Consider the following 57671-nt stretch of genomic DNA (forward strand, 5'->3'; position numbering starts at 1 on the left):
AATGGTCTAATCCCATTTAATTACATCTGTGCTTGCCTTGATGAACTGTGCCAGCCTGAGCCCGATATCGACAGCTTGTTACCCTGGAATTTTAAAACATAGGTGTAGTTCGCTAGACGCTCACGCATTTGCTATGTGACTCTCCACTGCTGTGGGCACCACGACATTGCCAGGCTCCAAATTGTAGAAAGCCCGAATTTAACGATTCGGGCTTTTTTACGTCTGCAGAAAAGTGAAATGGCTTTATGAAGAAAGTTGCTTTGCGAGTATGTTTGTTGTGTTTCTAAACAGTTGTTCTAATTGCTTTTTGCCGCTGAGATTTAAATTTTTAATAAGTTGCTCATCGGTATGGTGTTGTAAAACTGTTTGAATTAAAAGTTGCTGCTGATTGGCTGCTATCCTAGTAATTATAACAGGATTTTGGCTAATTAAACGCCAGAGAGTGGGTGAAATAGTAAAGCGGTTACTGCTGAGTTGCTGTGTAAATAACCTTAACGTATCAGAAGCTATTACCTCATCATTAAATGAGCGCAGTAATGTGCTAACCAGTTGCCATTCTAATGACTTAAAGTGGCTTAATAGGCCATAAAAAAGCTCGTATTGAAACTGTTTAATCAGTGACTGTAAACTTTGTTGTGGTGCATTAAGAGATTTAACAACTAAAGTTGCGTGCTCAGCAGTGCTTTTGTCGCGTTGGTAACCTAATTTAACAGCATTAAAGCCTAGGCTTTGCCAAAATTTTAGCAATTGTGCAGTGGCACCAAAACTAGCACCAAACCAAGTACATTGTTCTTTTACTTGTGACTCGCTATAGCTCAGTAATGCTTTTCCTAGGCCACAATTATGTGAGCTTGGATCAATTGCAATACGGACAACTCGCGCACTTAAATGAGTTAAAAAATCACTGTTAAAGCTCAGTTGTGCAAGTGTTTGCGCCATTAAATGCCCTTGTGGGCGGCGCTCACCATTTATAACTTGCTCAGTAAGTTCTTCACTTAAACCGCCTTCTATCGCGATTAAGCATACACCCACTAATTGCTTGTCTATTTTGCTGATAAATATGCGTTGCGATGGCGCATCTAACAACTGGCGTAAATCATTCACACTACTTTGATAATGAGCAAGTGCAAGCAAAGCAACGACTTGGCACAATAGTGCTTCATCAGTTACGAGTTGTTGCTGAGTTACTTCACTATGCTTAGGAATCTGCGATTTATTGCTATTAGTCTCTTGATACTGTGCATCAAGTGCTAATAAACTGCGAATATGCTGCTCAAGTGGATCGTGCTTAGCAAAGCGCAATGGCTCATCAAGAGTAATTACTTTAGAAGCTTTGTAGTGGTTTTTAATATATTGACTAAAGCGAATTGTATAGCCTCTACCATTGCCTTCATAACCTACTAAGGTGCTTGCAAATACAATACGAGGATAATGCGCTAACATGCTTAATAACATAGGCACTGGGATAGCAGCAGCTTCATCTACTAAGAGTACGTCACACTCGGGAAGCTCATTTAACAGAGCGTCTGGCGCAATATATTGCATGTTAGCAAGCTGTTTTTGTAATGGATCGTAATTAACATTTAGCTGTGCAGCTAAGTGTTTAAAGCTGCTGTGTGTTGCTCTAAATTGAGTGGCGCAAATAATTACATTTTTATCAGCTAATTTTGCGGCTGCTAGGCCTAATGCGGCTGACTTTCCTCGGCCTCTATCTGCATTGATCAGTAGCGGTCTATTGGCGCGTCCATGAGCTAATTTTACTATTTGTGCTACGCAGTTTTTCTGCGGTTCAAAATCAATATTACTGTGCAGGACATAGTTATAATTATTATTGATGCAGCCAAATTCTTCACTGTAATGCAAGGCCGGTAAGCTTTTAATAATAGAGCTGAAACGCTGATTGAATAAACTATATTGATTGCTGTGGCCATGAGACTGGACACTTTTTAATGCGGGATCTTGCCAGTTATTTAGGTTACCCAGCTCAGGAAGTAATACAAACAATACTCCGCCAGCTCTAACTGTACCAGTAATTGCGGCCAACTTATCGGGGTATAAGCCACTAAAGCCATCGTAAATGGCGTGGGTAAATTCTTGTCCTAATATTTGGTGAATGTGTGCAGGCCATTGAGCATTTTTAAGTGCACAATGTTTAGATAGAGTAAGTGTATTAGTATTTTGTACTAGTGAGTTTGTCAGCTCATAGCACCAATTATCATTGCCAGTAACAAGCACTAGCTGGCGGTGATGCGCGCCAGCTAATTGTTGCTCTAGTTGTATGAGCTGCTTTTTATATAGCTTGTAGTCTTGCATATGCCGTTACTAACCACTTACTACCTAAATCATCAAAGTTGACTTGTACGCGAGATTGCGCACCCGCACCTTCGTAATTAAGTACTGTACCAATACCAAATTTAGCATGCAGTACACGTTGCCCCAAGTTAAAGCCGCTATCTTCAAATGCAGCGTGACTAACTGATGCGCTAAAACGCCCTGCAGCGGGTGGTCGAGATACTTGGGTTTTAATACGAATTTCTTCAACACAGTCCTCGGGAATTTCCCGTAAAAAGCGCGATGGTGTATGGTATTTTTCTTGTCCGTATAAACGACGGCTTTCGGCATGGCTAATATATAGTTTATCCATAGCGCGGGTCATACCTACATAACAAAGGCGGCGTTCTTCTTCTAAACGGCCAGACTCTTCATTACTTTGTTGAGAAGGGAACATACCTTCCTCTACGCCAACCATAAACACTAACGGAAATTCTAAACCTTTAGCTGAGTGCAATGTCATCATTTGTACGGCGTCTTCGTGCTCTTCTGCTTGTCCTTCACCAGATTCAAGCGAGGTATGCGCTAAAAAGCCTTGTAGAGGAGAGCTATATTCTTCTTCCTCAGGCAATTCGTACTGATCGCAAGCGCTAATAAGTTCTTCTAAGTTTTCTACTCGGGCACGGCCTTTTTCACCTTTTTCGGCTTGGTACATTGCCATTAACCCAGAAGTTTGAATAACGTACTTAGCTTGCTCATGTAGCGTTAGATCGCTAATTTTATCTTCAATATGCTCTACTAGTTCGACAAACTTACTCACTGCACCAGAAGCGCGGCCAGATAAATGTTGTTGCTCTACAATTGCTTTTGCTGCATACCAAAGTGGTAACGATTCGGCGCGTGCACAGTCGCGTATATGGCTTAGCGTTTTATCGCCAATACCACGAGCTGGAGTATTAATTACTCGTTCAAATGCAGCATCGTCTTGACGGTTACCTATTATGCGTAAGTACGACAGGGCGTCTTTAATTTCTTGGCGTTCGAAGAATCGCATGCCGCCATAAATACGATACTTTAGGCCTTCTTGTAGCATGGCTTCTTCGAGTACACGTGATTGCGCATTACTTCTATATAAAATAGCCGCATCTTGCAGCGCATTGCCGGCATTTAACCAACTACGCAGTTTACTACTTACAAAACGCGCTTCGTCTAGCTCGTTAAATGCGGCGTAAATAGAAATAGGTTCGCCCTCGTTACCGTCGGTCCATAAGCTTTTACCCATACGCTCTGAGTTATTTTGGATCAGGGCATTTGAGGCTTTTAATATAGTGGCGGTAGAGCGATAGTTTTGCTCAAGACGAATGGTCTCTGCGCTAAAGTCAGTTAAAAAACGTTTAATGTTTTCTATTTTTGCACCGCGCCAACCATAGATACTCTGATCGTCATCGCCAACAATCATAATACTATTGGAGTCGCCAGCAAGTAGTTTTAACCATGCGTATTGTATGGTGTTGGTGTCTTGAAACTCGTCTACTAACATGTGTGCAAAGCGCTGTTGATAATGGCGCAGTAGTGTAGGGTTATTTTTGAGTACTTCGTAGCTGCGCAGTAGTATTTCGGCAAAATCGACTAAGCCTGCTCTGTCGCATGCTTCTTGATACGCCGCGTACACGCGCAGCATCATTTGCTCGTTAATATCGTAGGCTTGAATATCTTTAGGGCGAAGTGCTTCATCTTTTTTAGCGCTTATGTACCAACCAAACTGTTTAGCGGGCCATTTTTTATCATCAATATTCATCGATTTTAATAAACGTTTGATCATACGTAGCTGATCGTCTGAGTCTAAAATTTGAAATGCTTCGGGTAATTTTGCTTCACGGTGGTGCGCGCGTAAAATACGGTGCGACAAACCATGGAAAGTACCAATCCACATACCACCAACCGGCGCTTTTAGCGTCTCTTCAACGCGAGTACGCATCTCTTTAGCTGCTTTATTAGTAAAGGTAACCGCAAAAATACTATACGCTGAGGCTTGCTCAACTTGCATTAGCCAAGCAATACGATGAACCAACACTCGTGTTTTACCAGACCCAGCACCTGCTAATACCAGCATGTTTTGTAGTGGGGCTGCAACGGCATCGCGTTGTTTGTCGTTTAAGCCATCGAGTAATTGTGAAACGTCCATCGTTACGCCTTTTTAATCAATAATGCGGGCAGTATAGCAGGTGTTTTTGTTAGGCTAAATAAAATACTGTTTTTATACACAGCTATTCATAAAATTATGTTCTAAACTAGTAGCTTGATAGCAAATCAAAAACGGAAAAGGTTAAAAAGATATAATGAAAATTACTAATTTGACCTCAATTTAGTAAAAATCACCACAGCGTTAAACTGATAAAAATACAACTATATGATTTGTAACATTTATTAAATTGGCATAGAGTGTGTAAGTAATTCTATAGCTAAAATATAAAATTAAATAAACTACAGAGGTTAGTATGGCAGGACAAGGTTCAGGCGGTAACGTAATCGCAGCATTATGTAATATATTTTTCCCGGGTTTAGGGCAGTTAGTGCAAGGGCGTATTCTTGCCGCGCTTATATTCGCTATATTATTTTTTGGTGGTGCGGCATTATGGTTTTTAATTGTGCCAGGAATAATTGCCGCTATTGTATATGTTTGGGCAATTATTGATGCAGCACGTTATAGATCGTGACGTAATTAATATTAAAGCTTTATAAAATAGCGCCTTTTGGCGCTATTTTGCTTTTTAGCGTCTGCTGCTATTTACGTATATAATTGCGCAACTAACGATTTAAAAGCGATACGTATGGAATATCAATTTATTCGCGATCCAATTAGCGGATTACGCATTAAAATAAGTAGCGAGCATGCCATAATTGGCCGCTGGTTAAACGAAGAAATAGGCAAAGATAAAATAGCTATGGTGCAAGCGCTTATTGCATCGGTGAGTTCAAGCTTTGAGCCTTTAACGCTAAAGGGCCAAGAAATAGATTTAATTTTAACGAAAGACGAAGCTCTATTTGAAGCCCATGCTCTGCACCAAGACAGTGAAGATCTTATGGCTTATCAAGACGACGATTTAATGCTTGAAGAAAATGGCCTAAGCAGTGGTTGTGGTTTTGAAGATTTTATTGACCTAATTGATTCATGGCATGAGTTTACGACGTCACGATAAACATAGTTAGCACACTAATGAAAATATACAGCAATGCACAACAAGCATTTTATCTGTATTATTACACCAATGAAAATTTAGCTAATCAAAAATGACAGGAATTGATATGTCTGCCAATTTAAACAAACTAGTAGTGATGCTAGAAATGCAAAATGCCATGAATACCAAAGTACATGACCAATGGTTTAGCCAAGGGTTTGATTGGTACAGAGCCATTTGGGTTGAGTGTGCAGAAATGCTCGATCATTACGGTTGGAAATGGTGGAAAAAACAAACGCCTGATACCGAACAAGTTATTTTAGAGTTAGTGGATATTTTTCATTTTGGCTTATCACTCAGAATTGACGGTATTACCAGCTACGAAAAAATAGCTAAACAGCTTGAGCAAGAATTAAGCACTGCCTATCAAGCCGATGACTTTAAGCAAACACTGGAAGTGTTGGCGGCATCTGCTGTTGCAGATAAAACCTTTAATGCGGCTGCTTTTGCAGGTTGTATGGCGCAAATAGGTATGAATATTGACGATTTATACCGAGGTTATGTGGGTAAAAACACCTTAAACTTCTTCCGTCAAGATCATGGCTATAAAGATGGCAGTTACATAAAAGTGTGGGGCGGCCAAGAAGATAACGAGCATTTAGTAGACGTTGTTAAAAGCCTTGATACCGAACATGCAGATTTTGCAAAATTAGTGTACGAAGGCTTAGAAGCACGATACCCAACAAAATAGTTTGCGCTAAATTAATTAAATTAGCTTGCGATAGTCGGTAACATTTAAGTAATCGGCTATATCGTTATGTGGTTGCTGGCTGTCTGGGTTTGCAACCGCAAGCAAGTGTTCAATACCGTATTGGCGTGCAGCGTTGAGTACAGGAACACTATCATCAACAAAAAGCGTACGGCTTTTGTTAAATCCTAAGTCACTTTGCACCTGTTGCCATAAGCTTTGTTGCTCTTTACTTACCCCATATTCATGAGTCGATACGACTCCATCTAAGTAGTTATCAATTGCAGTTTGCTCAAATTTAAGCATTACACACTCAGGGTGGGCGTTAGTAAGTAAAATTAACTCTTTACCTGCTTTTTTAAGTTCAGTTAAAAAGTACGGCACATCGTCGCGCACTTTTATTAAGTGCTTAGACTGTCGCTTTAGTTCCATAATAGGCAGGTTTAACTGTTGCTCCCAATAATCTGAGCAGTACCATTGTATTTTTCCGCTAACGGCTTGGTAGCGTTTTGAAATATCCGCTTGCGCTGCTTCAAAGCTAATATTTTTTGCTAATGCGTGCTGTTGTGGAATAACGTTAAGCCAAAAATGGCTATCGTAATGTAAATCGAGTAATGTTCCATCCATATCGAGTAAAACTGTATCGATTTTTGACCAATTTAGCATGGGCTTTTCCCTGTGAAAAGTTTATGATTAAGCACAACTGCCATGATAGCAAATTAACGCCAATGACACAGAAAAAGCACCCTATACCACCGCAAATCCTCAGTAATAAAGTTGTAGCTAAAAGTCGCTTATTTACCGTGGAATCTTTAGAACTTAAATTCTCTAATAACGAAGAACGTCAATATGAGCGAATTCGTGGCGGCGGGCGAGGTGCAGTAATGATTGTGCCGTTAACTAAAGATAACGAATTACTACTAGTGCGAGAATATTGCGCTGGTACTAACGACTATCAACTGGGTTTTCCTAAAGGGTTAATTGACCCAGGTGAAACACCAGAGCAAGCCGCTAACCGTGAACTTAAAGAAGAAGTTGGTTTTGGTGCAGATTACCTAAAACGATTAAAAGCGGTATCTATAGCGCCAAGTCATTTTAATACCACCATGCACATTATGGTCGCTAAACAATTGTATTCACAAACATTGCCCGGTGATGAGCCAGAGCCACTGGTCGTTGTTAAGTGGCCATTAACCGATTGGCGGTCATTATTAACACAAGACGATTTTACCGAAGCACGCAGTGTAGCTGCTTTATTATTATTAGATCAGTATTTAGCATCAGGAGTCATTGATGAATAAATTACTAGAGCCTTGTATATTATTGGCTGAGCGTGCTGGTGATGCCATTATGGCTATTTATAAAAATGGCGATATTGGTAAAGAGCAAAAGCTAGACAACACACCTGTTACTAAAGCTGATCTTGCTGCTAACGACGTGCTTGTGGCTGGTTTAGAGGCGTTAGCACCCAATATTCCTATTATGTCAGAAGAAACACCGATCCCAGCATTAGCCGACAGGCAGCATTGGCAACGTTATTGGTTGCTTGATCCTATGGATGGTACCGGAGAATTTATTTTAGAAAGTGGCGACTTTGCGGTAAATATAGCACTCATTGAAAATAACCAACCTGTACTGGGAGTTATTCATTGGCCAACAAAAGGGGTAACCTATTTTGCGAGCGCCGATAATGGGGCGTTTAAGCGTAAAAATGGTAGCGACAAGCAAATATTTGTAGCCTCACCCGATAACTTAACGGTTGCAGTAAGCCGCCGCCAAAAAATTGAAGCAGTGAGCCAGTACCTTAACGCCCAATTTACTACTGTTGCTTTAGGGTCATGCTCTTTAAAGGCATGTATTGTTGCAGAGGGAAAGGCCGACTGTTTTTTAAGAATCGGCCCTACTGGTGAGTGGGATACGGGCGCATCACAAATTATAGTTGAGCAAGCTGGCGGCAGTATTACCGATGCAGAGTTTAACCCACTAACTTATAATCAGCGTGAAAGTACTGAAAACCCAGACTTCATTGTAATGGGACACCCTGATTGGGAGTGGCAAAAAATGATTAATCCACACTAAAGGGAATACTTACAACATCAACTGCCTGCTTTTTGTTCACTTGAACAATAATAATAACTAAAGCCTTGCATTATATGTTTATTCCTATATAGTAGCGCTCTCTTCAAGGCATGCTCGTAAATATTACGGATTTGTTTTAAAGAAATTACAGGCGCGGGATGGAGCAGTCTGGTAGCTCGTCGGGCTCATAACCCGAAGGTCGTCGGTTCAAATCCGGCTCCCGCAACCAATTTCCTTTAGGGGATTGAGGTTTCTGTAAACTCTAGCTTAAGAGTTAAAATAAAGTAGTCGATAGACTTAAAATATACAGGCGCGGGATGGAGCAGTCTGGTAGCTCGTCGGGCTCATAACCCGAAGGTCGTCGGTTCAAATCCGGCTCCCGCAACCAATTTCCTTTAGGGGATTGAGGTTACTGTAAGTGTTAGTTAAGGAAAAGCTTGTCGGTCTCAGCTCTTCATTAGCCAGCAAAGGTAGTCGTTATAAATTCGGCTCCCGCAACCAATTTTTAATTGGAAGCCAAGTTGTAATGTAAGCAACTTTAAATAAGTATGCAATTTCAGGCGCGGGATGGAGCAGTCTGGTAGCTCGTCGGGCTCATAACCCGAAGGTCGTCGGTTCAAATCCGGCTCCCGCAACCACTGAAATAAATAAGAATAAACAGACACTCTTTAAGAGTGTTTTTTTATGTCTAAAATTTAGTAAGTGACTCATAACCCGAAGGTCGTCGTCACTGCGTGATGCGTTCGCTCTTCATAAACTCTGGCTCCCGCAACCACTGAAATAAATAAGAATGAACAGACACTCTTAAAGAGTGTTTTTTTATGTCTAAAATTTAGTGAGTGACTCATAACCCGAAGGTCGTCGTCACTGCGTGATGCGTTCACTCTTCATAAACTCTGACTCCCGCAACCACTGAAATAAATAAGAATAAACAGACACTCTTAAAGAGTGTTTTTTTATGTCTAAAGTTTGGTGAATGACTTACAACCCAAAAGCCGTCGCTTTACTGTTTACCACGTTCAATTGGCTAATCAGGAAGGAGCAATAAACGGCTATAAAGGTTAATTTAACTCATAGGGTTTATAGGTTAGTTTTGAATATAAAAGGAACTTAGCAGCTTAATTAGTGCTAAAAGTAGTTATTTTTTTAAACTTAGCGTAGCTTATGTAGCAGTAACGTAAATATTTTAGCAAGAGTAGGCATGACAGAACTTTACCACTGGTTTGATTTAATAGGTGTTGCAGTATTTGCCATATCGGGCACCTTGGTAGCGTATGAAAAGAAGATGGATGGCTTTGGTGTTGTTGTACTTGCTACCGTAACCGCTATTGGCGGAGGAACTGTTCGCGATGTGATATTAAATGTTCCGGTATTTTGGCTGCACGACCAAAGTTATTTTGCTGCAATTTTAGCTGCAATACTACTAACAACGCGGCTAATAAATAAGCAAAGAACCATACCCTACTATAATTTACAAATTGCCGATGCGTTTGGTTTAGCTTTTTTTGCTGTAATGGGCACGCAAAAAGCATTGCTCGCCGGTATGCCAGATATGACAGCAGTGATTATGGGGGTTATTACCGGATGTTTTGGTGGCCTAATTCGTGATGTACTTGCCCGGGAGATCCCCATGTTGTTAAAGGGCGAGCTTTATGCAACCACCTGTATAGCGGGGGGAATAGTGTACACCTTGTGTATTAACTTTTCGCTTATCGTTGAAGTTGCGATGATTTTGAGTATGTTGATGACTCTGTTACTGCGTTTTGCTGCCATAAAATGGGGTATTGTATTACACGTTTTTAAATATCCCGACTAAACTAAAGCTAAAGGGTATTTATTAGGATAGGGAATGTCGTTAGCTCGCATATATTCTCGTGCTCAGGTGGGCATAAATGCCCCCGAAGTGATTGTTGAGGTGCATTTAGGTAATGGTTTGCCTGCTTTTCATATTGTAGGTTTGCCCGAGGCCTCGGTAAAAGAATCTAAAGACAGAGTGCGTAGCGCACTTGAAAATTCTAAGTTTGGTTTTCCCGATCAACGTATTACTGTTAATTTAGCCCCTGCCGATTTACCAAAAGACGGTGGCCGATTCGATCTTGCTATTGCCGTAGGTATTTTAGTCGCCTCAGGGCAAATAGTGTGCTCAGACATTCATAAATATGAGTTTTACGGGGAGCTGGCACTTAACGGTGAAATACGTGGCGTAAATGCTATTTTGCCCTCGGTGCTTTCTGCTAAAGAGCAGGACCGCTGCTGTTTTTTACCACTGGCAAATGATAGCTTAGCTAGTTTAGTTAACGGGGTTAAACGCAAAGCCGTAAGCTCTATTGCAGAAGTGTGGGGCGATTTACTTAATCAGCAACCACTACCGTTAAATATACAATACCCAGATTGCACGCAAGCTCCTGATTTTTTGCTCGATTTAAGTGATGTGAAAGGCCAGCCTGGGGCAAAACGAGTACTCGAAATTGCCGCTGCAGGAGGCCATAACTTACTATTTTTGGGCCCCCCTGGTACGGGTAAGTCAATGCTGGCTCAACGTATGGCAACCATTATGCCGACCATGTCAGATGATGAAGCAATTGCTACTGCAGCGCTTTATTCTATTATTGGCCAGTCGATTGATTTAACTAATTGGCGACAACGGCCATTTCGTAACCCTCACCATACCTGCTCTGCCGTTGCATTAGTCGGTGGCTCGTCAAACCCTAAACCAGGGGAAATTTCATTGGCGCATAATGGCGTGCTTTTTTTAGATGAGTTGCCAGAGTTCGAACGTAAAGTGCTCGATTCGCTGCGTGAACCTATGGAAACTGGTACTGTCACTATTTCGCGTGCGGCAAGGCAAATGGAGTTTCCGGCGCAGTTTCAGCTTATTACGGCGCTAAACCCCAGCCCTACAGGTTGCCATAATGATAAGCGGGCAACGCCTGATCAAGTAATGCGTTATTTGTCGCGTGTTTCGGGGCCGTTTATTGACCGTATTGACTTACAAATTGAATTACCAAGGCTAACGAGTGTTGAGTTACAAAGTAGCAAACCCGAAGAAACCAGTGCAGTAGTAAGAGCGCGAGTAGAGGCTGCTTATTATTTGCAGCTAAAACGCCAAGGTAAAGTGAATGCGCGGTTAAACAATAAAGAAATGAGTATACATTGTGATCTCGCTTCCACTGAGTTGCAGTTTTTAGCCAGAGCGAGTGAAAAACTGGCATTATCGCCACGCTCATACCATAGAATAATTAAAGTAGCGCGTACTATTAGTGATTTAAAAGGGGCGGAGCGTATTAGCTTAAATGAGCTAAAAGAAGCACTTAACTACCGCGCCTTTGAGCGCTTACTAGCGCAATTAACTAAGTACTAAATAGAGAGCATATAACCTTTGCCGCGTACGGTAACAATGCGCTTTTGATCTTTTTCATCATTTAATTTTTTACGCAAACGGCCAATTAACACATCAACAGTACGATCGTTTGGGCTCCAATCAGGCTGGCCTATTTCTTCAGATATTTTTTCGCGAGAAGTTGCTTTACCTGCGTTACCAATTAAACAAATAAGTACTTTATGTTCCGCTTCGGTTAAGCGCGATTCAGCACCTGTAGCTGTAATTAGTGTGCGGTTGTCGGGGTGTAATTTAAAGTCGGCATATTCTATAAACTCTTCGCCGTTATCATCGTTTTTATCATTGTCTGAATTTAAGTGTGCAATGCGTTTATATAAAGCACGCATGCGCAGCTCTAGTTCAAGTAAGTCTACGGGTTTGCATATGTAGTCGTCTGCGCCTTGGGCAAGGCCAGCAATGCGATCGGCCTGTGAATCACGGCTCGATAATAAAATTACGCCAATATCGGTAAGAGTATTTAGCTCTTTTGCAAGTTGTAAGCCGTCGCGCTTTGGTAAAACAATATCAATAATGGCTAATGAAAAAGCACCGCGCAAATTAACTCGCGACCTTATAGTGCTCAGTGCATCGGCGCCAGTAGGGTCAACTTCTATTGTAAACTCGGTATTTGTAAAATGATTTTGGATGCGTTTAACGAGTAATTCGTCGTCCTCAACCAATAAAACATGAATAGTCATAATACTTTATTGTTAATGCTTATAGTTTTCTATGGTAGCACCATTAAGTAAAGGCTGAGAAGGGCGTTTATTGTTTTTAAGTAAGCTAATGTTTCAAAAGTAGTTAATAAGTTTACAGTTTAGAAAATTTAGCACCTTTAGGGTTTTATTAAAGGTGCTATTTAGCCTGCTGTACTCAGAATAAATATCTTAATCTAAGTTCACTTAATTATTAAAAACAATTTAGCACTAGTCGTTAGGGTAAAGATAATCCCACCATTGTGGCTCATTTTTAAGTTTTTTATCAAAATAAGCTAGCATGGTATTCCACCAATCAAAACGTTTGTCGCGGGCAATAATTTGATGGTTCGCACCTTTGTATTCTATTAACTCTACATCTTTATTAAGTAATTTAAGTGCAGTGTACATAGTTAAGCTTTCGCCAACGGGTACGTTAGTATCACTGTCACCATGAATGAGTAGCATAGGCGTGGTTACTTTATCGGCATTAAATACCGGGCTATGTTTACTATAAAGCTCGGGGTTATTCCACGGAAAGCTGTTTTTAGACGCTTCGCCAGAATATAAGTAGCCCCACCATCCTTCACCCCAGTAAGATGTGAGGTTAGAAATACCAGCATGAGAAATCGATGCGCTAAATAAGTCGGTTTTAGTTGCTAAATGCATAGTCATAAAACCACCGTAAGAGGCACCTAGGTTGCCTACCTTTTCGCTATCTACATAGTTGTATTTATTTAAAAATGCCTGCGTGCCTGCAATTATATCGTCGCTGGTGTAGTTGCCCCACGCATTAACGTGCTGCGCCGAAAACTTTTGCCCAAAGCCGGTAGCGCCTGTTGGCTGTATTACATAAACCACATACCCGTTTGCCGCCCATAAATTAAACGGATAACGTCCAGTAAAGCCTCGTGTCACTGGCGATGTGCCGCCATAGTAATAAACCAGCGCTGGGTGTTTTTTAGTTTTATCAAGGTGATTTGGGATATAAACACGCCCTGAAATTTCAACGCCATTTTTATTAGTGAAATTAAATTCTTCGAGAGTTGGAATTTGTGTATTTGCATAGCTAAGTGGCTTTGAATCCCAGACTATTTTAGCGGTGTTTTTACTTATATTAAATCGCTTTAATTGTTGTGGACTAGAAGCCGTGGTGCCACTGAGTAATATTTCAATGTTGCGCTCGTTTGAGTAGCTAAACTGCTCAACAATATCTAAACCGATATTTAATTTTTTAAAGCGCTGCTTACTTAAATCAAATAGGTAGAGCGGTTGGGTGTCGTGCTCAGTAACCTTTAGTAATGCGTCGCCATTGTTTAATACATTCAGGCTTCCAATTGCCGGATCAAACTGTTTACTGAGTGCTTTAACGTTTTTTCCGCCGTCTGTAAGCAGGTAAAGTTGACCGTCGTAGTTATTCGCTAGCATTTCTTTTGGCAATGCTCTACCTGCCCCATTTTTAAAGTCGGGACCTGCAACAACATACACATCTTTATTGGCGTATTTGGCCTGATTAAAAGTTTTAAATTTACCCAAAGAAGTAAGCTTATTTGATTTTAAATCAAGCTCTACTAGTTCTGTTTCTGGATGAGTTGACGCTTGCATAGCGACTACAGGGCGGCTCATTAATAGTTTACCGCGCTTATTGTTAAAGTCTTCAAAGCTATGCGAAAGCGGCCCTTGGCTGAGTGTTTTTATTAAACCACTTTGTGTATCAAGCATATAAACTTGGCTTACTGAGCGTGCGTATGACCAGCGATCTTGTAACCCTTTATAATGCTTTGTAAGCTTGTCATTACCCTTGTCTGATGCAGGGTTAGACCAACTAAATATTACACTGTGCTCGTTATAAAAGGTAAAACCGCTAGCGCCTTCTAAGCGAGTAGAGAGGGTTTTTATTGATAAGTTTTTACGGTTGAGTTGTTTTAATTCACCGTTTAGTAAATACACTAAAAAGCGATTGTCTGGGCTCCAAATAAGGTTGCTTGGTTGTTCTGCCTCAAAGCGATACAGCGTTTGATTGTCGGTGTTTTTAAGTTCAGTTACATTGTTTGCTTGATTTAGAGTTTTATCATTAAAGCGGCGCGTTGTCGTAATATAGTGCTCTGAGTTTGGTGCTAATGATAAGCCGCTAATAGTGGGGGCATCAAATAACTGCTTTGCCGATAAACGCTTAGTTTGTGAAGTGCTAAGGGTAATGTTATCGCTCGGTGTTTTTGGTGCAAAGTCGAGTGTTACATCGTGCCAATTTGCAACTTGTTGCGCAACAACAATAGCAGTATGACTACCATTATTTAAGGCGAGTTTGTAGCTGCTGTTGTCTGCCTTTTGCAATTCGCCATTTATAAACAATTGTCCTTGTTCAATGCCTTTTAAGGTTAACGTACCTTGGCTAAAACGCGTGGTTTCTATATTAAACTTAAGTGCCTGTAAGCCGCCTAAAGTGAGTGCATTTATTTTATTAAATGGCTGCCAGCTGTGTTTTTTGTCAAACACCGAAAAGTTAGCTATGGGGAGTTGTAGCTGGGGTAATAAGTTACTAATTATGGTATCGCTTTGGGCCGTTTGAAAAGGCTTTAATTGCATGTTTTCAGCCAGTGGCCCAATAAATTGAATTTTAGATTTATCAAGCGGCGCTGCAAGCGTAGCAAAACTTAAGCTGCTAAGAGTAAAAAGGGCAAAGGAGTGTTTAAATAGTTTATTGCTATGACGCCAAAGTGCGTTAAGTTTCATTATTATACCTATTATTATTGAGTCTTTGGCCAAATATAGCATGTATTGTTATCATGCCCATATATTCAACTAAGCGGAGATCAAATGACATTACTGATAGTTTATATGGTCGTTGCCATTGTTATTTCATTTTTATGCTCAGTAATGGAAGCCGTGCTGTTAAGCATTTCACCTAGTTATGTTGCATTACTGCGTAAAAAGCAGCCTGTATTAGCTAAGCAGCTCGAAAAACTAAAAAATAATATTGATCAGCCATTAGCGGCTATTTTAACGCTTAATACGGTGGCGCATACCGCCGGAGCCGCTGGAGTTGGCGCGCAAGCAGCTATTGTATTTTCGGATGCAGCAGTAGGGGTTGCCTCTGCAGTGATGACTTTATTTGTGCTGGTGTTTTCTGAAATCATACCTAAAACGTTAGGGGCAAACTATTGGCGAGTACTTACCCCAAGTGTGACTTACGGTTTACGTTTTTTAGTTATATTGCTTAAACCTTTTGTATGGCTTGCACAAAAGCTGACAAATTTAATGGGACCAAAGCATGACCAAGCCTATTATATTCGCCAAGAAATAGAAGCCATGGCCGATATAGGCACTGAGTCGGGGGCGCTGCACCAAGATGAGTCTGAAATAATTCGTAACTTATTACATTTTAGACATGCCAAATTATGCGATTTGATGACCCCACGTACAGTTATTTTTAAAGTTCATAAAGACTTAACCGTAAACGAATACTTGAACCTGCATGGTTCGTCGTCGTTTTCTCGCATATTGGTGTTTGATAAAGACACTGACGATATTATCGGCTTTGTGCATAAAAACGATATTATGTTGGCATGTCATCGCTTAGGTAGCGATTACAAAATTAGTAAACTAGTAAAGCCAATCTATACGGTTCCTAGTTCGCAAAATGCGTCGTCGTTGTTACAAACCTTATTAACAGACCGCACGCATATTTGTTTAGTGGTTGATGAGTATGGCGACGTACAGGGTATTGTTACGCTTGAGGACATGATTGAAGCACTAATGGGTTTAGAAATTGTAGATGAGCGCGATCAGTCCACTAATATGCGTGCGGTTGCGAAGCAGCGTTGGCATAAACGTTTGGCAAATAGTAAAAACTTAGTCACTGAAGAGGATAAACACCCTAGAGGAGACAACTAAAGAGGTCTCCTTATTAGCTTGGGGGTTTATAGTTAATGGTATTTCCTGTCACTTTAATCCAATATTGTGCCCAGTCTATAAATTCACTCTTAGATTTAGGACGACTAAATAAAAATCCCTGTATTGCTAAGCGAGTTTTGTAATGCCTTAAATAGGCAAGCTCTTCGGGGCGCTCAACCCCTTCTGCTACTAGTTCTAAATGCTCTTGATTGGTAATGTCGATGAGGGAGCTTACAACAACTTGAGAAAACTGATCTGTTTCTATATTACTAATAAGTGTGCGGTCTATTTTTATTTCGGTAAAGGGCAAGTTTTTAAGCTGGGTCATGTTAGTAAAGCCAACGCCAAAATCGTCAAGCGATAAACCAAAACCATGCATTCTTAAGCGGTTTAATGTTTCTAATTGGCTTAGGCTTGAAAGTGCATGTTGTTCGGTTATCTCAATAATAATATCACTAGATTTAAGCTGGTTAAGTTTTAATATAAGCAATAGCTTATTTGGGCAGCTAAGATCGTTTAACTGCATGGGGGATAAGTTAAATGCCAGTTTTAAATTTTGTCCTAGCTGCTCTTTTATATTTTCGAAATCACTGGTGGCTTTTTCAAAGAGCGCAAATGTAATTTCATTAATTAGATCATGTTGCTCAGCAAGGCTAATAAAACGAGCTGGTAAAATTATACTACCGTCGGTATTTGACACAATACGCGCTAATACTTCAGCACTTTTTATTTTACTGGTATTAATACATATTTTAGGTTGATAAAACGGCGTTATTTCGTCATTTTTTAATGCGTTAATAAGCTCTGTTTTTGAAATAGCAGGTTCTTTTATTAAAGTGTGGCTATTTAAATAGGCAACTTTATTTAACAAGGAGCCTACTTGAGTTAATTGTACGGGCTTAGAAATATTACCGATAAGGTGAGCATTATGCTGCTTGGCTAAGTTGGCAGCTAAACTAATTACCTTATGCTCCATTTCAGAAATAATAATAATGGCGCCTTGGTAATTTAGCTCTCCTAAATGGCGTATTAGCTCCATGCCATCCATTTCAGGCATGTTTAAATCGGTAAAAATGGCATCAAAATAGTTTATGTCACGTTTAACTTTTTCTAGCGCTTTTGTAGCACTTAGGCAAGTGGTTATGGTATCCGACATATCTAACTCAGTGAGGATTGCTTCCATTACAATTAAAATAGCTTTTGAGTCATCAACGACCAGAATATTAGGCACTACTTTTTTCACTGTTATCCCTTTCAATGCATAGTATGTACTACTGTAAAAGTAGTAGATTCTCATGTGTTTGCCATTCTTTTAATGTGTTTATTAGCCGGCTAATAAAAAGTTGTTATTAATCATGCTCGCTCGTGTTTTTTAGCTGAGTCGGTATACTAGCGCTATTGTTTTAAACGGTTTTAATTATGATAAGAATAGAACTTAAGTTAGCCGAACAGCCTTTTACACTAATGGTTTCTGGGCAAAAAGTTGTGCAGATATTTCATAGTCAACAAGCGATTACTTTTGATAACCCCCGCGACAACTATTATCAATTTACTTTTGATAACAAACTAATAGGTATTGATAGCTCATTGGTAAATGAGCAGAGTATTTCGTTGTTTGTAAACGATGAGTTTGCTACGCAACTTGCTTTACCTGCAGCTACTGGCGATGAAACTAAAAAAGGCTGGCTAGGATTGGCCGCACTTGGTTTTAAGTTATTTAAAAGTGCCAAAGTAATTAAGGTGGTGTTAGCGGGAGCGTCAGTTGCCGGCTATGCCTGGTTATTCAGTATTGAGTTTGCACTTATGCTTATTGCTTGCTTAGTGGTGCATGAATACGGCCATGTGCGTGCCATGCAATATTTTGGCATTAAAACCAAAGGCATTTATTTAATTCCGTTTGTAGGCGGGCTTGCAGTAAGTGATGATAAAATTACCACTCGCTGGCAAGATGTAGTGATTTCTTTAATGGGCCCCGCGTTTGGGCTTATAACGTCAGTATTAAGTTTAGTGTTGTACTACGCTACCGAAATGGAAATATTTGCCGGTGTTGCTGTGCTTAGCGCTTTGCTTAACTTATTTAATTTACTGCCTATTTTACCGCTTGATGGTGGCCATGTATTAAAAAGTATTAGCTTTTCTATGCGCTCATGGGTCGGTTTAAGTGTATGTTTATTGGGAGTACTGTTTGGTTTATGGCTAAGTTACACCTTTGGTTTAATGTTGTTGGTGTTCTTTTTGTTTATTGGTGCGCTGGAAATTGTATTTGAATGGCGCGGCAGGCACACTTCACATTTAATGCCACTTGATAAGTATGGCCAAGGTTTTTCAGCGGTGATGTATGCGCTGGTGGTTGCAGGACATGTAGCAGTGATGATGCATTTTGCTGACTCAGAAAACCCCATTTTAAGCTTGCCAATGAAAATATTATCGAGCTAATCGTATTTAAAAGCAGGGCTGTAATTGCAGTCCTGCTTAATACATTATTTTTATACAGTTAATAAAAGCTCAACATTAAGGATATAAATACCCCAGTTACAAATAGCTGCACTACACAAAATCCCATAATGTCTTTGGCTTTTAGGCCTGCTATAGCAAGTACAGGTAATGCCCAAAAAGGTTGAATTAAGTTAGTCCACGCATCGCCCCAAGCTACTGCCATTGCAACCCTTGATATGTCGGCGCCAAGCGCTTGCGCTGCGGGTATTACAATTGGCGCTTGTACCGCCCATTGTCCGCCGCCCGAAGGCACAAATATATTAACCAACCCGGCACTTATAAAACTAAAAAATGGCAAACTGTCTGCATCCGCTATGGCAATAAAACCGCTTGATATTTGCTGTGCTAGGCCACTATCAACCATTACCGCCATAATGCCGGCATAAAACGGAAATTGAATAACAATACCTGCGCCACTAGGAATTGCCTGCTGTAAGCTATTGAGTAAGTTATGCGGTGTTTGATGTAAGGTTATAGCTAAAAACAAAAACAACGCAATTACGCTATTTAAGTTTAAGCCGCCACCGGCAACTAAAAAGTAATAACCTAAATAAATTAACCCCAGTAAGCCAATTGTAATACCAAGTAATTTACTTTGCTCTAAGTGTTGGGCTGGCCTGGTAATATTAATTATTGCAGGGGAGGTACTTTTTAATAGTGCGGGGTCTATGTAAACACTTTCCTCGGCGCTTGGTAGCATGTAACGGTTAACTAGCGGCATAATAATAAATAACCCTACTAGTATGGCAATATTAAAGCCAGCAAATAGCGTTTGCTCAGTGCTAATAATCCCCATGCTTGATTGCAAAAAGTGCCCTTCGGTGGCTATCGTCAGTGGAATTGAGCCTGCTAACCCGCCATGCCACACTACAAAACCTGAGTAGGCGCTGGCAACTAATAAGCGGTAATCAACTCGGGTGTGTTTAGCAATGGCTTTGGCAAATAACGCGCCAATAACTAAGCCAAACCCCCAGTTAAGCCAACTAGCGAGTAGTGAAATAAGCGTTACTAATATAATTGCTTTTGGTGCAGTGTTAGCAAAGGTGGCGAGCTTTTCTAGTAACTTACTAATAGGTGGAGTGCTTGCCAACATATAGCCGGTAATTAACACCAGCAGCATTTGCATTGCAAAGCTAAGTAAGTTCCAAAAACCATCGCCCCACGCTTGCAGTACCTCAATACCGGTTGTTGGAGTAAACACGCTAGCGATAACTAAGGTAATAACACTTAGCAGTATTACAAATATAAAGGGATCAGGCAGGTAGCGCTCAACGAGCTTGGTAAAGGGAGTGGCTATTTTATTAAGCATAACTAGGACTGTTGTTAGTATTATTTGCAGGGTAATTAATCACGAAAAACATTAATTGGCAAACCGCATTTAGTCTTATGGGCGTTATGTTTAAATGAGAATAGTGAAAATATTGCTTAAACCAATAGCATAAAGTAACGTGTTGTTTATAGATAATTTACTAACTAAGACTTTGTATTATGCCGGTGATATTTAAAAGGCTAGTGTTACTTGTACGGGCTCATATAGATCAGTTGAGTTGGCAAGCAGTGGCACTGGCTATTTTGACTCATATGCTTTTAACATGGGGATTGTTATATATAGCAAATGAGCAAGCACTCACCTCCCTAACAACCTTTTTTTATTATTACACGGTAACCACTTCAACCGTAGGGTATGGCGATTTTAGCCCAACCACAGATTTAGGGCGTTGGGTGGTGGCTTTAATACAAATACCTTTTGGTTTAGCTTTATTTGGCGTTCTGTTAGGCAAAACAGGGCAAACAATAACTTACTTAATTAGGCGCGCTATGACTGGTGATAAAAACTTTGCTCACAGTAGCAACCATATTATTATTTTTGGTTGGCACGATACCCGTACTAAAAAAATGATTGATTACATTCTGGCCGACACTAAACGTACCGAACGGCGTATTTTACTTGCAGTAACTGAGCAAATGGAGCACCCATTTTTAAGTAACGAAAGTGTCGACTTTGTGCGGTTAAGTAGCTTTACCGATTTAGAGGAGCTAAAACGTGTAGCTATAAGCTACGCCGATAAAGTGATTATTGACGGCCAAGACGACGATCAAACCTTTACTACCGCATTGCGTATTAGCCGTTTAGTTAAAGATGATTGCCATATAAGCGCGCATTTTTTAGATGAAACAAAAGTAGATATGCTATTAGAGCATTGCCAAAATGTAGAATGCAGCAGTGTTAAATCGGCAGAAATACTCGTACGTTCAATGCAAGATCCAGGTTCGAGCCGAGTGCACGAAGAGCTCCTATCAATTTTACATGGCGATACGCAGTTTAGCTTAGCCATTCCAGAGCAAAGCAAAGAGATGGAGTTTGGTACTTTGTTTCATCATTTTAAACATCAGCATGATGCTATTTTACTTGGTGTGGCGCACAACTTAAGTGCACAAAATATGGATTTAAATCCGCCGCTTGATTATAAAATTAGCGCCGGCGACATTTTGCACTACATAGCAGTAGAGCGAGTATTAAGTCGTGAGGTTGACTGGCCGGCTTTGGCAAAAGCATGAACGAAGTTATATTTTTAATCATTCTTTTAATTGCCTATATTTTACCTGTGGTTATTGTACTCAATAGTAAGCGTACTCAAGGCCACGAAAAAAATGCTTGGTTAATTGGCATTGTATTTTTTTCGTGGTTAGGGCTTATTATGTATTTAGCCATAGTGCCTAAACATGGGCGTAAAAAAAGGCAAAATAAAAAGCCTTAAATATAAGGCTTTTGGGCAATAGGAAGTAGTGGTATTGCAGGCCGCTAGTTTAAATTTTAGTACTATTCAAGCTCTTTCAGTTTGTGCTTCACAAGAGGGTCGTTTGGCGCTAATTGCTTGGCGACTTCGAGTAATTGGATGGCATCATCGGGGTGCTGATCTTGATGTTTAAGCGCTACATCAATAAGTGGCTGAATATCAATGCTAGCTTGATGCTCCTGTACGTGAGCTGTTTTTTCGTCTATCAAAATATTATGTGCAGTACTTAGTAATTCTAGGCGATGCGCCGATTTTTTATTCGCTTTATTGAGCCTTTTGTAATAGTCCTCTTTAAAGCGTAAGGTTTTAGTTTGCAGGCGAAACTGCGCAATATCAATTAGTTGATGGCGCATAAAGTCCACAGCTACTTGCTTATAAAAACCAAACTTGTTTAAGTAAGTGGCGTGAGTGCCGTGACCCATACCAAATACCCGTAAATGGTTAAGTTGCTTATAGCGCTTGGCATGTAGTCGATCAATACGATTAGTGGGGTCGTAAATAATATAGCCTTGGGCGTTGCCTAAATCTAAATCGGCATAACTGCCTTCCCAATCATATTGCTGAGCTATATCTGTGCTAGAGCGGTCGTCCCATGGCACTAAGCTTTTATTTTTAGTGCTAACAGGGTGAAAAAGCAATACCTGATCTAGCTTTAATAATTTTGCAAAAGCACCAACCGCAAAGCCACCACGGCTTAAGCCATAACCTAATCGAGTCTTAAAAGATGTAAGCAGTGGGGATAATTGTTCCAGAAAAAAAATTAAATTGCGGTTACGAAACCAATTACTTTTCCCTAGGTGCTGAAAGGCAATCACATTTACGTTTTGTTTTTGTGCCAGGTGATAACCCCAGGGCGCGAAGTCTGCGTGAAGGTCTTGCTCCTGCACATCAGTACCAGCAGGCGAAAAGGTAAATAGTAGGGGCTTATTAATATCAATAAAGTCGTACTTAACATATACATCGCCAAGTAAATCTCCCCCAGACATTGGCAGTTTGGCTTGCTGCTCATCACACGAAAGGGTTAACCACTCATCTAACCAATACAGTAACTTCATTTTTCCTCCACAAAAACAAGCGGCGAATTATAGCAAATTACCATAGATAAGAAAAACAAACGTACTTTTGTATTAGTGTCAGAGAGTTATACCTGTTGCATAGAGGATTGCTTTACTTATAAATTAGCCGGTAACTAAATTTACCGCTTTTTAAATAACTAGGCTCAGGTTAAATAGTAAAATATTTTACTCCTCAGCCATGTGGGTGATTATTTGCCAATCACTTTTGGTTACGGGCATTATTGACAATCGCCCGCCTTTTTTAAGCGCTATGTCGGTGATGCGAGGGTTAGCTTTTATTTCTTTTAAGCTAACCAGAGAGTTTAAATGAGATTGATAAGTTACTTCTACTACTACCCAGCGAGGATTGTCGCTGGTGGCTTTAGCATCATAATAATCACTACTTAAATCAAACTGAGTTGGATCTGGGTAAGCTGCTTTTGTTACTACAGCAATACCTACTACGCCTACGAGCTTGCAGCTAGAATGGTAAATCATTACTAGGTCACCTACTTTTACCTCGTCGCGCATAAAGTTACGTGCTTGGTAATTACGTACCCCTTCCCAAAGTGTGGTTTGATTTTGTGCATTTTTAAGATCGTCAATCGAAAATGCATCGGGTTCAGTTTTAAATAGCCAATACGCCATATCAGGACTCGTAGAATGATTTACATCCCTCTATTGTATAGTATCATTTGGGTATTAGAGAATTGAGGAAGTAATAATGAGCCAAGTATTAGATGATTTATTGTCGTTGTTAACACTTGAAGAAATTGAGCAAGGTTTGTATCGAGGGCAAAGCCAAGATTTAGGTTTTGGTGCTGTATTTGGCGGCCAAGTTATGGGCCAAGCGCTATCTGCTGCAAAAGAAACGCTACCAGAGGGGCGTATTGTACATTCACTCCACTCTTACTTTTTACGCCCAGGCGATGCCACTAAGCCTATTGTGTATGATGTAGAAGCTATTCGCGATGGTAAAAGCTTTAGCACTCGTCGGGTTAGTGCTATTCAGTACGGTAAGCCTATTTTTTACATGACAGCGTCTTTTCAAGGGGCTGAAGAAGGATTATCGCATCAGGCGACTATGCCTGACGTACCTTTACCCGAAAAGCTGCGTTCATCGTTAGAGTTTTATAAAGAAAACGCCGAGCAAATACCCGCAGCTATACGCAATCAATTTATTAGTGAAATGCCAATAGAAATACGTCCGGTGACCTTTCATAACCCATTTAAACCTGAAGCAATGGAGCCAGTTAAGCACATTTGGTTTAAAGCTAACGGTGAAATGCCAGACGATCAACGTATTCATAATTACTTATTAGCGTACGCGTCTGATTTTGAATTTTTACCAACTGCTTTGCAGCCGCATGGTGTGTCTTTTATGCAACCTAATATGCAAGTTGCCACGATTGACCATGCAATGTGGTTTCATCGACCATTTAGAATGGATGATTGGATTTTATACTCAGTTGACAGCCCAAGTGCAAGTTCTGGTCGAGGGTTAGTAAGAGGGCAATTTTTTGACCGCCAAGGCAACTTAATTGCCTCAACAATGCAAGAAGGGGTTATGCGTCAGCGCTAACTTACGCACTAGTAACAAAGGGTAGTAGGTGCCATATAAATTGTACGGCACCTACATTTAAACAAGTAAGTAAGCGGCGTTGCACTCACTCAAAACTAAGGCTTTATTTACACTGACCTTGTACTATATCGCTAATTGACTGCCAAACACGTGCTGGCAATAATGCTTTAAGATGCATATAAGTTTCACATAATTGCACGCTGCCTATTAAGCCCGCATCACCATCGGTAATTAAAGACTGTGCGCGTAAATTATCAATAAAGCTGACCAGCACCTTTTTATCAAAAAACTCTGGGGTTTTAATCCCATGCAAAGTACCTAAGCGTTGTGCTAGCACTTGGCTTTCTCGCTCTAACTCTGCTTTTTCAATGCCGTTGCTAGTTTGTATAAAGCCAATCACAATGGCATAACGCTGCAACGTAAAGTTTAGTGCTTTACCTAACATATCCAATTTAGCCAAACAGTCGTTGGTATTGGTTATATGAATGTTATCGCCATCAAGTTCTATTAAGTTTTGATCTACAAAATTAGCTAAAATACGCGTAATGTAGTCCTCATCTAGCTCTCGTAAATACCATTCTTTAGCAAATAGCGGATAAAACGCAGCAACTAGCTGCTGACACTTTGAAACTGTTGTGGTTTTTTCTCTAAACAAATGCAGTGCAATTAAACTTGGTACGGCAAAAAGATGTAAAATATTATTACGATAATAATTAAAGAGTGTTTTTTCTTTATCGTTAATCGCGATAATTTCGCCAAATTCATCACTTATCACATCAAACTTATTAAGCTTTAATGCATGCGTTAACAGTTGCTCTGGCGTTTCCTCTGGAGCTGTTACTTTATTACTGTAGCTGGCGTCGCGTTGTAAGCGTAAGTAAAAATCAAGTTGCGCTAAAAGTTTTGGCTTACTCAGTGCGTGCTTGTCGTTTACCAGTAAAATCATCGCTAATAAATTAACCGCATTAAGTGCCGCTGCATTGTTAATTTTAACCATAACTTGGTCGGCTAGGTTTGCCACTTGTGGGCCTAACCATTGTGGTTTTTGTACATCGGTAGGGTGTATGTCGTCACGCCAATTGGGTTGGTTGTCGTTTAAGTATTGGTTTATGGAAATAGGGTCACCAAAGTTTAAATAACCTCGACCATAGTTTTTAAGATTTTTAATCGCTTTAAAAATTCCAAAGATAGACTCACCTTTTTTATCATTTCCAGCGAGTTCTTTAAGGTACGTGTTAATTTCCATAACGTGCTCGTAACCAATATATACCGGCACAATAGAAATAGGGCGGTCAATACCACGCAGCATAGCTTGCATGGTCATTGCTAACATACCCGTTTTAGGTGGTAACAAACGCCCGGTGCGGCTACGCCCGCCCTCGGTATAAAATTTAACAGAATAACCTTTAATAAATAACTGGCTTAAATATTCTTTAAATACTGCAGAGTAGAGCTTATTACCGGCAAATGAACGGCGAATAAAAAACGCACCCGAGCGGCGAAAGATCCCGCCTGCCGGAAAAAAGTTAAGGTTAATACCCGCGGCTATATGTGGTGGTACTAAACCTTGATGATAAATAGCATAAGTAAGTAGTAAGTAATCCATATGGCTGCGATGGCACGGCATATAAATAATTTCGTGGCCTTTATTAGTCAGCTCATGAATTTGCTCTGTGTATTTTATATCTATACCGTTATATAGCTTATTCCACAGCCAAGTTAAAAAGCGCTCAGCTACGCGTATCATTGCCTCTGAATAGTTAGCCGCTATTTCATTAAGTAACTTAACCGCATTTTGACGTGCTTGCGCTTGGCTAATGTTTTTAGCTTTTGCTTCGTCTTGTATGGCTTTTTTTATTGTTGGAGAGGCTAATAATGAGTTAAATAGCTGCTCGCGCGATGGCATTTTAGGGCCTGTTGCGGCAAGTTTTTGGCGGCGAAAGTGCACGCGGGCTACTCTTAATAGTTTTTGTGGAAGCTCGTTAACGTCCGCTTTTTCGTCTACTAAAAGTGATAAGTCGAGTGGTTGGCTAAAGCGGATAAAGTTATCTCGGCCAGAAAACAACACCACAAATAACTTTCTAAACCAACTTGGTGTTAATGAGTGTGTTATGAGCGTGCTAAGTCCGGGCTTTTCTTTGCCGGGCGCTCGGCCCCATAAAATAGTAACAGGAATAACCTGTACATCTTTTTGACCACTACTTAATAAGTGATCAATAATTTGTTTGCCTTGCGCTAGTGCATTAGTTGGCTTTGCTATGTCACCAATTAATGGAGGTGGGTTTTCAATCCCTATAAAGCGGTCTAAGCGTTGTGTGCCTAATACTTGTTGTTCTCTAGGGTCGGGTAATCCATGGCGTTTACATACCCGAGCAAGCGCCGCTAAGTCAAAGCGAGAGTTTAAGCGCACAATATAAAAGGTAGGGTTTTTAGAGTTTAATTCATATTGTTCAGTCGGCTTTTCTGGCAGTACCTTACTTCTTACAAGTAAGCGGCTTACTCCAGCTGATAAAACATTTAAGCAATAATTTACAATACGCATCGACTCACCATATAGAGAGTAATTACCCATATAATTTGGGTATATAAAAGCAAAATTGGCGCATATGATAACATAAGATCTAAAAAAGCCTTTAATTTGCGTTGCCGATTAGTCAGTACGTTATGGCTTAATATATATGCATTACACTTGATTGTAGCTGCTCTATAATAGGTTGCAGTATATTTGAGCAACCAGCAGGCTGTAATTATTTACTAATTAGCTGTTGCATTTATCACCAATGTAATTATAATACGCAGGCTTTCAAAATTCCCAAGGGAACTTGGAAGGATAAATTAAGCTAGGATTTCTAGCTAATAAACAGGAGTTCCGATTTGGAACTCAACGTAGATATAATCTAACAACCGACATCTTAATATTTAAGATTGTTTCGGTCGTTTTTTTATGCTCTTTTAAATGCTCTTTATATTGAGGTTAAGAATGTCAAATCAACGCATTCGTATTCGCCTAAAAGCTTTTGACCACCGTTTGATTGACCAATCAACGGCGGAAATCGTGGAAACTGCGAAACGCACTGGCGCACAAGTACGTGGACCAATTCCACTACCTACACGCTTTGAACGTTTTACTGTACTAACATCACCGCACGTTAATAAAGACGCGCGTGATCAGTACGAGATCCGCACCCATAAACGTCTGATCGACATCGTTGAACCAACTGACAAGACTGTTGACGCTCTTATGCGTTTAGATCTTGCTGCTGGTGTAGATGTTCAAATCAGCCTGGGTTAATCGGAAGATTAGAGAGGTTTTAGGAAAATGGCATTAGGTCTAGTCGGTCGTAAAGTGGGTATGACACGAATCTTCACTGAAGATGGTGTATCTATCCCTGTGACAGTTATTGAAGCGACACCTAACCGCATTGCTCAGATTAAATCTGAAGCAACAGACGGTTATAACGCGCTTCAAGTAACCGCAGGCACTAAAAAAGCAAGTCGTGTAAACAAAGCTTCAGCGGGTCATTTCGCTAAAGCTGGTGTTGAAGCGGGTCGCGGTCTGTGGGAATTCCGCCTAAATGGTGGTGAAGGCGATTTTGAAGTAGGCGCTGAGCTTACTGTTGAATTATTCAACGAAATCAACAAGGTTGACGTAACCGGTACTTCTAAAGGTAAAGGTTTCCAAGGTGGTGTTAAGCGCTGGAATTTCAGCATGCAAGACGCTACACATGGTAACTCTCTATCTCACCGTGCTCCTGGTTCAATCGGTCAAAACCAATCACCTGGTAAGGTGTTTAAAGGTAAGAAAATGGCCGGTCATATGGGTGCTGAGCGTGTAACGACTCAAAACTTAGAACTAGTTCGCGTTGACGCTGAGCGTAATTTGCTTTTAGTTAAAGGTGCAGTACCTGGCGCTATCGGCGGTGACGTTATCGTTAAACCAGCTGTTAAAGCATAAGTCCTGGAGATTTAGTGATGGAATTAGCAATTAAAGACGCTTCTGGCGGTCTTGAAGTTTCTGAAGCTACTTTTGGACGTGAGTTTAACGAAGCATTAGTACATCAAGTAGTTGTTGCATACGCAGCAGGTGCTCGTCAAGGTACTCGTGCTCAGAAGACACGTTCTGAAGTAAGCGGTGGTGGTAAAAAGCCATGGGCTCAAAAAGGTACTGGCCGAGCACGTGCTGGTACGATTCGTAGCCCAATTTGGCGTTCAGGTGGCGTTAGCTTTGCAGCTAAACCACAGGATCATAGCCAAAAAGTAAACCGTAAAATGTACCGCGGTGCGATTAAAAGCATCTTATCTGAATTAGTTCGTCAAGAGCGTTTAATCGTTGTTGAAAGTTTTGCTCTAGCAGCACCAAAAACTAAAGAACTAGTTGCTAAGCTTAAAGAACTTGAGCTTAAAGATGTTCTTATCGTGACTGAAGAAGTAGATGAAAATCTTTTCTTATCGGCACGTAACCTTTATAAGGTTGACACGCGTGATGTAGCTGGTATCGATCCTGTAAGCTTAATTGCTTTCGACAAGGTACTTATTACAGCCGCTGCTGTTAAGCAACTTGAGGAGGCGCTAGCATGATTCGCGAAGAACGTCTTTTAAAAGTGATCGTTGCTCCACATATCTCTGAAAAAAGCACTATTGCTGCTGAAGAAAACAATACTATTGTTTTTAAAGTAGCAAAAGATTCAACTAAAGCTGAAGTTAAAGCAGCAGTTGAGAAGCTTTTTGAAGTAGAAGTAACGGGTGTTCGCACACTTAACGTTAAGGGTAAAACAAAACGTACTGGCGCACGTTTCGGTCGTCGTAACGACTGGAAAAAAGCTTACGTTACTCTTAAAGAAGGTAGCGAGCTAGACTTTGTCGGCGGCGCCGAGTAATAAGGGGATAGAATTATGGCACTTCAAAAGTGTAAGCCTACTTCTGCGGGCCGTCGTCACTTAGTTAAAGTGGTTAACTCTGATTTACATAAGGGTAAGCCGTACGCACCACTATTAGAGAAAAACTCTAAATCAGGTGGTCGTAATAACAATGGTCGTATTACGGTTCGTCATATCGGTGGTGGTCATAAGCAACATTACCGTTTAATCGATTTTAAACGTACTAAAGATGGCATTCCAGCCACTGTTGAACGTTTAGAATACGATCCAAATCGTAGCGCAAACATCGCTCTTGTATTATATGCAGACGGTGAGCGTCGTTACATTATCGCACCAAAAGGCTTAAAAGCTGGCGATGCAATCCAGTCTGGTGTTGATGCACCAATCAAACCTGGTAATGCATTACCAATGCGTAATATGCCTGTAGGTTCGACTGTTCACAACGTAGAATTAAAACCAGGTAAAGGTGCTCAAATCGCACGTTCTGCTGGTGCATACGTTCAAATCCTTGCTCGTGATGGTCAGTATGTAACATTACGTCTTCGTTCAGGCGAAGTACGTAAAGTTGAAGCTGATTGTCGTGCGACTCTAGGTGAAGTAGGCAATGCTGAGCATATGCTTCGTTCACTTGGTAAAGCAGGTGCAAATCGCTGGCGTGGTATCCGTCCGACAGTTCGTGGTGTTGCCATGAACCCGGTAGATCACCCACACGGTGGTGGTGAAGGTCGTACATCTGGTGGTCGTCATCCTGTGTCTCCATGGGGTAAGCCGACTAAAGGTGCTAAGACACGTAAGAACAAGCGTACTGATAAGTTTATCGTACGTCGTCGTACTAAATAATAGTTGAGGAATAGCCATGCCACGTTCTCTCAAGAAGGGTCCTTTTATAGACCTACACTTGCTGAAGAAGGTAGAGAAAGCGTTGGAAAGCGGAGACAAGAAGCCAATTAAAACTTGGAGCCGTCGTTCAATGATCATACCTAACATGATCGGATTGACCATCGCTGTCCATAATGGTCGTCAGCACGTTCCTGTGTTTATCACAGACGAAATGATCGGTCACAAACTAGGTGAATTTGCACCAACTCGCACTTACCGTGGCCATGCTGCGGATAAGAAAGCGAAGAAACGATAAGAGGGGAAGATAAATGCAAGCATTAGCTAAACATAAATTCGCCTCTGGTTCGGCGCAAAAAGCACGTCTAGTTGCAGATCAGATCCGCGGACTACCGGTTGATCGCGCACTAGAAATCCTGGCGTACAGCCCGAAAAAAGCGGCTGTATTAGTAAAGAAAGTACTTGAGTCTGCTATTGCTAACGCAGAGCATAACGAAGGTGCTGACATTGATGAGCTTCGTATAACAACGATCTTTGTGGACGATGGTCCTACAATGAAACGTATTATGCCACGTGCTAAAGGACGCGCAGACCGCATCCTTAAGCGTACAAGCCATATCACTGTTATGGTTTCAGATAGCTAGGAGATATAAGTAATGGGACAAAAAGTTCATCCTACTGGTATTCGCCTAGGTATATCTAAACCTTGGGTTTCTACCTGGTACGCGAGTTCAAAAGATTTCTCTGCACAGCTTTTTGGCGATCACAAAGTACGTACATTCCTTACAAAGGAATTGAAAACGGCTTCTGTGTCTAAAATCGTTATTGAGCGTCCAGCAAAATCAATCCGCGTAACAATCCACACGGCTCGTCCGGGTGTTGTTATCGGTAAAAAAGGCGAAGACGTAGAAAAATTACGTCAAGCGGTAACTAAAATCGCTGGTGTACCTGCTCAGATTAATATTTCTGAAGTACGTAAACCAGAACTAGATGCACAACTAGTAGCAGACGGCATTGCCTCTCAACTAGAGCGTCGTGTTATGTTCCGTCGCGCTATGAAGCGTTCGGTACAAAATGCAATGCGCATCGGTTCTAAAGGGATTAAAGTTGAAGTTAGCGGTCGTCTTGGCGGCGCAGAAATCGCACGTACAGAGTGGTATCGTGAAGGTCGTGTACCTCTACATACTCTTCGTGCTGATATCGACTACGCAACTTCTGAGGCCTTAACCACTTATGGTATCATTGGTGTTAAAGTTTGGATCTTCAAAGGCGAAGTTATTGGTGGTTTACCACTAGTACAAGAGCAAGAGAAGCCAGCTAAACGCGCACCAAAGAAAGCCAAAAAAAGTGCTAAGTAGAGGTAGCGAGTAATGTTACAGCCAAAACGTACAAAATTCCGTAAAACGCACAAAGGTCGCAACCGTGGTCTAGCGCAAAACGGTAACAAAGTAAGCTTCGGTACTTTCGGTTTGAAAGCTACTGGCCGTGGCCGCATGACTGCTCGTCAAATCGAAGCAGCTCGTCGTGCCATGACGCGTCACGTGAAACGTCAAGGTAAAATCTGGATCCGTGTTTTCCCAGACAAGCCAATCACGAACAAACCGCTTGAAGTTCGTATGGGTAAAGGTAAAGGTTCTGTTGAGTATTGGGTTGCTGAAATTCAGCCTGGTAAAGTACTTTACGAAATGGAAGGTGTTTCAGAAGAGCTTGCTCGTGAAGCGTTTGACCTTGCTGCTCGTAAATTGCCATTCAAAACAACTTTCGTAACTCGGACGGTAATGTGATGAAAGCTAGCGAACTAAAAGATAAAAGCGTAGAAGAGCTTAATACTGAACTTCTAGGACTTCTTCGTGAGCAATTTAATATGCGCATGCAAGCAAGCACTGGTCAGTTAGCTCAGACACACACGCTAAGAACAGTACGCCGCGATATCGCGCGTGTAAAAACAGTTATTAACCAGAAGGCAGGTCAATAATGAGCGATAAAATTCGTACTCTTCAAGGCCGTGTAATTAGCGACAAGATGGAAAAATCTTTCACTATTGCTATCGCACGTTATGTGAAGCACCCAATTTATGGGAAATTCATTCGACGCACGACTAAGCTACACGTACATGACGAAAATAATGAAGTTCAGGCTGGTGACGTAGTTACTATCCGTGAATGTGCTCCAATTTCTAAGAGTAAATCTTGGACATTCGTAGCAGTTATTGAACGTCCAAAACAAGCTTAATTTTTAATTAAGTCTGTTTTATAAAAAGCCCCGGCATTTATTTGCTGGGGCTTTTTGTTTTTACGAAGCTGCGAGTTTGAGCTGCAAGCAATCAGCAACTCAGAGTTAATTTAGCGCTCTTTTATGATTGTGGTATTTATACATAACAACAATATTTATCTACTCAATAAAGCTCAGGCACAAATAGCCCCTTTTATCCTTCGAAAATACATTTCTTAATCTGTTTTTAACTATATTTACTAAAGTTAATAACTAAATAGAATATCAAAGTTGATTCTGTTCTTTTTTTAACTCTGCATTGCCCGCTATCCTACAAGCTCAGTAAACCTCAACAGATAGTCTCTGGGTGAGGTAAAACTCATTTTGAACGACGTATAACAGTACGTTGTGTTTAACTTTTAGGGTTACGGGGAATTGATTCATGTTGCTAGGTCAACTAAACGCTGCGGCAAGTCCGCTATCGCAAGAGCAAGTACTAAAGCTGCAAGGTTTAGTGGCTGAGCTTAATCCAATTCAACAAGCATGGGTTAGTGGTTATCTTGCTGCAAATGCTAATACGGCGGCTTTAGGCGGTGCTGTGGGAGCAGCTCCAAGTGCTGGTGAGGCAGTTGCATTAACTATTTTATATGGCTCGCAAACAGGTAATGCAAAAGGTGTAGCTGCTAAGTTAAAAGCACAAGCAGAGTCACGCGGTTTAGCCGTAAAGCTAGTGAGCATGGCCGATTACAAACCAACTGCACTAAAAAAAGAAAAGTTTATAACTGTGGTTGTTGCAACTTACGGCGAAGGTGAACCACCAGAAGATGCAGAGGCTTTACACGAATTTTTAACCACTAAAAAAGCGCCTAAGTTAGATGGGGTGAAGGTAGCCGTGATTGGCTTGGGGGATTCGAGCTATGAATTTTTTTGCCAAACAGCAAAAGACTTTGAGCAGCGGTTAAATACACTCGGCGCAGAAACAATTTATCAACGCGCCGATTTAGATGTAGATTACGAAGACGAAGCGACAACTTGGATCACTGGCGCATTGGATGCCTTTGAACCGGATTTAAAAGCACAGCAAGGTAGTTCAGGTGGTCAAGTTATTGCAATGCCGTTTGCTGGGTCAACTACTGTGGCAAGTCAATATACTAAACAAAACCCGTTTGCCGCAGAACTAGGTTTAGTGCAAAAAATTACAGGTCGCGATTCAACTAAAGATGTCCGCCACGTAGAAATTTCGCTTGAAGGCTCAGACATTAGTTATATACCAGGTGATTCATTAGGTGTGTATTTTTTAAATGACGAAGCCCGTGTTGATGAGTTGCTTACACACACGCAAATTGATGCAGCTAGTTTAGTAAAAGTTGCAGATGAACAGCTAAGTATTCGCGATGCACTGATTGAAAAACTTGAATTAACGCAGTCGTACCCTGGCTTTGTGGAAAAATATGCAATAGCGACAGGCACACCACAACTATTAAAATTGGTTGAAGATAAAGCGGCAATGCATCAATACATTGAGCCGCGCCAAATATTTGATGTAGTTGCACAAAACCCCGCTAAGCTCGACGCGCAAACACTCGTCGATTGCCTGCGTAAATTACAAGCACGTTTATATTCAATTGCCTCTAGCCAAAGCGAGGTTGAAGACGAGGTACATTTAACCGTAGCATTAGTTGAGTTTGATGCCTTTGGTCGTGAGCATTTAGGCGGTTGTTCGGGCTATTTAGCGCGCCGTGCTGAGGAAGGCTGTAAAGTTAAGGTATTTAGTGAGCATAACGATAATTTTCGTTTACCAACGAATGATGAAACACCAATCATTATGGTTGGCCCTGGTACGGGAATAGCACCGTTTCGAGCCTTTTTACAAGAGCGTGATGCGCGTGGCGCATCAGGTAAAAACTGGCTGTTTTTTGGCAATCCACATTTTACTCAAGACTTTTTATACCAAGTTGAAATTCAAGGTTACTTAAAGTCGGGTTTACTAAGCAAAGTAGATGTTGCATTTAGCCGCGATCAAGCCGAAAAAGTGTATGTGCAAGACAAGTTGCGTAGTAACAGCAAAGCTATTTTTGAGTGGCTTGAAGCTGGCGCACATTTTTATGTGTGTGGCGACGCTAACAATATGGCAAAAGATGTGCACCAAACATTACTCGAAATTATTAAAGAAAATACCGGCAAGAGCGATGAAGATGCTCAGCAGTATTTAAAAGATTTACGCAGCGCAAACCGCTATCAGAAAGACGTTTACTAAAATTAAATATTTAAAGCAGCCGTCACTGTCACTAATTTAGGATTAAACATGAGCGAACAAGATAAAAACGTAAAGCTTTCTGATAACGAGCGCATGAAACGAGAAAGTAATTTTTTACGTGGCACTATAGCAACAGATTTAAAAGATGAGATCACCGGTGGTTTTACCGCTGATAACTTCCAGTTAATTCGGTTTCACGGTATGTACCAGCAAGATGACCGCGATATTCGTGGTGAGCGCGCTAAGCAAAAGCTTGAACCATTACACAACGTAATGTTACGTGCGCGTATGCCTGGCGGTATTATTAAGCCTGAGCAATGGTTAGCCATAGATAAATTTGCAGAAGAAAAAACCAGCTATGGCAGTATCCGTTTAACTACGCGTCAAACGTTTCAGTTTCATGGTGTATTAAAGCCTAATATTAAAGGCATGCATCAATTACTGGATAGCGTTGGAATTGACTCTATTGCTACCGCAGGCGATGTTAATCGAAATGTGTTGTGTACTACTAATCCGGTTGAGTCAGAGCTGCATCAAGAAGCGTATGAGTGGGCTGCAAAAATTTCAGAGCACCTATTACCAAAAACCAAGGCTTACGCCGAAATTTGGCTTAATGGTGAAAAAGCAGAAACCACAGAAGAGCCAATTTTAGGTTCTAATTACTTACCGCGTAAGTTTAAAACAACGGTAACAATTCCGCCGAATAATGAAGTGGATGTGCACGCCAATGATTTAAACTTTGTAGCTATTGCCGAAAATGGTAAATTAATTGGCTTTAACGTACTTGTCGGTGGTGGCCTTGCCATGACACATGGCGATACAGCAACCTACCCACGTAAAGCAGACGACTTTGGTTTTATTCCACTAGAACATACGTTAAAAATTGCCGAGCATGTGGTGTCGGTACAGCGCGATTGGGGTAATCGTTCAAATCGCAAAAATGCTAAAACAAAATACACATTAGATCGAGTAGGCGTTGATGTATTTAAAGCGGAAGTAGAGAAACGTGCGGGTGTTGAGTTTGCTTCAAGTCGTCCTTATAAATTTACTCACCGAGGCGATCGTATAGGTTGGGTTGAAGGTATAGATGGCAAACATCACTTAACATTATTTATTCAAAGTGGGCGTATTTTAGATTATCCAGACAAACCACTAAAAACAGGCTGTCGTAAAATAGCAGAAGTTCACCAAGGTGACATGCGCATGACGGCAAACCAAAACTTAATTATTGCTGGTGTAGCTGCAAATCAAAAAGCCGTGATTGAAGAAATTGCCCGTAACCATGGTTTAATTGACGATAAAGACACCGAACAACGTAAAAATTCTATGGCGTGTGTGGCACTGCCAACATGCCCATTAGCTATGGCTGAAGCTGAGCGTTATTTACCTAGTTTGGTTGAAAAAATAGAAGCACTGTTAGCCAAGCATGGTGTGCCGAATGACAGTATTATTATGCGCGTTGTGGGTTGCCCCAATGGCTGTGGGCGTGCCATGTTAGCCGAAGCGGGATTGGTTGGGAAAGGTCCGGGTAAATATAATGTGTATCTAGGCGGTAACCTTGAAGGCACACGTATTCCTAAATTATATTTAGAAAATGTGGGTGAAGACGTGTATTTAGCTGCTTTTGATGAATTAATTGGTCAATGGGTTAATGAGCGTAATGACGGTGAATGCTTTGGTGATTTTGTGATCCGCAAAGGCATTGTTGCTGAAGTTAAAGTATCAGTTACCGATTTTCACGCATAATAATAAGCCAGTGCAACACACTGGCTAAGGTTTGGAATTTACCATGAGTGAATTTAAAAACATTTTACAGTTAGATAAACAAAGCCAAACTAGCATGCTAGCAGACGCCAATGGCATACTGAAAAACATGAGCGCCGAGCAGCGCGTGCAATGGGCACTTGAAAACTTACCTGAGACACATTTTTTATCATCGAGTTTTGGTATTCAAGCGGCCGTAATGTTGCACTTAATAACATTACAACAGCCAAATATTCCGGTGGTATTAACAGATACAGGTTATTTGTTTCCACAAACGTATCAATTTATTGAGCAAATGACGGCACGTTTATCACTCAATTTAAAAGTGTACAAATCAGAGCTTAGCCCTGCTTGGCAAGAAGCTAAATTTGGCAAGTTATGGGAGCAAGGAGAGGCCGGAATTAAGCAGTACAATCAGCTTAATAAAGTTGAGCCGATGACTCGCGCCTTAAAAGAAATTAATGCTGGTACGTGGTTTAGTGGCCTGCGTCGCGACCAAGCATCAAGCCGTGCTGATAAGCAAGTAATTGAAATTAGCCGTGGTACAGTAAAAGTTTACCCAATTATTGAGTGGACAAACCGCGATGTATATCAGTATTTAACTAAGCATAACTTGCCGTACCATCCTCTTTGGGAAGAAGGCTATGTCTCTATGGGAGACATACATACTACACGTAAGCTAGAGCCCGGTATGACCGAAGAGGAAACTCGCTTTTTTGGTTTAAACCGAGAGTGTGGTTTGCACATTGATGGTGATGGTATTTAATATTATTGATTATCTCGCTCAATATTTAATAAAACGCAGCCTTGGCTGCGTTTTTTACTTACACAAAAGGATTGCCTGATTGATTGCTTTTTATTAAACTTGGCCGAATAAAGGATTAATTTTAAGCAGGAAGGCTATGAAATACTTTACCTATTTAGCAGTGTCAGTAATGATTATTGCTGTTATTTCTCTATTTTATTTAAAAAAGCCAAACGGAGAAACATGGCTTAGTACATCTGTTGTGATCAACGAATCTCAGCAAATTAAAGATAAAATAATCTCGTTTACCAGCAATACGTTTGAGCAAGCCGTTAGTAGCGTGTCGAACACACCCTCAACAACCCGCAGTAAAATATTTAAGTGGCAAGATCGGCAAGGCCAATGGCATTTTTCAGATACGCCTCACCCTAATGGTAAAAGTGTTGAAGTAAAACTAGACCCTAAAGATATTAACGTGGTGGTTGCCCAAGATACGGCTATTTTATCGGGCAGTTCCAAATCCTCAGCAGTAAATAGCACTTCAGCTACACCTACAGTTTATGATCCAGTATCAATTAAAAAGGTGTTTGATGACGCTGAAAAAGCAAAACAAAAATTAGAGCAACGTACTAAACAATTAAATGATTTAAACGGTTTTTAATTATTCATTATTCATTATTTGTGTTTATGGCTATGCGCTTTTAAATAACGCTTTTCTGCTTCCATAAGTAAAATAGTTAAATAAATTTTAGTGGGTAACGATAATAATACGCCAATAGCAATGCAGGCTGCCGCTATAATTATGCCGTTAATACCATGCTGGCGAGTAAAGTAGCTTGATACAATTAACGCATGACCAGTCACAATTAGGCATAACCCAAGTACAATTGATATTTTAAGTAGCCTAATAATTATGATTTGTGACATAGCGCCCTCACTAATAGTCTTACTAGTGTAGGGTGTTTTTAAAGCATTACCTTGATTTATCGCAACTGACGCGCATAAAAAAGCCTAACAAAATTGTTAGGCTATGATTAAATTTTAGGCGTAAGTTTAAGTTGCTATTAGTTAATCGAGCATATTACGAAGTACATACTGTAAAATGCCACCGTGTTTGTAGTAATCCCACTCTTTTGGCGTATCAATACGTACATCGGCACTAAAGCTTACTTTTTTACCTTCACTATTAGTTGCAATAACGCTAACTTCCTTGGTTTTATCAAACAAGCCTTCAATATCAAACTGCTCTTGGCCGGTTAAACCTAGCGACTCATGACTTTCGCCATCTTTAAACTGTAGTGGTAAAACTCCCATACCAATAAGGTTAGAGCGATGAATACGCTCATAGCTTTGTGCTATTACAGCTTTAACACCTAACAGTAGCGAGCCTTTAGCCGCCCAGTCACGAGATGAGCCGGTACCATATTCTTTACCAGCTAAAATAACCAATGGCGTATCGTTCTTTTGATATTCCATGGCGGCATCATAAATACTGGCAAGCTCATCATCAGGTTGCGTGCGGGTAACACCGCCTTCAGTACCAGGTGCAAGGAGGTTTTTAAGTCTAATATTAGCAAATGTACCGCGCATCATTACTTCGTGGTTACCACGACGCGAACCATAAGAGTTAAACTGCGCTTGCCCTACTTTGTTATCTTGTAAATATAACCCTGCTGGTGAGTCTGCTTTAATCGCACCGGCTGGCGAAATATGATCCGTAGTAACCGAGTCACCTAGTTTTGCTAAACAACGTGCGCCGGTAATGGTTGGAATACCCGGAGGCTCAATACTCATACCATCAAAAAAGGGTGCTTTTTTAATATAGGTTGATGCATCATCCCAATCGTAAAGTTTACCATCAGGTATTTGAATTTTTTGCCAACGGCTATCGCCTTCGTATACGTTAGCATAACTTTTTTCGAACATTTCTCTGGTTACCGTTTCCTTAACTAAATCGCTTACTTCTTTAACACTTGGCCAAATGTTTTTAAGGTAAATATCGTTACCGTTAGCATCTTGTGCCAGTGGTTCGTTATATACGTCAATATCGGTTCTGCCCGCAATGGCGTAAGCTACAACAAGCGGAGGAGATGCTAAAAAGTTCATTTTAACATCTTGGTGAATACGCCCTTCAAAGTTACGGTTACCCGATAAAATTGAGCTCACAACCAGTTTGTGCTTTTGAATAGCATCTGAAATTTCAGGAGCCAGCGGGCCTGAGTTACCAATACACGTTGTACAACCATAGCCAACTAAGTTAAAGCCTAGGCTTTCTAAATCGTCCATTAGCCCTGCTTTTTCTAAGTAGTCAGTAACGACCTTAGAGCCAGGAGCAAGTGATGTTTTAACCCAAGGTTTTACATTAATCCCTAATTGCTTGGCTTTTTTAGCAACTAAGCCAGCCGCTAAAATAACACTGGGGTTAGAGGTGTTTGTACAACTAGTGATTGCGGCAATAACACAGGCACCATCTTTTAGTTCGAACTCTTGGCCCTTAAAGTTTACTTTTGCTGCGCCTATAAACGGCGCTTCATTGCTTGATTCGTCAGGATTAGTTACAGGGCCTTCGCTTTCGATACGTGCTTGCTCTGTATCACTGCTGCTAATTTTTGCTAAACGCTCGTCTTGAAACTCTTTTAAATGCTGACTAATTGCTTCGCCAGCTTTATCAAGTGATATTCTATCCTGTGGGCGTTTAGGGCCAGCAAGGCTTGGTACTACGTCATCTAATATCAGTTCAAGTTTATCGGTGTAATTAGCTTCATCGCCATCGTTGCGCCATAAACCTTGATGCTTAGCATAATCTTCAATAAGTTTAAGCTGTTTTTCATCGCGGTTGGTTAAACGCAGGTAGTTAATGGTTTCGTCATCAATCGGGAAAATACCACATGTAGCACCATATTCTGGCGCCATGTTAGCAATTGTTGCTCTATCGGCAAGTGGTAAGTCGGCAAGGCCATCACCATAAAACTCTACAAATTTACCTACTACACCATGGTTACGTAGCATTTCGGTAACGGTAAGTACTAAGTCGGTAGCTGTGGTGCCCTCTGGTAAACGGCCGTTTAATTTAACCCCTACAACCTGAGGTATTAATAAACTAATAGGTTGGCCAAGCATGGCGGCTTCGGCTTCAATGCCGCCTACGCCCCAACCAAGTACGCCTAAGCCGTTAATCATAGTGGTGTGCGAATCGGTACCCACTAAGGTGTCTGGGTACGCGTACTTTTGGCCATTACGTTCATCATTAAAAACAACGCGCGCTAAATACTCTAAATTTACTTGGTGCACAATACCGGTTGCTGGAGGGACAACTTTTAAGTTATCGAAGGCAGTTTGGCCCCAACGTAAAAATTCATAACGCTCTTTATTACGGTCATATTCAAGCTTGGCGTTTAAGTCAAACGCACCCTCGTTACCATAGCCATCTACTTGCACAGAGTGGTCAATAACAAGTTCAGCAGGAGAAAGCGGGTTAATTTTTGCAGGATCGCCGCCTAGTTTTTCCATCGCATCGCGCATTGCCGCTAAATCGACAATGGCAGGTACACCGGTAAAGTCTTGCATCACAACACGGGCAGGCGTAAACGCTACTTCAGCAGAGGGCTTAGCTTGAGGGTCCCAATCTAATAGGGCTTGAATGTCTTGTTCTTTAATGTTTTCGCCGTCTTCGTTACGAAGTAGGTTTTCGAGTAGTATTTTTAAAGAAAAAGGTAAGCGTTTGGCTTTGTCGCCAAGGCCTTTAAGAGAGTGAATATGAAACTGCTCACCATTAACGGTAAGTTGCTGCTGGGTTTTGAAACTATTATTCATTATTTGCCCCTTTTGTTATTAGATAAGTGTTGTGTAGAGTGACCTTTTATAGTTTGTGAATTGCAAAGTGTATACCAAGATAAAAAACAGTGTTTAAAGCGTGATTTTTAAACAGCCATTACAATAGAGATGATGCTGAAAGTTTTTAATTCAAGGGAGCCAGCTAGACTTACCCAAAAGATATTTTTAATTTGCATACAACCAGCCTTGCTGTTTGCCTTTAAAGCTAACGCAAAGTAGCAATATGGCAATTACTACCACAAACAGTGGCATAAATACCGCACTAGATCCCATTATTTCAACGCTGTTAATAACAATAAAATTGTAATACTGTTGGATTAAAATAGCCATTAACGACACGGTAAATACGGGCAGTGCAAATGACTTTTTAGCGAGCAATAAAGCACTGCCAAGCGTGCCGCCAAAGACTGCAATAGCAAATGCAATGGTTGACCAAACGGGAATGTTAGAATATGCAGCTTGCTGATCTATAGGCATTTTGCTAATTACTTCAGGTGTCATCAGCATTTGTAGTGCGAAGGCAATAACGCCGCATAAGTTCCATATAAGCGCTACCCATGCGAGTGGTTTTAACCACTTAGGAGGGGGGTGTGCAAGCATTTAATTACCTTACTTTTTTTATAGTTAGTGAGGTAATTAAAGATCAAAAAAGCCAACTATACAAGCTGGCTGGTTTTATAAATAAAAAATCAAAAAAAGACTATAATTTAACCGAATGAAATAGGGCGACGACCGGTTTTTTCATCTACTTTAGGTTTTTTAGTACGCTTACGTTTATTTTTTGCAGGCTGACTCGCTGGCTGCGGTACTGCTTGGCTTGGCTCAGATTGCGGCGGCTCGGCAGGTCGCTCTACCGGTGTTGCATCTTCGGTTAATGCAAGTTGAAAAAGCTCACCATCAAATTCTAGTATGTCGCCACTGTATAGTTTTTTCCGTTTAATTGTACAAATTTCATGGTTAACACCCACATAACCTTCAGCAATTAAGTTTTTTGCTTGGCCGCCGCCTTCTACTAAATTTAGTACTTTTAATAATTTACACAGCTCAATCGGCTCTTCTTCTAATTCAATTTCTATATATTCTTCGTTCATGTTTGCTCTCGGTGGGGTAACGCATTAACGCTAGTATAAAGTGAAGTCACTATTTTTGCATCAAAGTGCGTATACAAATCTAACCATGGTTTTCTATGTGTTCGCTCAACTTGGCAATACGTAAGCTCATACCTTCAATTATTCTATCTTTAATTTTTTCGCGTATTACATTGGGTAAGCGAGTAAGGGCATCAGAGGTAATAGCAAGCACAATTGCATCCGTTTTAGCACGTGCGCTAATGCTGCGTGCGCGGTTATTAATAAAAGCGCCTTCACCAATAAACTCCCCAGGACGTATAGTACCGAGCTCTAATAAATGGTTGTGCTTAAACACTATTAATGCACCGCTAAGTACTATAAATAAGCGCTTATCGTTGTCGTGCTGTTTAAATAAAAATGAATTTTCGCGCACTAAATATAATAAACCAAACGACTCTAAAAGTATTTGGCGCTCGTTAAGGCTAAATTCTTTAAAAAATCCTAAACGGTTGATAATTTCCATCTGTTTAAATAGCGGAATGTTCTCTATTAACTTCATTAATTACCTAAGAGTTATTACGCGCAAAACTAATTAATGTTGCGCTCTTTTAATTTACGGGTCAATGTATTGCGTCCCCAGCCTATTTTTATAGCGGCTTCTTGTTTGTGGCCTGCGCAATTGGCGAGTGCTGTTTTTATTAAGCGGGTTTCTAGTTGCGCTTGAATATTAGGCCAAATATTTTCCTTACCTTGTTTAAGTTCCTGATTAAGCCATAACTGGAAGGCATCTAACCAATCGCCTTCTTCTTGAGTTAGTGATGCATTAATAATTTCAGGTGGCAAGTCTTGCTCGCTAACAAGCTCGCCAGGAGCCATAACCGTAAGCCAACGGCAGGTGTTTTCTAATTGACGTACGTTACCGGGCCAACTGAACAAGCGTAGCTGCTCAATTGCTTTAAGGCTAAGAATTTTACTTTCTACTTGTAGATCTTTAGCGCTTTTATGTAAAAAGTGCAGTGCTAGACGCTCAATGTCTTCGGTACGCTCTCGAAGGGCTGGTAAGCGCAGGCGCACTACATTTAAGCGATGAAATAAGTCATCCCTAAACTTGCCTTGTTTTACGAGCTCTTCAAGGTTTTGATGGGTTGCAGCAATAATACGCACATCTACTTTTATGCTTTTATGCCCGCCAACACGGTAAAACTCACCATCAGATAATACCCGCAGTAGTCGAGTTTGTACGTCGAGAGGCATATCGCCAATTTCATCTAAAAATAGGGTGCCGCCATTGGCTTGTTCAAAACGGCCTTTTCGCACGCTATCTGCACCAGTAAAAGCCCCTTTTTCATGGCCGAATAATTCTGACTCAACCAGCTCTTTAGGGATTGCGGCCATATTTAGCGCAATAAATTGGTTTTCTTTACGTGGACTATGGTTGTGCAGGGCGCTGGCAACAAGCTCTTTCCCCGTTCCTGACTCACCATTAATAAGTACACTCATGCTTGAGGCTGCAAGCTTACCTATGGCCCTAAACACTTCTTGCATGGCAGGTGCTTCGCCAATTATATGTGCGCTTTTAGGGGGCGTGAGTTTACGTTTAACTTTTTTTGTAGAATTAGCTCTATAGGCGCTTTCAACTAGGGCAATCGCCTCGTTTAAATCAAAAGGTTTGGCTAAATATTCAAAAGCCCCTTTTTGAAAGGCATTTACGGCGGAATCGAGATCTGAATGCGCGGTAATAATAATAACCGGTAAGCCGGGCACTTGCTCTGCTATTAGCTCTAGCAGTGCCATGCCGTCCATACCGGGCATTCTTACATCGGAGATCAGCACACTAGGTTGGCTAAATTTTAATGCATTAAGCACACTTTGTGCTTCAGCAAAGCTTTGTACTGTAAAACCTGCGCGAGTAAGCGCTTTTTCTAATACAAAACGAATTGAGGCATCGTCATCTACAAGCCAAACTGTTTTCATGCATACTCCAAGGCGTTAATCTGCAAAAGGCAGATAAATATTAAATTCGGTGTGACCAGGCCAGCTATCGCACTCAATATAACCATTGTGTTGATCAATTAATGTTTGCGCTATAGAAAGCCCCAATCCAGAGCCGCCATCTTTATTAGTGATCATAGGATAAAACAAAGTATCGCGTACACTAATATCAATCCCTGGGCCATTATCGAGCACTTGAATTAACAAGGCTTTTTTGGGTGCCTTACCGGGCCGGCGGTGCTGATAGTTAATTCGGGTTTTAATTTTTATTTCCCCACCATTAACTAATGCCTGCTGGGCATTACGCACAATATTAAGCACCACTTGCTGCACTTTACTTTGGTCAATATAAACATCGGGAATACTCGGATCGTAATCTTTTACCAAGCGAATATTGTCACTATTATCTAGGGTACTTAATTTGATCACCGACTCTAAGGTTTGATGTATATTGCCATAAGACTTTTGCGGTAATTGGTTAGGCCCAAGCAGTCTATCTACTAATTCACGCAATCGGTCGGCTTGCTCAATAATAAGCTCGGCACATTCATTTCTTTCTTGCTGGTCTACCTCGTATTGCAATAACTGCGCCGCTCCGCGAATTCCCCCTAAAGGGTTTTTAATTTCGTGCGCTAAACCTCGAATTAAATTACGTGCGGCTTGGTATTGGTGCATTTGATTTGATGCTTGATCGAATTTAATTTCATCATCGGTTTGCCGACATTCTAATAAAATATAAAGTGCACCTTGGTATTTTATCTGTTTTGAACTGACTGCTAATTTAGCATGGCGAGAATCAACAAATACCACGTCAGCCCTATGCTGGTGGCAATCTACGCCATCAATTAAAGAGTATTGCGCTATGCGTTTTAAATCGATTGAATGGTAGTTAAATAAATCATCAAAAGACTGCCCTAATAAACGCTTAGTGCCTAAACCAAGTAGTTCACTGGTACTGGTATTGGCATAAATAAGCGTAAAGCTTTCGTTTAAAAGCATCACGGCGGTGGTTTGATTTTGCCATATGGCATTGAGTAGCTCAGGGCTAAAGTGTGTGTTATTAAGCATTGTTGCACCATTTTAGTGCGCCTGTGTTTTCAGGCAAGTAATTTAATGAAATTGCACTGCAATTGCTATTTTTAATGTGAATTAGGTGGGAGTTAATTACCTAAGCTTAAGCCTTTTCTATGCATAAAAAATACACTCAATGGGCTTGTCGCAATGACTTGGTTTTGTTTGTTGTACAGCTTAACTTGCAGAGTGTGCTCACCACGCTCTACATCTCTTAAAGCAAAGGTTGAGGTATCACTTGCTGCGCCATAGGCTTTACCATCAAGAAATAGCTGTATTGTAAAGTCGTTTTCAAAGCGGGGGGTAATGCGAGTAGATACATACACAGAGCCGGTGTTTTCACGAATAGTTTGCTGATGCTCAGGCGATGCAATACCAATACTAAATGCAACCGGCTGCGCTTTAGTTTGATTATTTAATATATCTGTATTTGTTGCAGGCATGGTTAAATCTTGGCTGGTGAGTTTTATCTCTTTGGCGCCAATATGGGGGGTATCTGAAAACACCAGTACGCCATTTTTATCTTTCCATGCGTAAATTTTTTTTTCACCAGCGTAACTACAAACACTTAATAATGAAGTAATTAGTAGTAATAAAATCTTGCTACTCACTCTGCAACCCTGCATTTTTAACATTAACTTTACTTTAGTGGAGAAAGTACTAATTTACCATTAAAAAAGCCCGCAAAGCGGGCTTAAAGGTATATTTTATAACTGTTAACTAAAATTAACAGCTGTAATACATTTCAAACTCAATTGGGTGCGTTGTCATGTTAAGTTTTTCAACTTCTTGACTCTTAAGTTTAATGTAAGCATCAATTAAATCATTAGAGAACACGTCACCTTGATTTAAAAACTCACGGTCAGCATCAAGAGATGCCAGTGCTTCTTCTAATGAAGAGGCAACGGTTGGAATTTCTGCTGCTTCTTCTGCAGGTAGGTCGTATAAATCTTTATCCATTGCATCACCAGGATGGATTTTATTTTTAATTCCATCAAGGCCAGCCATAAGCATGGCAGCAAAAGCAAGATACGGGTTAGCCGTTGCATCAGGGAAGCGTACTTCAATACGACGACCTTTAGCTGATGGTACTACCGGAATACGAATCGATGCAGAACGGTTACGTGCAGAGTATGCAAGCATTACTGGTGCTTCGTAACCTGGTACTAAACGTTTGTACGAGTTAGTAGAGGCATTAGCAAACGCATTAATTGCTTTAGCATGTTTAATAATACCGCCAATGTAATAAAGCGCATCTTCAGAAAGACCGCCGTACTTATCACCTGCAAATAAGTTAACACCGTCTTTAGCTAACGACTGATGACAATGCATACCAGAACCGTTATCGCCAACAATAGGTTTAGGCATAAAAGTGGCTGTTTTGCCGTATAAATGAGCCATGTTATGAATAACATATTTCATTTCTTGAATTTCATCGGCTTTAATCACCATAGTATTAAAGCGCGTAGCAATTTCGTTTTGTCCTGCAGTTGCTACTTCGTGATGATGTGCTTCAACAACTTGTCCCATTTCTTCTAATACTAGACAAGTAGCAGAGCGCCAATCTTGAAAGTCATCAACAGGAGCAACTGGGAAGTAACCGCCTTTAACGCCAGGGCGATGACCTGTATTGCCGTCTGCGTATTCTTTATCTGAGTTCCAAGCAGCTTGCTTAGAATCGATTTTGTACATAGAGCCAGACATGTCTGTTTTATATTTTACGTCATCAAATACGAAGAACTCTGGCTCTGGGCCAAATAAAACCGTATCAGCAATACCCGTAGAGCGCATATATTCTTCAGCACGCTTTGCTACAGAGCGAGGATCGCGCTCGTAACCTTGTAATGTAGAAGGCTCTACTACGTCACAACGTATAATTAATGTGGCTTCTTCAGTGAATGGGTCAAGCTTAGCTGATTCAGCAACAGGCATTAGCACCATGTCTGATTCGTTTATGCCTTTCCAGCCAGCAATTGAAGAACCATCGAACATTTTACCATCTTCAAAAAAGTCTTCATCAATTTGGTGATGAGGAATTGAAATATGCTGCTCTTTACCTTTGGTATCAGTAAAGCGTAAATCAATGAACTTAACGTCATTTTCTTTAATAAAATCTAAAACCGATTGCGACATGTGTCCTCCAACTATAAGGTTTTGTTATTGCTGCTTAAATGCTTTGTGTTTTATAAGCTGATTTTGTGCCACTATTGTAACTTAATGTTTATAAACATAAAAAATACAAAAGTAATAACGGCTGTTTCTAATGCGCACCATTATGGTGCGTAAATGCTTCAATATAGTGCAACAGTTACAGAGTAAAAAGTTGCTCGCTATTTAATCGTGATAGACTAACATAAAGTAAATACAAAAGACTGACCAAAATAGCAATAAAGTCATTAAAGTGGAGGTTTTTATAAAAATATTAAAAATTTTATTTTTATAATTAGTTAATTTAAAACAGTAGGTTAAATAAAAAAACCAGAAAGTTTGCAAATTTATTTTGGATAAACTTTCATCCATTCCATTTATAAGGGATAATATGCGCCCTTTTAAATCCTATGCTGGGACATCTCGTGAAAACGCAGGTGAGTGCGTAAGCCCCTGCAGGATCAATGAGATTCAATTTCTCTGAGTGAATATTAATGAGTATCGAAAAGATAAGAAATATAGCAATTATCGCCCACGTTGACCACGGTAAAACTACACTGGTTGACAAACTGCTTGAGTTTTCAGGCACATTAGAAACACGCGGCGGTAATGAAGAGCGCGTGATGGATTCAAACGATATAGAAAGAGAACGTGGTATTACCATTTTAGCGAAAAACACCGCTATTTCATGGAACGGCTACCACATTAATATCGTAGATACTCCAGGACACGCCGATTTCGGTGGTGAAGTGGAACGCGTACTTTCAATGGCTGACTCAGTATTACTAATTGTTGACGCTCAAGAAGGCCCAATGCCACAAACGCGTTTTGTTACGCAAAAGGCATTTGCGCAAGGTTTAAAGCCAATCGTAGTAATTAACAAAATCGACAAGCCAAGTGCACGTCCTGATTGGGTTATGGATCAAATCTTTGATTTATTCGATAACTTAGGCGCCACTGACGAGCAGTTAGATTTTAAAGTAATCTATGCATCAGCAATCAACGGCTGGGCAACATTAGATTTAGACGAGCCATCTGATAACATGGATGCCATGTTCCAAATGATCGTTGACGAAGTATCACCACCAGATGCAGATCCTGAAGGTGACTTCCAAATGCAGATTTCTCAACTTGATTACAACTCATACGTGGGTGTAATTGGTGTTGGTCGTATCAAGCGTGGTTCTGTTGCTCCAAACCAACAAGTAACTATTATTAGTGCTGATGGTACTAAACGTAACGGTAAAATTGGTACAGTACAAAGCTACTTAGGCCTTGAGCGTATTGAAACAGACCGTGGTTATGCAGGTAACATTGTTACTGTAACCGGTATTGGCGAGCTTAAGATTTCAGATACTGTTTGTTGTCCTACTAACGTTGAAGCATTACCACCACTAAGTGTTGATGAGCCAACAGTAACAATGACATTCTCTGTAAATAACTCACCGTTTTGTGGTAAAGAAGGTAAGTTTGTAACGTCACGTAATATTCGTGAGCGTTTAGACAAAGAGCTAGTACACAACGTAGCACTTCGCGTTGAAGATACTGCTAGCCCAGATAGCTTCCGTGTTTCTGGCCGTGGTGAATTACACCTAGGTATCTTAATCGAAAATATGCGTCGTGAAGGTTACGAGCTTGCTGTATCTCGTCCAGAGGTAATTTTGCGTACTGTTGACGGTGTATTAGAAGAACCGTTTGAAACAGTAACAATTGACTGTCAAGAAGAGCATCAGGGTTCTGTAATGGAGCAAGTTGGCCTACGTAAAGGTGAGCTTACTAACATGTCTCCAGATGGCAAAGGCCGTATGCGTTTAGACTTTATTATCCCAAGCCGTGGCTTAATTGGTTTCCAAACTGATTTCATGACAATTACTTCGGGTTCTGGTCTTATGTACCATACGTTCGATCATTACGGTCCTCATAAAGGCGGTTCAATCGGTGTTCGTAAAAACGGCGTAATCATTGCAAATGCTACAGGTAAAGCACTGACTAACGCATTGTTTAACTTACAAGAGCGCGGCCGTTTATTCATCGGTCACGGTGTTGAAGTTTACGAAGGTATGGTTATCGGTATTCATAACCGTGATAACGACCTTACAGTTAACGCCCTTAAAGGTAAGCAGTTAACTAACGTACGTGCATCTGGTACAGATGAAGCACAAACGCTTTCTCCACCTTTAAACTATTCACTTGAGCAAGCGCTTGAGTTTATTGATGAAGATGAGTTAGTTGAAGTAACGCCACTAAACATTCGTATTCGTAAGCGTCATCTTACAGAAAACGAACGTAAACGTGCGGGTCGTGCGCCTAAGTCATAATCTATTAATTTAGAATAATGATTTTAAAAGCCGCTGTATTGCAAAATACAGCGGCTTTTTTGTGTTTGTGGGTTAGCTAAATAAAAGGTTAAAGAGGGTAGATTAAAGAAATTACAACCACCGCGATAATTGGTGCGCTGTGCACTTGTGCACTGCATTGAGTTTTTTCCTCTAAAAGCGCAGCGCCTCTTAACCTCTTTGTGAATAATTCACTTAAAGATCTTTTGTACGCAGAGTGAGCTTAAAACAGCCGATAAGGCTAAGTACTAGTGTTTGTTGGTAGGGTATTTTTCGTTGGGTTTCGCTGCGCTCAACCCAACCTACGTGCATTAGTTAAAGTTTAATTGTTTCGCCTTCATTTAAAATATACAGCGGTACTGGTGCATTCATTTGTTTATACATATGCAGTAAGCGCGATAGCGCTGAGTGGCTGCTGTGATCGCCCATTTGCCAACTTGAGTTGCCATATCCCCATGGTATCATTACTTTGCAATTAAGCTCTGTGGCCGCATTGAGGGCATCCTCTGGCGTAGTATGAACGTATCGATACCCTTTAGCGTTGGTTTTATGGTAATAAGAGGCAATTGGCATTAGGCATAGGTCTATATCACCGTATTTTTGTTGTATGTCTTTAAAGTGTTTTGAATAGCCAGTATCGCCGGCAAAAAATAAGGTGCTGCCATTTTGTTCAAGCAGCCAGCCATTCCAAGAATCTTTATTATCATCTTCGTAAATATAGGGAATAAGCACCCGATTACTAAAGTGATGTGCAGGCACTGCGTGTATGGTTAAGTCCTCAATGCTGGTTTTTGCATACCACGCCATTTCAGTAATATTAAAGCCACCCGTTGGGAAGTTATCTGCCATGCCTAGCGGGGCTAAATAACGTGGTTGATTACCCAGTTTTTTAATATCTGCTTTATTAAAGTGATCATAATGAATATGCGAATACATAACGGCGTTAATGTTTTCAAGTGTTTGCTTATTTGGCCATGCTCCGGGTTTGCGATAAAACCCACCTGCAAGCTTAAAGCCTAAATCAACCGGTGAATCAAACTGCTCACTAACCGGATCAAATAATACATTTTGCCCATTACGTGTGCTGACCACAAAGCTGGCATGCCCTAACCAACGAACCGTATAACCGGTATTGAGCGGCGGCTTAATTTGCTTACCTTGATACTGGCAGTTGCTGCTGGGTGTTTCGCAAATCAAGTTCGGATGTGGCGGGTAGCAGTTTTGCTCGCAGGTGGTTGGGTAAACCTTTTTGCCTTGATATAAATTATGGTAACGACCTGTTTGGTTGTTAACAGCAATAACTGAGTTTTTATCAGCTATTTTTTGCACCTGGTTAGGTGTACTACACGCTGATAAAAAACAGCTTATAAAGATTATAAGGGTAATGTGTTTCATAATTAAATCCGTTTTAAATAGTGCTAAAGCAGCCATGCAGCCATAAAAAAGCCTGCAATAATGCAGGCAAATTTAAATATAATATCAGCTAATTAACCGGCACTATTCATTTGTTCAATAAATTTATTTGAGTCGGCAATCGATTTGTTCATGTCGTTCATAAGCAATTGTATATCGCGTTTAAGGTTAGTGAACTCGCCTTTAATAGCCGATACCGCTTGTGCGTTTAAGTTATGCTTTAAGTATAAAACGTTATCATGAAGCGATGTTAATACCGGCTCCATTTTGCTCTCTGCGCTGCGCATTGAGCGTAATAGCTGATCAAATTGACGCTTAGTCGCGGCTAGCTTTTTACTGCTTTCACGTTTAAGTGATGCGCTTTTATATTGCTCAAGCTCATCGCTCCACTCATCAAATAAGGCTTCTGCTACGTCTTCTACTTTATTGATGTTAGTTGACACTTCGTTAGCGGCATTTAAGCTCGACTCATAGTCATCGTTTAACTGATTGTAAGTGTCTTGCAGTTCGCCACCATTAAAATCAATAAGTGTAGTTAAGCGCTCAAGCGCTGACTTAAACTCTTCTTGAGACTCTTGTTGCGAGTCTTTGGTTTCTTCTACGCGGTCAATAAGAATATCGCGTTTGTGTACGCCTACCTTTTCCATGGCCGAGTAATAAGCCGACTGGCAACCCGATAATGTTAGTGCAAGTGCAAGTACGGTAACACTCAGTAATGTTTGTTTTTTCATTTGGTTTCCTATTTACGTGTGTTAATGCTGTAAATTATGGTGCTGATTGTTATTATGGTCAAAATTATATTAGCACAAGTCAATGTTATGAACGATAAGCTCTCTTATTATAAACAGCAAGTTGGATCTTTTTTACGGCAGCAACCCGGCTGGTGGATGCAATATATTAACCGCTGTATTGATGACCAAATAACCGTTAACGCGGGCTATTTAGCTTATGTAACTTTGCTGTCTTTGGTGCCATTAATTGCCGTAGGTGTGGCGATATTTTCGGCTTTTCCGGGGTTTGAATCAACTCGATTAGCAATTGAAAGCTTTTTATTTACTAACTTTGTGCCTACTTCGTCAGATGTTATTAAAGAGCATATTAGCTCGTTTGCGGGCAATGCAAATCAAATGACCGCAGTGGGCATTGGCTTTTTAGCTGCTATTGCCTTGTTACTTATTCGTAATGTTGATGCCACGCTTAACCGTATTTGGCGAATTAAGAAAAAGCGTCCAATGATGATTTCGTTTGCCGTTTATTGGATGGTACTTAGTTTAGGGCCCGTATTTTTAGGCGGCAGCATTGCAGTTACTTCGTATATTGTATCGTTGGTGTCGTTTGCTGATCAGGGGATTCCGGGGTTTAGTGGCTTTTTATTAAAGTTATTACCGTACGGCATTTCTATGGTGGGTTTTATTATGCTCTACACCTTGGTGCCCAACACTCGAGTGTCGTTTAAAGCGGCGATACCTGGGGCACTATTTGCTGCCATGTTGTTTGAGTTAACTAAAAAAGGTTTTGCGCTTTATATTAGCCACTTTCCATCTTATGAAGTTATTTATGGTGCAGTTGCTACCATTCCTATTTTGTTTGTGTGGATATATTTGTCGTGGATAGTGGTGTTGCTGGGCGCTGAGCTTACGGCGTGTATTAGCCCTGAAAATGTAGAAGACACGCCCGAAATAGAGCTAGACGAGCAAGAAAACACAAAGGATACGCTGTAAAATGCAAGGTTTAATACAACGTGTAAAACATGCCAAAGTAGAAATTAATAACCAAGTAGTTGGCGAAATTGGTCAAGGAATTTTAGTGTTGTTGGGTGTTGAAAAACAAGATGACGAGCAAGCGGCCGATAAGTTGCTGCATAAGATTAGTAATTACCGCATTTTTACTGACGAAAACGACAAAATGAACTTAAGTCTAAAAGATATTGCTGGTGAGCTATTAGTGGTATCGCAGTTTACTTTGGCGGCAAATACTAAAAAGGGCATGCGACCTAGTTTTTCATCGGCGGCAACCCCAAGCCAAGCTAATGAGTTATACGAGTACTTTGTAGCGCAAGCCAAGGCGCTTAATTTAACGGTTGCTACCGGTGAGTTTGGTGCCGATATGCAAGTGAGCTTGTGTAACGATGGGCCAGTGACCTTTAATTTAGCTGTTTAGTGATCACCACAATATGATTTATATAGCCTGCTACCTTTTGCGGGCTAACTTTATAACCAAATACATTAAGTAATACTTGCTGTAACTGTTTTAATTGCGACTCATGTTGCGATAAAAAATTAATAAATAGCGTGCCGTTGTTGTTAAGGGCTGCGTGTATTTTTTGATAAAAAGCGGGGGCGAATAAAAATCGTGGCGCGTCTATTTGGCTAAATAAATCTAAAATAATCCAATCTATGTTGCGGGCGCGCCCCAGTACTTGCTGAGCATCCTCACAAAGTAACCGCTGTGTATTATTACTAGGCACTTGCTGCGTAGTAAAAAACTTTTTATAACAACTAATTATATCTGCATTTATTTCAGCTGAGGTGATTTTTGCGTGTGGATATTGGTGCAGCAAATAATTACGAATTGCGCCGCCGCCAAGCCCCAGCTCGAGTACTTTTTTAGGGGCGCTTAAAGTGTGCCAATGCTGTGCTAAGCACTGTAAGTGTGGAAGTAATAAATTGCTTGGTTGCTGCTGCGTTACCACAGATTGCAGAGTGTCATTTATTAGCAGCCAACGCAGTTGCTGATGTTGGCGTACTTGAATGTGATCGCCCCCATATTTATGCCAATAAAGTAACTGGCCAATACTGTGGCTATTTTCAATAAAATAGCTATTAATTAGGCCATTTACAGGGTTTATGTATTCGCTCATGTTACCCAGCATAAACTAGCCGAAGCAAAGCGCAATGGCTTTTGTCATTAATTTTTTACACTTTGTATTTGCCATCACCAAAGTCGTATTGGCAGTTTTTTTTAGATGGAGTATGGTATTTGCCATAATTAAGTGACGCTGTATTTTATTTACGGCTTAACAGCAGGAGTATGTATGTTTCAGGTAAGTACACCGCAAAGTAGTGAAGATTGGCAAGCCTATTATCAATTACGTTGGGAAATTTTACGTGCCCCTTGGGGTGAGCCACGTGGTTCTGAACAGGATGATTTAGAACAAGATGCCGAGCATCGCTTTATTAAAAATAAAGCGGGTAAAGTATTAGGGGTGGCGCGGCTGCACTTTAATAACCAGCAACAAGCTCAAGTTCGCTATATGGCTGTAGCTGAAGAAAGTCGTAATCAGCATATTGGTAGTCGTTTATTACATGACCTAGAAAAAATAGCATGGTCACAAGACGCTGCAGAGTTGGTGTTATTTGCACGCGAGCGCGCACTCGAATTTTATAAGCGCCATGGTTATGAAACGCAAGAAAAAGCGCATTTGGCGTACGGCGATGTACAGCACTATAAAATGGTAAAACAAAAGCCATCAGAGCCTGGCTGGTTTCGCCACCCTAACTGGACTCAAGTGCTGCAAAATACCTGGCGTGAGTCAATTCCAATTAGTGATGCAATGGGCATTAAAGTAGAGAGCTATACCGACTGGCAATTTACGACTAGCGCAGATTTAGATGCTAATTTAAACCTGCATAACACTATGTTTGCTGGTTCTATTTATAGCTTAGCAACCCTTACGGGGTGGGGCGCAACCTACTTAGCACTAAAAGAAGCAGGGCTTGAAGGAAATATTGTATTAGCCGATGCCAATATTAAATATTTAAAACCGCTTAGCAGTGATCCACGCGGCTGTGTTGATATACAAAGCTGTAAGGGTAAGCTCAGCGAGTTAGAAACTGAAGGTAAAGCCAGCTATTTAGTACCTGTTATTATTTATGATGGTGATAAGGTAGTGGCTGAATTTGAAGGGCAGTTTGTAGTAAAAAAATAAGCTGTTAGCACTTTATAGTTAAATTAAAGCACGAAAAAAGCCAAGCGATGCTTGGCTTTTTAATTTGTTTAATTTAATCGCTAATTAATTAAAGTAAATCGGTAAGTAGTATACCTACGCCAATTCTTTCTATATCAGCGTTATAATCAATTAAGCTTTCGCCATAGCCATTAAAGTACTGTGCATAACCACGCACTCGGCCCCAAAGCGGAAATGACCAATCGAGCTGTAATGCACCGCGATTGTCTGAATTTAAGTTGTTACGGGTCATAAAGCTAAATTCATGTTCATTAAGGCGATACGCACCGCTAAACTCAAAGTAACCCATGTATTTGTAAATGTCAGGGTTGTCGTCGCCTCTTGGGTCTAAAGGTGTTTCTTTCTCGCTTTCTGAAATACGATACCAAGGCTTAAAGTTAAACACAAAGCCATTTTTTTCCCAAATAAAGTTAGCGTAAATACGGTTCCATGAACGCGAATTTGGCTGGCTATTACCGTTAGACTGATGCGAAATACCCAAAACAACAGCCATTTCATCGCCCCAAGGAACGTGTTCTGGATCTAAATAGTTAACCCAAAAAATTTCTGGCTCGTAGTTGGTCTCACGAAATGGTGATGAGCTTTCTTTGTTATAAAGCTGCCAATATGACTGTAGTGTAAAGGCAAAAAATATAGCTTGGTCTTCATCAGAAAAGTCATTGAATAGAGGCACCTTAATTGAAAGCTGATATTTGGCTTCTAAGTTATCGAGTGGCTCGTCATTTTTTTCGCCAGTTAGCTCGTCGAATGTTTCAAACGAGCTATTGTTCGGATGCGATACATACGAAATAGGTAAAATGTAGTTACGTTTATGTGGCGTAATCACATTACGGTTTTTTTGGCTTACCGCTTCACGTGCTTTGCGCTTATCGATGGCTGTAAGCTGCTTATCCTCTTCAAGAGCAGAGCATTTTTTACGAAGCTGGTCGAGTGTTTGTTTGCCGTCCCCACCAATCACTTCATTTAAAATACATTGTTTTACCAGCTCAATATTACTATTTTGCTCATTGCTTTTAGATTTTTCTTCAGCAAAAACAGTAGTACTAACTAATGTTGAAAGTATGATCAAGTATCGCCAGCTCATTGTAATTCCTTTGTGAGTGTGGAGGGTTTAATAGATTAACGTAATTATAACCTCTTTTTACATATGCAGCGGTGAACTTTTACTGAATTTACGTATATTTTGTATAATTAGATAAAAATAAAAGCGGCCTAAGCCGCTTTTATAATGCAAATTAACTATAGTTAACTTACTCTCACGCAATGAGAAGGGAGAGCTTAAAGCTCAAATACGTTAGTAAAAAATTTATACAGTTCAGTGCCTTGATTAACACTCGCCGAGGCAAAGTGCAGTATGGCAATGGCATCACACTCAAGAATAAGTGTTTGTAGTGGCTGTTCACTTAAATAACGTTCCATGCGCAGTATTTTAGCAATTGGCTCACCCGCTTTAATATGCCCGCCTAGGGGGGCAATATACTCAACCATTCCGCCCATGGGCGCGTAATAAGCAAAGTAATCGTTTAAATGACACGCGTAGCGAGTAATGTTAGCCGGCGTGTGGGGTGCATTTTCAAATACAGCTTTATAATTTAAGTAACTTAAAATACTGTTTGCATCGTTTAGTGCTTCGCTCAAGTCTATTTTTTCTTGGCTGCCTAGCTCTACAGTAAAAGCTTCTACAGGTATGCTGAGCTCGCGGCCTTGTTTGCTCAGTGCTTCGCTTAAATGCCACCAGGGGCAAAAGTTTGCTTCATCCATCGCACCATCAAAGTCACTTGGAATAAGCAGTACGTGCTCAATATTAAAATACCGAGCGCTATTAGTTGCATAGGTTGGGCAGTACAAGTGCTTGCTTGAAATAGGACCTGTGTGTAAATCCAGTACTATATCGGCTTGGTGAGCGAGCTTTTGTAAGTTAAGCGCAATGCGTTTACCTGTATTGAGTAAATAAGCAGGGCCATTGAGTTTGCTGTCAACTTCGTCAATAAGAGCCTGTTTAAACGTGCTTTTTAATGTGGCATCGTCGTATTGCGTATGGTTTTGTGTAAACTGAGTGACTAAATCAGTATTATAATGATACATCCGATTCCAATTAGTGCCGGTGATAGGGTCGAACCGACCTAAGGTAAACTCCCCCGACTTTTGATTACAACCAATAGGGTTGGCATAAGGCACTAAAGTAATATCACCTTTAAGATTAAGGTGCTTTAATTGTTCAAGTAGTTGAAAAATTACCGCATTACCTTGTACTTCAGCCCCGTGCATGTTGGCCTGAATATACACACTTGGCCCCGTGCCATCGCCTTTTAAACGATACACAGGAATAGTAAGTGGTAGGCCATTGGCAACTTCACCAACGACGATGTTTTCTTGACTAATTGGTGAGGCGATCATGAGTATCTCAACATTTTAATTTTATCTCGGGTACTTTATTTTAGGTACATTATCTTAGGTACATTATCTCAAGTAATAACTGGCATCTTCGGCTGCACGTAGGCAGCTAAGTTTGTTTTGTTCTAAAACATATTCGCCTGCAAGTTCGTGGCATAAAAAGTACGGCATACTTTCACTAAAACCATAGGCACCACATTGACTAAACACCAACCAGTCGTGTTCATTTAGATCGCTTGGTAATGCGTGCTCGCCCAAGCAATCGAGTGCGGTACAAAGTGGCCCATATAAGCTCATAGCTTGGGTTGGTGTGTTTGAATTTCGTAGTAATGCTGCTGGAAAGTCTTGACTAGTGACGGCTGGGCGCAATAAGTGGTTTATGCCGCCACTTAAAATAACTTGTTGTTGGCCATAGTTTTGTTTGCGCTCTACTACTGGGGTTGCGTAATGTCCGCATTCACCCACGGCATAGCGGCCAAGCTCCATCCATAACTCTTCAACGCCCGCCTGTTTTTTAATTTTAGCGAGGGCTGTTATTAAGTCATCCCAATTAAGCGTTATGTCGTTTTGCGTATACGG

The 57671-nt window shown here is 40.7% G+C and carries 56 protein-coding genes and 3 tRNA genes (1 of these 59 running past the window's edge); 34 read left to right on the forward strand and 25 right to left on the reverse strand.

The window, feature by feature from the left end:
• Window positions 1–243 precede the first annotated feature (243 nt).
• Together H5058_RS05860 and uvrD are read right to left on the reverse strand one after the other, a co-directional pair.
• Window positions 244–2313: a GNAT family N-acetyltransferase gene (locus tag H5058_RS05860; protein WP_182677297.1), complete on the reverse strand. Its 2070-nt coding sequence runs from the start codon at window positions 2311–2313 to the stop codon at window positions 244–246.
• On the reverse strand, window positions 2291–4456 hold the full coding sequence (gene uvrD / locus H5058_RS05865; protein ID WP_058372303.1) for a DNA helicase II: 2166 nt from the start codon (window positions 4454–4456) through the stop codon (window positions 2291–2293). The genes H5058_RS05860 and uvrD overlap by 23 nt, the downstream gene beginning before the upstream one ends.
• Before the next feature lie 313 nt (window positions 4457–4769).
• On the opposite strand from uvrD, the gene H5058_RS05870 reads away from it, so the two are divergent.
• The 3 genes from H5058_RS05870 to H5058_RS05880 all read left to right on the forward strand — a co-directional run bounded on the left by H5058_RS05870 (window position 4770) and on the right by H5058_RS05880 (window position 6201).
• Window positions 4770–4988, forward strand: a complete 219-nt coding sequence (locus tag H5058_RS05870; RefSeq protein ID WP_182677299.1) for a hypothetical protein — start codon at window positions 4770–4772, stop codon at window positions 4986–4988.
• A gap of 114 nt (window positions 4989–5102) precedes the next feature.
• Window positions 5103–5471 carry a YacL family protein gene (locus H5058_RS05875; protein ID WP_182677301.1) on the forward strand — a complete coding sequence of 123 codons (369 nt, stop codon included), beginning with the start codon at window positions 5103–5105 and terminating at the stop codon, window positions 5469–5471.
• A 106-nt stretch (window positions 5472–5577) separates the two neighbouring features.
• On the forward strand, window positions 5578–6201 hold the full coding sequence (locus H5058_RS05880; RefSeq protein WP_182677303.1) for a dUTP diphosphatase: 624 nt from the start codon (window positions 5578–5580) through the stop codon (window positions 6199–6201).
• Between the two features lie 15 nt (window positions 6202–6216).
• Here the strand turns inward: H5058_RS05880 and yrfG are convergent, their stop codons facing one another.
• Window positions 6217–6864 carry a GMP/IMP nucleotidase gene (gene yrfG / locus H5058_RS05885; protein WP_011326848.1) on the reverse strand — a complete coding sequence of 216 codons (648 nt, stop codon included), beginning with the start codon at window positions 6862–6864 and terminating at the stop codon, window positions 6217–6219.
• Window positions 6865–6926: 62 nt separating this feature from the next.
• On the opposite strand from yrfG, the gene nudE reads away from it, so the two are divergent.
• The 7 genes from nudE (at window position 6927) to H5058_RS05920 (ending at window position 11638) form a co-directional block, all read left to right on the forward strand.
• Window positions 6927–7499, forward strand: a complete 573-nt coding sequence (gene nudE / locus H5058_RS05890) for an ADP compounds hydrolase NudE (protein WP_011326849.1) — start codon at window positions 6927–6929, stop codon at window positions 7497–7499.
• Window positions 7492–8277 (forward strand): 3'(2'),5'-bisphosphate nucleotidase CysQ, encoded by a 786-nt coding sequence (cysQ, locus tag H5058_RS05895; protein ID WP_011326850.1) that lies wholly within the window; start codon window positions 7492–7494, stop codon window positions 8275–8277. The genes nudE and cysQ overlap by 8 nt, the downstream gene beginning before the upstream one ends.
• Before the next feature lie 152 nt (window positions 8278–8429).
• Window positions 8430–8506: transfer RNA gene (locus H5058_RS05900), tRNA-Met, on the forward strand.
• Window positions 8507–8588: 82 nt separating this feature from the next.
• A tRNA-Met gene (locus H5058_RS05905) sits at window positions 8589–8665 on the forward strand.
• A 173-nt stretch (window positions 8666–8838) separates the two neighbouring features.
• Window positions 8839–8915 (forward strand) — tRNA-Met (locus tag H5058_RS05910).
• Window positions 8916–9478: 563 nt separating this feature from the next.
• Window positions 9479–10093 carry a trimeric intracellular cation channel family protein gene (locus H5058_RS05915; RefSeq protein ID WP_182677305.1) on the forward strand — a complete coding sequence of 205 codons (615 nt, stop codon included), beginning with the start codon at window positions 9479–9481 and terminating at the stop codon, window positions 10091–10093.
• Between the two features lie 33 nt (window positions 10094–10126).
• Window positions 10127–11638 (forward strand): YifB family Mg chelatase-like AAA ATPase, encoded by a 1512-nt coding sequence (locus H5058_RS05920; RefSeq protein WP_182677307.1) that lies wholly within the window; start codon window positions 10127–10129, stop codon window positions 11636–11638.
• On the opposite strand, the gene H5058_RS05925 is transcribed toward H5058_RS05920, so the two are convergent.
• Together H5058_RS05925 and H5058_RS05930 are read right to left on the reverse strand one after the other, a co-directional pair.
• The gene (locus tag H5058_RS05925; RefSeq protein WP_011326853.1) at window positions 11635–12354 is read right to left on the reverse strand and encodes a response regulator transcription factor; all 720 of its coding nucleotides are present in this window, start codon (window positions 12352–12354) and stop codon (window positions 11635–11637) included. The two genes, H5058_RS05920 and H5058_RS05925, sit on opposite strands and share 4 nt — an antisense overlap.
• A gap of 228 nt (window positions 12355–12582) precedes the next feature.
• Window positions 12583–15084, reverse strand: a complete 2502-nt coding sequence (locus tag H5058_RS05930) for a S9 family peptidase (RefSeq protein ID WP_182677309.1) — start codon at window positions 15082–15084, stop codon at window positions 12583–12585.
• An 84-nt stretch (window positions 15085–15168) separates the two neighbouring features.
• Between H5058_RS05930 and H5058_RS05935 the strand changes: the two genes are divergently transcribed.
• Window positions 15169–16245, forward strand: coding sequence for a hemolysin family protein (locus tag H5058_RS05935; protein WP_011326855.1), 1077 nt, complete (start codon window positions 15169–15171; stop codon window positions 16243–16245).
• A 13-nt stretch (window positions 16246–16258) separates the two neighbouring features.
• Here H5058_RS05935 and H5058_RS05940 read toward each other — a convergent pair whose 3' ends face one another.
• Window positions 16259–17488 (reverse strand): EAL domain-containing protein, encoded by a 1230-nt coding sequence (locus tag H5058_RS05940; RefSeq protein WP_182677311.1) that lies wholly within the window; start codon window positions 17486–17488, stop codon window positions 16259–16261.
• Between the two features lie 176 nt (window positions 17489–17664).
• On the opposite strand from H5058_RS05940, the gene H5058_RS05945 reads away from it, so the two are divergent.
• A complete protein-coding gene (locus H5058_RS05945; RefSeq protein WP_179807377.1) occupies window positions 17665–18681 on the forward strand; it encodes a metalloprotease in 1017 nt (338 codons plus the stop codon).
• 58 nt (window positions 18682–18739) lie between these two features.
• Here H5058_RS05945 and H5058_RS05950 read toward each other — a convergent pair whose 3' ends face one another.
• Window positions 18740–20050, reverse strand: a complete 1311-nt coding sequence (locus H5058_RS05950; protein WP_179807378.1) for a short-chain fatty acid transporter — start codon at window positions 20048–20050, stop codon at window positions 18740–18742.
• 179 nt (window positions 20051–20229) lie between these two features.
• Between H5058_RS05950 and H5058_RS05955 the strand changes: the two genes are divergently transcribed.
• Together H5058_RS05955 and H5058_RS05960 are read left to right on the forward strand one after the other, a co-directional pair.
• Window positions 20230–21300: a potassium channel family protein gene (locus tag H5058_RS05955; protein ID WP_179807379.1), complete on the forward strand. Its 1071-nt coding sequence runs from the start codon at window positions 20230–20232 to the stop codon at window positions 21298–21300.
• Window positions 21297–21500 (forward strand): PLDc N-terminal domain-containing protein, encoded by a 204-nt coding sequence (locus H5058_RS05960; RefSeq protein WP_011326860.1) that lies wholly within the window; start codon window positions 21297–21299, stop codon window positions 21498–21500. Before H5058_RS05955 ends, H5058_RS05960 begins: the two co-directional genes overlap by 4 nt.
• A gap of 62 nt (window positions 21501–21562) precedes the next feature.
• On the opposite strand, the gene H5058_RS05965 is transcribed toward H5058_RS05960, so the two are convergent.
• Both H5058_RS05965 and H5058_RS05970 read right to left on the reverse strand, forming a co-directional pair.
• Window positions 21563–22594 carry a cytosolic protein gene (locus H5058_RS05965; RefSeq protein ID WP_179807380.1) on the reverse strand — a complete coding sequence of 344 codons (1032 nt, stop codon included), beginning with the start codon at window positions 22592–22594 and terminating at the stop codon, window positions 21563–21565.
• Window positions 22595–22780: 186 nt separating this feature from the next.
• Window positions 22781–23242, reverse strand: a complete 462-nt coding sequence (locus H5058_RS05970; protein ID WP_089367564.1) for an EVE domain-containing protein — start codon at window positions 23240–23242, stop codon at window positions 22781–22783.
• A gap of 76 nt (window positions 23243–23318) precedes the next feature.
• Here H5058_RS05970 and tesB point away from each other — a divergent pair, with 76 nt between their 5' ends.
• On the forward strand, window positions 23319–24176 hold the full coding sequence (tesB, locus tag H5058_RS05975; protein WP_179807381.1) for an acyl-CoA thioesterase II: 858 nt from the start codon (window positions 23319–23321) through the stop codon (window positions 24174–24176).
• A gap of 103 nt (window positions 24177–24279) precedes the next feature.
• Here the strand turns inward: tesB and plsB are convergent, their stop codons facing one another.
• A complete protein-coding gene (plsB, locus tag H5058_RS05980; protein ID WP_011326864.1) occupies window positions 24280–26718 on the reverse strand; it encodes a glycerol-3-phosphate 1-O-acyltransferase PlsB in 2439 nt (812 codons plus the stop codon).
• A gap of 438 nt (window positions 26719–27156) precedes the next feature.
• On the opposite strand from plsB, the gene rpsJ reads away from it, so the two are divergent.
• The 15 genes from rpsJ (at window position 27157) to H5058_RS06055 (ending at window position 37528) form a co-directional block, all read left to right on the forward strand.
• Window positions 27157–27468, forward strand: coding sequence for a 30S ribosomal protein S10 (rpsJ, locus tag H5058_RS05985; RefSeq protein ID WP_002957900.1), 312 nt, complete (start codon window positions 27157–27159; stop codon window positions 27466–27468).
• Between the two features lie 27 nt (window positions 27469–27495).
• Window positions 27496–28131, forward strand: coding sequence for a 50S ribosomal protein L3 (gene rplC / locus H5058_RS05990; RefSeq protein WP_011326865.1), 636 nt, complete (start codon window positions 27496–27498; stop codon window positions 28129–28131).
• A gap of 17 nt (window positions 28132–28148) precedes the next feature.
• Window positions 28149–28754 carry a 50S ribosomal protein L4 gene (gene rplD / locus H5058_RS05995; protein ID WP_002957897.1) on the forward strand — a complete coding sequence of 202 codons (606 nt, stop codon included), beginning with the start codon at window positions 28149–28151 and terminating at the stop codon, window positions 28752–28754.
• Window positions 28751–29053, forward strand: a complete 303-nt coding sequence (gene rplW, locus H5058_RS06000; RefSeq protein ID WP_011326866.1) for a 50S ribosomal protein L23 — start codon at window positions 28751–28753, stop codon at window positions 29051–29053. Before rplD ends, rplW begins: the two co-directional genes overlap by 4 nt.
• Before the next feature lie 15 nt (window positions 29054–29068).
• Window positions 29069–29893 (forward strand): 50S ribosomal protein L2, encoded by an 825-nt coding sequence (gene rplB, locus H5058_RS06005; RefSeq protein WP_011326867.1) that lies wholly within the window; start codon window positions 29069–29071, stop codon window positions 29891–29893.
• 16 nt (window positions 29894–29909) lie between these two features.
• On the forward strand, window positions 29910–30188 hold the full coding sequence (gene rpsS, locus H5058_RS06010) for a 30S ribosomal protein S19 (RefSeq protein ID WP_010376377.1): 279 nt from the start codon (window positions 29910–29912) through the stop codon (window positions 30186–30188).
• 13 nt (window positions 30189–30201) lie between these two features.
• Window positions 30202–30534, forward strand: a complete 333-nt coding sequence (gene rplV / locus H5058_RS06015; protein WP_002957892.1) for a 50S ribosomal protein L22 — start codon at window positions 30202–30204, stop codon at window positions 30532–30534.
• A 12-nt stretch (window positions 30535–30546) separates the two neighbouring features.
• Entirely contained in the window at window positions 30547–31248 is a 702-nt protein-coding gene (rpsC, locus tag H5058_RS06020; RefSeq protein WP_011326869.1) for a 30S ribosomal protein S3, read from the forward strand.
• Between the two features lie 12 nt (window positions 31249–31260).
• On the forward strand, window positions 31261–31674 hold the full coding sequence (gene rplP / locus H5058_RS06025; protein ID WP_011326870.1) for a 50S ribosomal protein L16: 414 nt from the start codon (window positions 31261–31263) through the stop codon (window positions 31672–31674).
• Window positions 31674–31865 carry a 50S ribosomal protein L29 gene (rpmC, locus tag H5058_RS06030; RefSeq protein ID WP_011326871.1) on the forward strand — a complete coding sequence of 64 codons (192 nt, stop codon included), beginning with the start codon at window positions 31674–31676 and terminating at the stop codon, window positions 31863–31865. The genes rplP and rpmC overlap by 1 nt, the downstream gene beginning before the upstream one ends.
• Window positions 31865–32122, forward strand: a complete 258-nt coding sequence (rpsQ, locus tag H5058_RS06035; RefSeq protein ID WP_011326872.1) for a 30S ribosomal protein S17 — start codon at window positions 31865–31867, stop codon at window positions 32120–32122. Before rpmC ends, rpsQ begins: the two co-directional genes overlap by 1 nt.
• 421 nt (window positions 32123–32543) lie before the next feature.
• Complete coding sequence (locus H5058_RS06040; RefSeq protein ID WP_179807382.1) at window positions 32544–34358, forward strand: assimilatory sulfite reductase (NADPH) flavoprotein subunit; 1815 nt, start codon at window positions 32544–32546, stop codon at window positions 34356–34358.
• Window positions 34359–34406: 48 nt separating this feature from the next.
• The gene (gene cysI, locus H5058_RS06045) at window positions 34407–36104 is read left to right on the forward strand and encodes an assimilatory sulfite reductase (NADPH) hemoprotein subunit (RefSeq protein WP_011326874.1); all 1698 of its coding nucleotides are present in this window, start codon (window positions 34407–34409) and stop codon (window positions 36102–36104) included.
• Between the two features lie 43 nt (window positions 36105–36147).
• Window positions 36148–36888 carry a phosphoadenylyl-sulfate reductase gene (locus tag H5058_RS06050; protein ID WP_179807383.1) on the forward strand — a complete coding sequence of 247 codons (741 nt, stop codon included), beginning with the start codon at window positions 36148–36150 and terminating at the stop codon, window positions 36886–36888.
• Between the two features lie 136 nt (window positions 36889–37024).
• Complete coding sequence (locus tag H5058_RS06055) at window positions 37025–37528, forward strand: DUF4124 domain-containing protein (protein WP_011326876.1); 504 nt, start codon at window positions 37025–37027, stop codon at window positions 37526–37528.
• A gap of 14 nt (window positions 37529–37542) precedes the next feature.
• Here the strand turns inward: H5058_RS06055 and H5058_RS06060 are convergent, their stop codons facing one another.
• From H5058_RS06060 to glnA, 9 genes are all read right to left on the reverse strand, one after another.
• Window positions 37543–37794 (reverse strand): hypothetical protein, encoded by a 252-nt coding sequence (locus H5058_RS06060; protein ID WP_011326877.1) that lies wholly within the window; start codon window positions 37792–37794, stop codon window positions 37543–37545.
• Between the two features lie 141 nt (window positions 37795–37935).
• Window positions 37936–40680, reverse strand: coding sequence for an aconitate hydratase AcnA (gene acnA, locus H5058_RS06065; RefSeq protein ID WP_011326878.1), 2745 nt, complete (start codon window positions 40678–40680; stop codon window positions 37936–37938).
• A 186-nt stretch (window positions 40681–40866) separates the two neighbouring features.
• On the reverse strand, window positions 40867–41301 hold the full coding sequence (locus H5058_RS06070) for a hypothetical protein (RefSeq protein ID WP_011326879.1): 435 nt from the start codon (window positions 41299–41301) through the stop codon (window positions 40867–40869).
• 107 nt (window positions 41302–41408) lie between these two features.
• On the reverse strand, window positions 41409–41792 hold the full coding sequence (locus H5058_RS06075) for an RNA-binding S4 domain-containing protein (protein WP_182677314.1): 384 nt from the start codon (window positions 41790–41792) through the stop codon (window positions 41409–41411).
• A gap of 79 nt (window positions 41793–41871) precedes the next feature.
• On the reverse strand, window positions 41872–42330 hold the full coding sequence (locus H5058_RS06080) for a Crp/Fnr family transcriptional regulator (protein ID WP_011326881.1): 459 nt from the start codon (window positions 42328–42330) through the stop codon (window positions 41872–41874).
• A gap of 29 nt (window positions 42331–42359) precedes the next feature.
• Window positions 42360–43745 carry a nitrogen regulation protein NR(I) gene (ntrC, locus tag H5058_RS06085; RefSeq protein WP_011326882.1) on the reverse strand — a complete coding sequence of 462 codons (1386 nt, stop codon included), beginning with the start codon at window positions 43743–43745 and terminating at the stop codon, window positions 42360–42362.
• Window positions 43746–43760: 15 nt separating this feature from the next.
• Window positions 43761–44831: a nitrogen regulation protein NR(II) gene (gene glnL / locus H5058_RS06090; protein WP_011326883.1), complete on the reverse strand. Its 1071-nt coding sequence runs from the start codon at window positions 44829–44831 to the stop codon at window positions 43761–43763.
• 92 nt (window positions 44832–44923) lie between these two features.
• Window positions 44924–45445, reverse strand: coding sequence for a DUF4124 domain-containing protein (locus tag H5058_RS06095; protein ID WP_089368922.1), 522 nt, complete (start codon window positions 45443–45445; stop codon window positions 44924–44926).
• A gap of 115 nt (window positions 45446–45560) precedes the next feature.
• Entirely contained in the window at window positions 45561–46967 is a 1407-nt protein-coding gene (glnA, locus tag H5058_RS06100; RefSeq protein ID WP_011326885.1) for a glutamate--ammonia ligase, read from the reverse strand.
• Window positions 46968–47476: 509 nt separating this feature from the next.
• On the opposite strand from glnA, the gene typA reads away from it, so the two are divergent.
• Window positions 47477–49300, forward strand: coding sequence for a translational GTPase TypA (typA, locus tag H5058_RS06105; RefSeq protein ID WP_179807385.1), 1824 nt, complete (start codon window positions 47477–47479; stop codon window positions 49298–49300).
• 333 nt (window positions 49301–49633) lie between these two features.
• Here typA and H5058_RS06110 read toward each other — a convergent pair whose 3' ends face one another.
• Together H5058_RS06110 and H5058_RS06115 are read right to left on the reverse strand one after the other, a co-directional pair.
• A complete protein-coding gene (locus tag H5058_RS06110) occupies window positions 49634–50713 on the reverse strand; it encodes an MBL fold metallo-hydrolase (RefSeq protein ID WP_011326887.1) in 1080 nt (359 codons plus the stop codon).
• 92 nt (window positions 50714–50805) lie between these two features.
• Entirely contained in the window at window positions 50806–51462 is a 657-nt protein-coding gene (locus H5058_RS06115; protein WP_086993793.1) for a DUF2959 domain-containing protein, read from the reverse strand.
• Window positions 51463–51549: 87 nt separating this feature from the next.
• Here H5058_RS06115 and H5058_RS06120 point away from each other — a divergent pair, with 87 nt between their 5' ends.
• Together H5058_RS06120 and dtd are read left to right on the forward strand one after the other, a co-directional pair.
• Window positions 51550–52452 carry a virulence factor BrkB family protein gene (locus H5058_RS06120; protein WP_179807398.1) on the forward strand — a complete coding sequence of 301 codons (903 nt, stop codon included), beginning with the start codon at window positions 51550–51552 and terminating at the stop codon, window positions 52450–52452.
• A 1-nt stretch (window position 52453) separates the two neighbouring features.
• Window positions 52454–52891, forward strand: a complete 438-nt coding sequence (gene dtd, locus H5058_RS06125; protein ID WP_058372331.1) for a D-aminoacyl-tRNA deacylase — start codon at window positions 52454–52456, stop codon at window positions 52889–52891.
• On the opposite strand, the gene H5058_RS06130 is transcribed toward dtd, so the two are convergent.
• Window positions 52875–53603 carry a fused MFS/spermidine synthase gene (locus H5058_RS06130; RefSeq protein ID WP_179807386.1) on the reverse strand — a complete coding sequence of 243 codons (729 nt, stop codon included), beginning with the start codon at window positions 53601–53603 and terminating at the stop codon, window positions 52875–52877. The genes dtd and H5058_RS06130 overlap by 17 nt on opposite strands.
• A 162-nt stretch (window positions 53604–53765) precedes the next feature.
• On the opposite strand from H5058_RS06130, the gene H5058_RS06135 reads away from it, so the two are divergent.
• Window positions 53766–54659, forward strand: a complete 894-nt coding sequence (locus tag H5058_RS06135) for a bifunctional GNAT family N-acetyltransferase/hotdog fold thioesterase (RefSeq protein ID WP_011326892.1) — start codon at window positions 53766–53768, stop codon at window positions 54657–54659.
• An 88-nt stretch (window positions 54660–54747) separates the two neighbouring features.
• Here H5058_RS06135 and H5058_RS06140 read toward each other — a convergent pair whose 3' ends face one another.
• The 3 genes from H5058_RS06140 to H5058_RS06150 form a co-directional block, all read right to left on the reverse strand.
• Window positions 54748–55782: a phospholipase A gene (locus H5058_RS06140; protein WP_182677316.1), complete on the reverse strand. Its 1035-nt coding sequence runs from the start codon at window positions 55780–55782 to the stop codon at window positions 54748–54750.
• Window positions 55783–55976: 194 nt separating this feature from the next.
• The gene (locus tag H5058_RS06145) at window positions 55977–57095 is read right to left on the reverse strand and encodes a succinylglutamate desuccinylase/aspartoacylase family protein (protein WP_182677318.1); all 1119 of its coding nucleotides are present in this window, start codon (window positions 57093–57095) and stop codon (window positions 55977–55979) included.
• Window positions 57096–57158: 63 nt separating this feature from the next.
• On the reverse strand, window positions 57159–57671 hold the final stretch of the coding sequence (locus tag H5058_RS06150) for a PLP-dependent decarboxylase (RefSeq protein WP_182677320.1). The gene runs 693 nt beyond the window's last position; only the last 513 of its 1206 coding nucleotides appear in the window; its start codon lies beyond the right edge, outside the window; it ends in the stop codon at window positions 57159–57161.

Source organism: Pseudoalteromonas sp. SR45-4 (genome assembly GCF_014163535.1).
Taxonomy (GTDB): Bacteria; Pseudomonadota; Gammaproteobacteria; order Enterobacterales; family Alteromonadaceae; genus Pseudoalteromonas; species Pseudoalteromonas nigrifaciens.

Bases quoted from the DNA above. Each gene is read 5' to 3' on its own strand.
- rplV (WP_002957892.1), top strand. From the start codon at position 30,202: ATGCAAGCATTAGCTAAACATAAATTCGCCTCTGGTTCGGCGCAAAAA.
- H5058_RS06080 (WP_011326881.1), bottom strand. From the start codon at position 42,330: ATGAAGTTAATAGAGAACATTCCGCTATTTAAACAGATGGAAATTATC.
- rpsJ (WP_002957900.1), top strand. From the start codon at position 27,157: ATGTCAAATCAACGCATTCGTATTCGCCTAAAAGCTTTTGACCACCGT.
- H5058_RS06050 (WP_179807383.1), top strand. From the start codon at position 36,148: ATGAGTGAATTTAAAAACATTTTACAGTTAGATAAACAAAGCCAAACT.
- H5058_RS05930 (WP_182677309.1), bottom strand. From the start codon at position 15,084: ATGAAACTTAACGCACTTTGGCGTCATAGCAATAAACTATTTAAACAC.
- H5058_RS06110 (WP_011326887.1), bottom strand. From the start codon at position 50,713: ATGAAACACATTACCCTTATAATCTTTATAAGCTGTTTTTTATCAGCG.
- H5058_RS06120 (WP_179807398.1), top strand. From the start codon at position 51,550: ATGAACGATAAGCTCTCTTATTATAAACAGCAAGTTGGATCTTTTTTA.
- rpsC (WP_011326869.1), top strand. From the start codon at position 30,547: ATGGGACAAAAAGTTCATCCTACTGGTATTCGCCTAGGTATATCTAAA.
- H5058_RS06075 (WP_182677314.1), bottom strand. From the start codon at position 41,792: ATGAACGAAGAATATATAGAAATTGAATTAGAAGAAGAGCCGATTGAG.
- H5058_RS05925 (WP_011326853.1), bottom strand. From the start codon at position 12,354: ATGACTATTCATGTTTTATTGGTTGAGGACGACGAATTACTCGTTAAA.
- H5058_RS06055 (WP_011326876.1), top strand. From the start codon at position 37,025: ATGAAATACTTTACCTATTTAGCAGTGTCAGTAATGATTATTGCTGTT.
- H5058_RS06070 (WP_011326879.1), bottom strand. From the start codon at position 41,301: ATGCTTGCACACCCCCCTCCTAAGTGGTTAAAACCACTCGCATGGGTA.
- H5058_RS05945 (WP_179807377.1), top strand. From the start codon at position 17,665: ATGATAAGAATAGAACTTAAGTTAGCCGAACAGCCTTTTACACTAATG.
- H5058_RS05875 (WP_182677301.1), top strand. From the start codon at position 5,103: ATGGAATATCAATTTATTCGCGATCCAATTAGCGGATTACGCATTAAA.
- H5058_RS06140 (WP_182677316.1), bottom strand. From the start codon at position 55,782: ATGAGCTGGCGATACTTGATCATACTTTCAACATTAGTTAGTACTACT.
- H5058_RS05965 (WP_179807380.1), bottom strand. From the start codon at position 22,594: ATGAAGTTACTGTATTGGTTAGATGAGTGGTTAACCCTTTCGTGTGAT.
- uvrD (WP_058372303.1), bottom strand. From the start codon at position 4,456: ATGGACGTTTCACAATTACTCGATGGCTTAAACGACAAACAACGCGAT.
- H5058_RS06060 (WP_011326877.1), bottom strand. From the start codon at position 37,794: ATGTCACAAATCATAATTATTAGGCTACTTAAAATATCAATTGTACTT.
- rplD (WP_002957897.1), top strand. From the start codon at position 28,149: ATGGAATTAGCAATTAAAGACGCTTCTGGCGGTCTTGAAGTTTCTGAA.
- dtd (WP_058372331.1), top strand. From the start codon at position 52,454: ATGCAAGGTTTAATACAACGTGTAAAACATGCCAAAGTAGAAATTAAT.
- H5058_RS06145 (WP_182677318.1), bottom strand. From the start codon at position 57,095: ATGATCGCCTCACCAATTAGTCAAGAAAACATCGTCGTTGGTGAAGTT.
- rplW (WP_011326866.1), top strand. From the start codon at position 28,751: ATGATTCGCGAAGAACGTCTTTTAAAAGTGATCGTTGCTCCACATATC.
- rpmC (WP_011326871.1), top strand. From the start codon at position 31,674: ATGAAAGCTAGCGAACTAAAAGATAAAAGCGTAGAAGAGCTTAATACT.
- H5058_RS05935 (WP_011326855.1), top strand. From the start codon at position 15,169: ATGACATTACTGATAGTTTATATGGTCGTTGCCATTGTTATTTCATTT.
- cysQ (WP_011326850.1), top strand. From the start codon at position 7,492: ATGAATAAATTACTAGAGCCTTGTATATTATTGGCTGAGCGTGCTGGT.
- H5058_RS05920 (WP_182677307.1), top strand. From the start codon at position 10,127: ATGTCGTTAGCTCGCATATATTCTCGTGCTCAGGTGGGCATAAATGCC.
- typA (WP_179807385.1), top strand. From the start codon at position 47,477: ATGAGTATCGAAAAGATAAGAAATATAGCAATTATCGCCCACGTTGAC.
- H5058_RS05960 (WP_011326860.1), top strand. From the start codon at position 21,297: ATGAACGAAGTTATATTTTTAATCATTCTTTTAATTGCCTATATTTTA.
- rpsQ (WP_011326872.1), top strand. From the start codon at position 31,865: ATGAGCGATAAAATTCGTACTCTTCAAGGCCGTGTAATTAGCGACAAG.
- acnA (WP_011326878.1), bottom strand. From the start codon at position 40,680: ATGAATAATAGTTTCAAAACCCAGCAGCAACTTACCGTTAATGGTGAG.
- ntrC (WP_011326882.1), bottom strand. From the start codon at position 43,745: ATGAAAACAGTTTGGCTTGTAGATGACGATGCCTCAATTCGTTTTGTA.
- tesB (WP_179807381.1), top strand. From the start codon at position 23,319: ATGAGCCAAGTATTAGATGATTTATTGTCGTTGTTAACACTTGAAGAA.
- H5058_RS06135 (WP_011326892.1), top strand. From the start codon at position 53,766: ATGTTTCAGGTAAGTACACCGCAAAGTAGTGAAGATTGGCAAGCCTAT.
- rpsS (WP_010376377.1), top strand. From the start codon at position 29,910: ATGCCACGTTCTCTCAAGAAGGGTCCTTTTATAGACCTACACTTGCTG.
- H5058_RS06130 (WP_179807386.1), bottom strand. From the start codon at position 53,603: ATGCTGGGTAACATGAGCGAATACATAAACCCTGTAAATGGCCTAATT.
- glnA (WP_011326885.1), bottom strand. From the start codon at position 46,967: ATGTCGCAATCGGTTTTAGATTTTATTAAAGAAAATGACGTTAAGTTC.
- glnL (WP_011326883.1), bottom strand. From the start codon at position 44,831: ATGCTTAATAACACACACTTTAGCCCTGAGCTACTCAATGCCATATGG.
- H5058_RS06115 (WP_086993793.1), bottom strand. From the start codon at position 51,462: ATGAAAAAACAAACATTACTGAGTGTTACCGTACTTGCACTTGCACTA.
- nudE (WP_011326849.1), top strand. From the start codon at position 6,927: ATGACACAGAAAAAGCACCCTATACCACCGCAAATCCTCAGTAATAAA.
- H5058_RS06040 (WP_179807382.1), top strand. From the start codon at position 32,544: ATGTTGCTAGGTCAACTAAACGCTGCGGCAAGTCCGCTATCGCAAGAG.
- H5058_RS05860 (WP_182677297.1), bottom strand. From the start codon at position 2,313: ATGCAAGACTACAAGCTATATAAAAAGCAGCTCATACAACTAGAGCAA.
- rplC (WP_011326865.1), top strand. From the start codon at position 27,496: ATGGCATTAGGTCTAGTCGGTCGTAAAGTGGGTATGACACGAATCTTC.
- H5058_RS05870 (WP_182677299.1), top strand. From the start codon at position 4,770: ATGGCAGGACAAGGTTCAGGCGGTAACGTAATCGCAGCATTATGTAAT.
- H5058_RS05950 (WP_179807378.1), bottom strand. From the start codon at position 20,050: ATGCTTAATAAAATAGCCACTCCCTTTACCAAGCTCGTTGAGCGCTAC.
- H5058_RS05955 (WP_179807379.1), top strand. From the start codon at position 20,230: ATGCCGGTGATATTTAAAAGGCTAGTGTTACTTGTACGGGCTCATATA.
- H5058_RS05880 (WP_182677303.1), top strand. From the start codon at position 5,578: ATGTCTGCCAATTTAAACAAACTAGTAGTGATGCTAGAAATGCAAAAT.
- cysI (WP_011326874.1), top strand. From the start codon at position 34,407: ATGAGCGAACAAGATAAAAACGTAAAGCTTTCTGATAACGAGCGCATG.
- rplB (WP_011326867.1), top strand. From the start codon at position 29,069: ATGGCACTTCAAAAGTGTAAGCCTACTTCTGCGGGCCGTCGTCACTTA.
- H5058_RS05970 (WP_089367564.1), bottom strand. From the start codon at position 23,242: ATGGCGTATTGGCTATTTAAAACTGAACCCGATGCATTTTCGATTGAC.
- rplP (WP_011326870.1), top strand. From the start codon at position 31,261: ATGTTACAGCCAAAACGTACAAAATTCCGTAAAACGCACAAAGGTCGC.
- H5058_RS05915 (WP_182677305.1), top strand. From the start codon at position 9,479: ATGACAGAACTTTACCACTGGTTTGATTTAATAGGTGTTGCAGTATTT.
- plsB (WP_011326864.1), bottom strand. From the start codon at position 26,718: ATGCGTATTGTAAATTATTGCTTAAATGTTTTATCAGCTGGAGTAAGC.
- yrfG (WP_011326848.1), bottom strand. From the start codon at position 6,864: ATGCTAAATTGGTCAAAAATCGATACAGTTTTACTCGATATGGATGGA.